Annotated in this window: 47 protein-coding genes and 1 pseudogene (2 of these 48 running past the window's edge); 15 read left to right on the top strand and 33 right to left on the bottom strand. The window is 55.3% G+C overall.

Going from position 1 to position 57671, the window contains the following annotated elements; translation table 11 throughout:
- The 5 genes from BV390_RS07210 to bglX all read right to left on the bottom strand — a co-directional run.
- Positions 1-345 carry the start of an ABC transporter permease gene (locus tag BV390_RS07210; RefSeq protein WP_032686728.1) on the bottom strand. Its footprint begins 393 nt before the window's first position, so only the first 345 of its 738 coding nucleotides appear in the window; its start codon is at positions 343-345; its stop codon lies beyond the left edge, outside the window.
- Positions 329-1276 carry an ABC transporter ATP-binding protein gene (locus BV390_RS07205; protein WP_032699133.1) on the bottom strand — a complete coding sequence of 316 codons (948 nt, stop codon included), beginning with the start codon at positions 1274-1276 and terminating at the stop codon, positions 329-331. Before BV390_RS07205 ends, BV390_RS07210 begins: the two co-directional genes overlap by 17 nt.
- On the bottom strand, positions 1269-2426 hold the full coding sequence (locus BV390_RS07200; RefSeq protein ID WP_032695427.1) for an ABC transporter permease: 1158 nt from the start codon (positions 2424-2426) through the stop codon (positions 1269-1271). Before BV390_RS07200 ends, BV390_RS07205 begins: the two co-directional genes overlap by 8 nt.
- A 7-nt stretch (positions 2427-2433) precedes the next feature.
- Positions 2434-3351: a glycine betaine ABC transporter substrate-binding protein OsmF gene (osmF, locus tag BV390_RS07195; RefSeq protein WP_032695428.1), complete on the bottom strand. Its 918-nt coding sequence runs from the start codon at positions 3349-3351 to the stop codon at positions 2434-2436.
- A 201-nt stretch (positions 3352-3552) separates the two neighbouring features.
- Complete coding sequence (bglX, locus tag BV390_RS07190; RefSeq protein ID WP_032695429.1) at positions 3553-5850, bottom strand: beta-glucosidase BglX; 2298 nt, start codon at positions 5848-5850, stop codon at positions 3553-3555.
- A gap of 193 nt (positions 5851-6043) precedes the next feature.
- On the opposite strand from bglX, the gene dld reads away from it, so the two are divergent.
- Complete coding sequence (dld, locus tag BV390_RS07185; RefSeq protein WP_032686723.1) at positions 6044-7789, top strand: D-lactate dehydrogenase; 1746 nt, start codon at positions 6044-6046, stop codon at positions 7787-7789.
- Between the two features lie 85 nt (positions 7790-7874).
- Positions 7875-8429: a GNAT family N-acetyltransferase gene (locus tag BV390_RS07180; protein ID WP_004864731.1), complete on the top strand. Its 555-nt coding sequence runs from the start codon at positions 7875-7877 to the stop codon at positions 8427-8429.
- A 39-nt stretch (positions 8430-8468) separates the two neighbouring features.
- On the opposite strand, the gene pbpG is transcribed toward BV390_RS07180, so the two are convergent.
- Positions 8469-9416: a D-alanyl-D-alanine endopeptidase gene (pbpG, locus tag BV390_RS07175; protein WP_015583849.1), complete on the bottom strand. Its 948-nt coding sequence runs from the start codon at positions 9414-9416 to the stop codon at positions 8469-8471.
- A 224-nt stretch (positions 9417-9640) separates the two neighbouring features.
- Entirely contained in the window at positions 9641-10228 is a 588-nt protein-coding gene (locus tag BV390_RS07170; protein WP_032686721.1) for a Yip1 family protein, read from the bottom strand.
- Between the two features lie 390 nt (positions 10229-10618).
- Between BV390_RS07170 and BV390_RS07165 the strand changes: the two genes are divergently transcribed.
- The gene (locus BV390_RS07165; RefSeq protein ID WP_032686719.1) at positions 10619-11188 is read left to right on the top strand and encodes a DedA family protein; all 570 of its coding nucleotides are present in this window, start codon (positions 10619-10621) and stop codon (positions 11186-11188) included.
- 65 nt (positions 11189-11253) lie between these two features.
- Here BV390_RS07165 and mdtQ read toward each other — a convergent pair whose 3' ends face one another.
- Positions 11254-12693 carry a multidrug resistance outer membrane protein MdtQ gene (gene mdtQ / locus BV390_RS07160; protein ID WP_032695430.1) on the bottom strand — a complete coding sequence of 480 codons (1440 nt, stop codon included), beginning with the start codon at positions 12691-12693 and terminating at the stop codon, positions 11254-11256.
- A gap of 123 nt (positions 12694-12816) precedes the next feature.
- Between mdtQ and BV390_RS07155 the strand changes: the two genes are divergently transcribed.
- Positions 12817-13551, top strand: a complete 735-nt coding sequence (locus BV390_RS07155) for a class I SAM-dependent methyltransferase (RefSeq protein ID WP_085396755.1) — start codon at positions 12817-12819, stop codon at positions 13549-13551.
- A gap of 123 nt (positions 13552-13674) precedes the next feature.
- On the opposite strand, the gene BV390_RS07150 is transcribed toward BV390_RS07155, so the two are convergent.
- The 5 genes and pseudogenes from BV390_RS07150 to BV390_RS07130 all read right to left on the bottom strand — a co-directional run bounded on the left by BV390_RS07150 (position 13675) and on the right by BV390_RS07130 (position 21114).
- Positions 13675-15069 (bottom strand): glycoside hydrolase family 1 protein, encoded by a 1395-nt coding sequence (locus BV390_RS07150; RefSeq protein WP_049267517.1) that lies wholly within the window; start codon positions 15067-15069, stop codon positions 13675-13677.
- A gap of 15 nt (positions 15070-15084) precedes the next feature.
- Positions 15085-17056: pseudogene (bglF, locus tag BV390_RS07145) on the bottom strand (PTS beta-glucoside transporter subunit IIABC).
- A 32-nt stretch (positions 17057-17088) separates the two neighbouring features.
- Positions 17089-17922: a transcriptional antiterminator BglG gene (gene bglG, locus BV390_RS07140; protein ID WP_004864750.1), complete on the bottom strand. Its 834-nt coding sequence runs from the start codon at positions 17920-17922 to the stop codon at positions 17089-17091.
- A 164-nt stretch (positions 17923-18086) separates the two neighbouring features.
- Positions 18087-19766 carry a glycoside hydrolase family 43 protein gene (locus BV390_RS07135; protein WP_047663318.1) on the bottom strand — a complete coding sequence of 560 codons (1680 nt, stop codon included), beginning with the start codon at positions 19764-19766 and terminating at the stop codon, positions 18087-18089.
- Between the two features lie 19 nt (positions 19767-19785).
- Positions 19786-21114 (bottom strand): glycoside-pentoside-hexuronide (GPH):cation symporter, encoded by a 1329-nt coding sequence (locus BV390_RS07130; RefSeq protein WP_227517230.1) that lies wholly within the window; start codon positions 21112-21114, stop codon positions 19786-19788.
- Between the two features lie 210 nt (positions 21115-21324).
- Here BV390_RS07130 and BV390_RS07125 point away from each other — a divergent pair, with 210 nt between their 5' ends.
- Positions 21325-22185, top strand: a complete 861-nt coding sequence (locus BV390_RS07125; RefSeq protein ID WP_046852040.1) for a helix-turn-helix transcriptional regulator — start codon at positions 21325-21327, stop codon at positions 22183-22185.
- A 42-nt stretch (positions 22186-22227) separates the two neighbouring features.
- On the opposite strand, the gene BV390_RS07120 is transcribed toward BV390_RS07125, so the two are convergent.
- Together BV390_RS07120 and dusC are read right to left on the bottom strand one after the other, a co-directional pair.
- Positions 22228-23592, bottom strand: coding sequence for a carbohydrate porin (locus BV390_RS07120; protein WP_032686711.1), 1365 nt, complete (start codon positions 23590-23592; stop codon positions 22228-22230).
- Positions 23593-23945: 353 nt separating this feature from the next.
- Complete coding sequence (gene dusC, locus BV390_RS07115) at positions 23946-24878, bottom strand: tRNA dihydrouridine(16) synthase DusC (RefSeq protein WP_046852038.1); 933 nt, start codon at positions 24876-24878, stop codon at positions 23946-23948.
- Between the two features lie 370 nt (positions 24879-25248).
- Between dusC and BV390_RS07110 the strand changes: the two genes are divergently transcribed.
- The 4 genes from BV390_RS07110 to sanA all read left to right on the top strand — a co-directional run bounded on the left by BV390_RS07110 (position 25249) and on the right by sanA (position 28193).
- Complete coding sequence (locus BV390_RS07110) at positions 25249-25656, top strand: CidA/LrgA family protein (protein ID WP_004864758.1); 408 nt, start codon at positions 25249-25251, stop codon at positions 25654-25656.
- A complete protein-coding gene (locus tag BV390_RS07105) occupies positions 25646-26341 on the top strand; it encodes a CidB/LrgB family autolysis modulator (protein WP_004864760.1) in 696 nt (231 codons plus the stop codon). The genes BV390_RS07110 and BV390_RS07105 overlap by 11 nt, the downstream gene beginning before the upstream one ends.
- Before the next feature lie 127 nt (positions 26342-26468).
- Positions 26469-27353 (top strand): cytidine deaminase, encoded by an 885-nt coding sequence (gene cdd, locus BV390_RS07100; RefSeq protein ID WP_032695436.1) that lies wholly within the window; start codon positions 26469-26471, stop codon positions 27351-27353.
- A gap of 126 nt (positions 27354-27479) precedes the next feature.
- Positions 27480-28193, top strand: coding sequence for an outer membrane permeability protein SanA (sanA, locus tag BV390_RS07095; protein WP_004864763.1), 714 nt, complete (start codon positions 27480-27482; stop codon positions 28191-28193).
- Between the two features lie 251 nt (positions 28194-28444).
- Here the strand turns inward: sanA and mglC are convergent, their stop codons facing one another.
- The 6 genes from mglC to folE all read right to left on the bottom strand — a co-directional run bounded on the left by mglC (position 28445) and on the right by folE (position 35483).
- Positions 28445-29455, bottom strand: a complete 1011-nt coding sequence (mglC, locus tag BV390_RS07090; protein WP_004864765.1) for a galactose/methyl galactoside ABC transporter permease MglC — start codon at positions 29453-29455, stop codon at positions 28445-28447.
- A gap of 15 nt (positions 29456-29470) precedes the next feature.
- Positions 29471-30991 carry a galactose/methyl galactoside ABC transporter ATP-binding protein MglA gene (gene mglA, locus BV390_RS07085; protein WP_004864767.1) on the bottom strand — a complete coding sequence of 507 codons (1521 nt, stop codon included), beginning with the start codon at positions 30989-30991 and terminating at the stop codon, positions 29471-29473.
- A 177-nt stretch (positions 30992-31168) separates the two neighbouring features.
- Positions 31169-32167, bottom strand: coding sequence for a galactose/glucose ABC transporter substrate-binding protein MglB (mglB, locus tag BV390_RS07080; RefSeq protein ID WP_004864769.1), 999 nt, complete (start codon positions 32165-32167; stop codon positions 31169-31171).
- Positions 32168-32460: 293 nt separating this feature from the next.
- Positions 32461-33483, bottom strand: coding sequence for an HTH-type transcriptional regulator GalS (gene galS / locus BV390_RS07075; protein WP_032686708.1), 1023 nt, complete (start codon positions 33481-33483; stop codon positions 32461-32463).
- 155 nt (positions 33484-33638) lie between these two features.
- Positions 33639-34796: a DUF418 domain-containing protein YeiB gene (gene yeiB, locus BV390_RS07070; RefSeq protein WP_032686707.1), complete on the bottom strand. Its 1158-nt coding sequence runs from the start codon at positions 34794-34796 to the stop codon at positions 33639-33641.
- 18 nt (positions 34797-34814) lie between these two features.
- Positions 34815-35483, bottom strand: a complete 669-nt coding sequence (gene folE, locus BV390_RS07065; RefSeq protein ID WP_004864775.1) for a GTP cyclohydrolase I FolE — start codon at positions 35481-35483, stop codon at positions 34815-34817.
- A gap of 360 nt (positions 35484-35843) precedes the next feature.
- Here folE and fghA point away from each other — a divergent pair, with 360 nt between their 5' ends.
- A complete protein-coding gene (gene fghA / locus BV390_RS07060) occupies positions 35844-36680 on the top strand; it encodes an S-formylglutathione hydrolase (RefSeq protein WP_032686706.1) in 837 nt (278 codons plus the stop codon).
- A gap of 76 nt (positions 36681-36756) precedes the next feature.
- On the opposite strand, the gene BV390_RS07055 is transcribed toward fghA, so the two are convergent.
- The 4 genes from BV390_RS07055 to yieE all read right to left on the bottom strand — a co-directional run bounded on the left by BV390_RS07055 (position 36757) and on the right by yieE (position 43512).
- Complete coding sequence (locus BV390_RS07055) at positions 36757-38280, bottom strand: EAL domain-containing protein (RefSeq protein ID WP_032686705.1); 1524 nt, start codon at positions 38278-38280, stop codon at positions 36757-36759.
- A 425-nt stretch (positions 38281-38705) separates the two neighbouring features.
- On the bottom strand, positions 38706-40679 hold the full coding sequence (gene cirA, locus BV390_RS07045) for a catecholate siderophore receptor CirA (protein WP_032686703.1): 1974 nt from the start codon (positions 40677-40679) through the stop codon (positions 38706-38708).
- Positions 40680-40984: 305 nt separating this feature from the next.
- A complete protein-coding gene (locus BV390_RS07035; protein ID WP_032686702.1) occupies positions 40985-42454 on the bottom strand; it encodes an amino acid permease in 1470 nt (489 codons plus the stop codon).
- A gap of 191 nt (positions 42455-42645) precedes the next feature.
- The gene (yieE, locus tag BV390_RS07030) at positions 42646-43512 is read right to left on the bottom strand and encodes a DNA-binding transcriptional regulator YeiE (RefSeq protein ID WP_032686701.1); all 867 of its coding nucleotides are present in this window, start codon (positions 43510-43512) and stop codon (positions 42646-42648) included.
- A gap of 342 nt (positions 43513-43854) precedes the next feature.
- Here yieE and BV390_RS07020 point away from each other — a divergent pair, with 342 nt between their 5' ends.
- Together BV390_RS07020 and nfo are read left to right on the top strand one after the other, a co-directional pair.
- Positions 43855-44904, top strand: a complete 1050-nt coding sequence (locus tag BV390_RS07020) for a YeiH family protein (protein ID WP_032695440.1) — start codon at positions 43855-43857, stop codon at positions 44902-44904.
- Between the two features lie 93 nt (positions 44905-44997).
- A complete protein-coding gene (nfo, locus tag BV390_RS07015) occupies positions 44998-45855 on the top strand; it encodes a deoxyribonuclease IV (protein ID WP_004864792.1) in 858 nt (285 codons plus the stop codon).
- A 103-nt stretch (positions 45856-45958) separates the two neighbouring features.
- On the opposite strand, the gene fruA is transcribed toward nfo, so the two are convergent.
- Genes fruA through fruB form a run of 3 tightly spaced genes read right to left on the bottom strand, consistent with a single transcriptional unit; the run spans position 45959 to position 49736 of the window.
- Complete coding sequence (fruA, locus tag BV390_RS07010; RefSeq protein ID WP_085396752.1) at positions 45959-47650, bottom strand: PTS fructose transporter subunit IIBC; 1692 nt, start codon at positions 47648-47650, stop codon at positions 45959-45961.
- Positions 47651-47666: 16 nt separating this feature from the next.
- On the bottom strand, positions 47667-48605 hold the full coding sequence (gene fruK / locus BV390_RS07005) for a 1-phosphofructokinase (RefSeq protein WP_004864796.1): 939 nt from the start codon (positions 48603-48605) through the stop codon (positions 47667-47669).
- Positions 48606-49736 carry a fused PTS fructose transporter subunit IIA/HPr protein gene (fruB, locus tag BV390_RS07000; RefSeq protein ID WP_015583837.1) on the bottom strand — a complete coding sequence of 377 codons (1131 nt, stop codon included), beginning with the start codon at positions 49734-49736 and terminating at the stop codon, positions 48606-48608.
- Positions 49737-50067: 331 nt separating this feature from the next.
- Here fruB and setB point away from each other — a divergent pair, with 331 nt between their 5' ends.
- Positions 50068-51249: a sugar efflux transporter SetB gene (gene setB, locus BV390_RS06995; protein ID WP_032686698.1), complete on the top strand. Its 1182-nt coding sequence runs from the start codon at positions 50068-50070 to the stop codon at positions 51247-51249.
- 1310 nt (positions 51250-52559) lie between these two features.
- On the opposite strand, the gene BV390_RS06990 is transcribed toward setB, so the two are convergent.
- The 4 genes from BV390_RS06990 to BV390_RS06975 all read right to left on the bottom strand — a co-directional run bounded on the left by BV390_RS06990 (position 52560) and on the right by BV390_RS06975 (position 54324).
- Complete coding sequence (locus tag BV390_RS06990; RefSeq protein WP_085396751.1) at positions 52560-52985, bottom strand: hypothetical protein; 426 nt, start codon at positions 52983-52985, stop codon at positions 52560-52562.
- Positions 52963-53289: a polymorphic toxin type 44 domain-containing protein gene (locus BV390_RS06985; RefSeq protein ID WP_072009504.1), complete on the bottom strand. Its 327-nt coding sequence runs from the start codon at positions 53287-53289 to the stop codon at positions 52963-52965. Before BV390_RS06985 ends, BV390_RS06990 begins: the two co-directional genes overlap by 23 nt.
- Before the next feature lie 83 nt (positions 53290-53372).
- Complete coding sequence (locus BV390_RS06980; protein WP_085396750.1) at positions 53373-53864, bottom strand: Hcp family type VI secretion system effector; 492 nt, start codon at positions 53862-53864, stop codon at positions 53373-53375.
- A 205-nt stretch (positions 53865-54069) separates the two neighbouring features.
- A complete protein-coding gene (locus BV390_RS06975) occupies positions 54070-54324 on the bottom strand; it encodes a YkgJ family cysteine cluster protein (protein WP_049265534.1) in 255 nt (84 codons plus the stop codon).
- A gap of 149 nt (positions 54325-54473) precedes the next feature.
- Between BV390_RS06975 and yeiP the strand changes: the two genes are divergently transcribed.
- Positions 54474-55046, top strand: a complete 573-nt coding sequence (gene yeiP, locus BV390_RS06970; protein WP_004864815.1) for an elongation factor P-like protein YeiP — start codon at positions 54474-54476, stop codon at positions 55044-55046.
- 120 nt (positions 55047-55166) lie between these two features.
- Here yeiP and uxuA read toward each other — a convergent pair whose 3' ends face one another.
- Positions 55167-56357 (bottom strand): mannonate dehydratase, encoded by a 1191-nt coding sequence (gene uxuA, locus BV390_RS06965; protein ID WP_032686695.1) that lies wholly within the window; start codon positions 56355-56357, stop codon positions 55167-55169.
- 206 nt (positions 56358-56563) lie between these two features.
- Here uxuA and BV390_RS06960 point away from each other — a divergent pair, with 206 nt between their 5' ends.
- Positions 56564-57671 carry the 5' portion of a mannitol dehydrogenase family protein gene (locus BV390_RS06960; RefSeq protein ID WP_085396749.1) on the top strand. 359 nt of this gene lie beyond the right edge of the window, so the window shows 1108 of its 1467 coding nt (coding positions 1-1108); it begins with the start codon at positions 56564-56566; the stop codon falls past the right edge of the window.

The raw sequence follows: 57671 nt of genomic DNA, 5'->3' as shown, positions 1-57671 counted from the left end.
CTGCCAGCCAAACCCCAGTACCGGAACGGCAATCGCCAGCACCGCCACCGGCGGAAACGTTTGTCCCATCGCGGCAATGGTCTCCACCAATGGACGGAACTCGCGGCCTGCGGGACGCGTCACCGCCACCCCGGCCCCGACGCCCACCACCGTCGCAGCCAGGCTGGAAAACGCCACCAGCCAGCAATGGGCGAAAGTCAGGGCGACAAAACTCTCCTGCTGATACACCGGGCGCGGCAGCTCAGGAAACAGCGCGCTGAACAGCGGCGTGCTGTAAGGCAGCAGCAGCAAAATGGCGATAAACAGCGCCAGCAGCCACAGCAGCGGATCACGAAGTACGCGCATGCCGCACCTCCTCGCCGAGCAGATCGGCAAAATGCAGCGTTCCGCATGCCTCCCCCTGTTCATCCACTACCGGCAGGACTTCGCGGCGATGGGCAATAAACTGCGACAGCGCTTCGCGCAGCGTCATCGCGACGTTTAGCGTATCGCCGGCAAGCCGCTCATTGCGGCGCAGATAGTCGCCCACGCCGCGCAGCGACAGCAGCCGGACGCCCAGTTCGCTGCGGCCAAAAAAAGTCTCGACGAAGCTATTTTCAGGTTCGAGCAGCATCTGCAGCGGCGCCCCCTGCTGTATCACTTCGCCACCGTCCATCAGCACCAGGTGATCCGCCAGCCGCAGCGCCTCATCAATATCGTGAGTCACCAGAACAATCGTCCGCCCGAGCAGCCGATGGATGCGGATCATCTCCTGCTGGAGCGCTTCCCGGGTCACCGGATCCAGCGCGCCAAACGGTTCGTCCATCAGCAGGACTTCAGGATTGGCCGCCAGCGCCCGCGCCACGCCAACGCGCTGCTGCTGACCGCCGGAGAGCTGATGCGGATAGCGCGTCCGCAGCGTCGGATCCAGCCCCAGCAGCGCCATTAACTCGTCAATGCGCGCGGCAATTTTGCGCTGCGGCCATTTTTGCAGTTGCGGCACGGTGGCGATGTTCTGCGCGACCGTCCAGTGCGGAAACAGGCCGATAGACTGAATGGCATAGCCCATCCGTCGACGCAGCGCCAGCACCGGCTGCTGGCGAATATCCTGCCCGGCAAAACGGATGGTGCCGCTGTCATGTTCGACCAGCCGGTTAATCATTTTCAGGGTGGTCGATTTCCCCGAGCCGGAGGTGCCGATCAGGACCGAGAATGCGCCTTCGCGCAGGTGCAGGTTCAGGTTTTTCACCGCCGGCAGCCCGGCGAAGGATTTGTTGACCTCGTTAAATTCAATCACCCGCCTCTCCTTTCAATAATGCTCCCCACAGCGCAAACAGCGCGTCGACGACCACCGCCAGCGCAATCGTCGGCATCACCCCCAGCAGTACCAGATCCAGGGCGCTGCTCAACAGCCCCTGGAAGACCAGCGCGCCAAACCCACCGGCGCCGATAAGGGCCGCGACCACCGCCATACCGACGGTTTGTACACTCACCACCCGCAGGCTGCGCAGCAGAACCGGCAGCGCCAGCGGCAGTTGCACGTGCCAGAAGCGCTGCGCGCCGCTCATCCCCATCGCCGCGGCGCTCTCCAGCGCATCGCGCGGTACCTGCTGTAAACCGGCCACCACCCCGCGAACCAGCGGCAGCAAGGCATACAGCACCAGCGCAATCAGCGCAGGCGTCATCCCGGTGCCGGAAATGCCTCGCTCAGCCAGCCCGGGAAAATGGCGGGCGAGACCGGCCAGCGGGGCGATCAGCAGGCCAAAGAGCGCCACCGAGGGAATGGTTTGAATAACATTGAGAAAGGTAAACACCGGGGCCTGCCACCGCGGCCGGCGCCAGAGGCCGATGCCCACCGGCAGCCCGATCAGCAGCCCCGGCAACAGCGTGCCAAACAGCAGGGTCAAATGTTGACGCAGCGCGTCATCAAACACCTCCTGACGGCTGGCATACTCTTTCAGTAGCGAGAGCTGATTCAGCGCTCCGCTGCCGAGCAGCACGCAGGGAATCAACCAGATTTGCACATTGAGCAGCCAGCGCCAGTGCGCCCGGCTGGTCAGACGCCGGATAGTCTCGCTGGCCAGCAGTAAGCACAGCGCCAGCGCCAGCCACAGGCCGCTTCCCGGCGAGGTGCGGGCCAGCGCGGAGCCGCTGTGCGCCAGCTGTACCGCCGCCTGTCCCGCCCCCCAGAACAGCAGCGCCAGCAACGCATCCAGCATGAGCAAACTGAGCAGCAGCGGCCTGCGTCCCGGTAGCCAGCAGAGAAGGACCAGCAGCAGCGCGCCGCAGACCTGCACCGCCGTCAACCACGGCGCGAGTTGCCAAAGCCAGCGCCCTTCCCCGGACAGCAGACGGTTAGGCGCATAGTTGACGAACGGCAGAGCAACCACCAGCAGCAGGAGACAGGCCAACAGCAGCGATACGCGGTTATAACAGCGAATAGCCACGGATAATCTACTTCAGCAGCCCTTTTTGCTGCAGATAATCTGCGGCAACTTTTTTCGCGTCCAGCCCTTCCACGGCAATGCTGGCATTGAGCTGTTGCAGCGTTTTCTCGTCAAGGCTGGCAAAGACCGGCTGCAGCCATTGCGCGATCTGCGGATAGGCTTTCAGCACCGCTTCGCGCACTACGGGGGTTGGGGCATAGATCGGCTGTACGCCCTGCGGATCGCTGAGCGTTTGCAGCCCCAGCGCCGCCACCGGCCCGTCGGTTCCGTAGGCCATTGCCGCATTCACCCCGGAAGTCTGCTGGGCCGCCGCTTTGATGGTCACCGCCGTATCGCCCCCCGCCAGCGACAGCAGCTGACTTTGCTTGAGCTTGAAGCCGTAGGCTTTTTCAAAGGCCGGGAGCGCATCCGGGCGTTCGATAAATTCGGCGGAGGCCGCGAGCTTAAAGTCGCCCCCTTTTTGCAGCCAGGCGCTGAGGTCGGCCAGCGAGGTCAGATGATTTTTTTCCGCCAGATCCTGACGCACGGCAATGGTCCAGGTGTTATTCGCCGGCGCAGGAGTCAGCCAGATAAGCTTATTCTGCTGCGCGTCGAGGGTTTTGACCTTCTCATATCCCTGCTGTGCGTTCTTCCACGCCGGATCGTTTTCGTCTTTAAAAAAGAAGGCGCCGTTGCCGGTATATTCCGGATAAATATCTAATTCCCCCGCCGTAATTGCCCCGCGCACCACCGGGGTGGTTCCCAGCTGGACCTTATTAACGGTTTTCACGCCATGACTTTCCAGAACCTGCAAAATAATATTGCCCAGCAGCGCCCCTTCGGTGTCAATTTTTGAGCCCACTTTGACCGGCTCCGCCGCCTGAAGCGGCAGGCTGACCAGCGCGACCAGCGCCAGCGCGCCTGACCAGATACTTGCCTTTATCATCCCCGCGTCCCTCTTTAATTTGCGCTCCATTAACAGGAGCTTAAGAGAAAAGCGTAGTTCATTTAGTGCATCCGGAAAAAGAAAAGGCCGAATATTCGGCCTTTGAGACTGACGACGACGCTGTTTTAAACATTGTCTCCGCGTTTCTGCCGGGCGGCGGCTGGCGCTTTACCCGGCCGGTGAAACGCGCGGCTTTCGCTGTTACAACAGCTCGAATTCACTCTGCTTCACGCGGGCGGAGTCGACGCCAATAAAGACGTTGAATTTGCCCGGCTCGGCGTCGTATTTCATTTTCTGATTCCAGAACTTCAGGGCGTCAATTTCAATCGGGAAGGCGACGGTTTGCGTCTCTCCCGGCTTGAGGGTCACGCGCTTGAAGCCGCGCAGCATTTTCACCGGACGGCTCATCGAAGCGGTCACATCCTGCAGATAGAGCTGAATCACCGTTGCCCCTTCGCGTTTGCCGGTATTGGTCACCTGTACGCTGGCGGTGACGCTACCGTCGCGCTGCATGGTCGGCGCCGACATTTTCACGTCGGAAACGCTAAAGGTGGTGTAGCTCAGGCCGTAGCCGAACGGGTACAGCGGGCCATTCGCTTCATCAAAGTAGCGGGAGGTGTATTTGTTCGGTTTGTCGGCATTGTACGGACGGCCGGTATTCAGGTGGCTGTAGTACACCGGAATCTGCCCCACCGAGCGCGGGAATGACATCGGCAGTTTACCGGACGGGTTGGCATCGCCGAACAGCACATCGGCAATGGCGTTACCGCCTTCGGTCCCGGCAAACCAGGTTTCGAGGATCGCGTCAGCCTGCTGATCTTCTTTCACCAGCGCCAGCGGACGACCGTTCATCAGCACCAGTACCAGCGGCTTGCCGGTAGCTTTCAGGGCGCTAATCAAATCGCGCTGGCTCTGTGGCAGGGTGATGTCGGTGCGGCTGGAGGCTTCATGGGCCATGCCCTGCGCCTCGCCGACCACGGCCACCACCACGTCGGACTGCTTCGCCGCCGCCACCGCTTCATCGATCATCGCCTGCGGCGAGCGCGGATCGACCTGCACCGCTTTCTCATACAGGTTGAGGAAATCGACAATACCTTTATCGTTGGTGACGTTAGCGCCGCGGGCATAGATAACCTTGCCTTTGTCGCCCAGCGCGTCTTTGATGCCGGTCAGTACCGTCACCGACTGATCCGCCACCCCTGCCGCCGACCAGCTGCCCATCATGTCACGTTTGCTGTCGGCCAGCGGCCCGATAACCGCAACGGTCCCCGATTTTTTCAGCGGCAGCGTCTCCAGACGGTTCTTCAGCAGCACCAGACTTTGCTGCGCGACTTCGCGCGCTTCTTTGCGATGCAGGCGGCTTTCGGCGTTGGTATCCTGCGGGTCGGATCCCTGCGGACCGAGGTGGCTGTACGGATCGTTAAACAGCCCCATATCATATTTAACGTTGAGCACGTGGCGGGCGGCGTCATCCAGCTCAGCCATCGTCACTTTGCCGGATTTGACCAGCCCCGGCAGGTATTTGCTGTAGTACTCATCGCTCATACTCATGTTGATGCCCGACTTCAGCGCCACCCGCACCGCATCTTGCGGATCGGCAGCGACGCCGTGTTTGATCAGCTCTTTGATCGCGCCGTGATCGGAGACGGTGATGCCTTTAAAGCCCCAGTCATCGCGCAGCACCTCTTTCAACAGCCAGGCGTCGGAAGTGGCCGGCGTGCCGTTGAGCGAGTTCAGGGCGACCATCACCGCGCCGCTCCCGGCATCGAGACCCGCTTTATAGGGCGGCATATAGTCGTTGAACAGGCGCTGCGGGCTCATATCGACGGTGTTGTACTCTTTGCCCCCCTCCACCGCGCCATAGGCGGCAAAGTGCTTCACGCTGGTCATCACCGAGTAGCGATCCGCCGGACTCTTGCCCTGCATCGACTCGACCATCGCCCGTCCCATTTCGGTGGTCAGATAGGTATCTTCGCCGAAGCCTTCCGAGGCGCGACCCCAGCGCGGATCGCGGGAGACGTCGACCATCGGCGCCCAGGTCATGTTGAGACCGTCGTCGGCGGCTTCATACGCCGAAATACGCCCCACCGTGTTAACCGCATCCAGGTTAAAGGAAGAGGCCAGACCCAGGCTTATCGGGAACACGGTACGCTGGCCGTGAATCACGTCATAGGCGAAAAACAGCGGGATTTTCAACCGGCTGAGCTGCATGACCTGGTCCTGCATCGCGCGGATATCCGGACGGGTCACGGTATTGAAAATTGCCCCGACCTGGCCGTCTTTGATCATCTCGCGGATCGCCTCTTTCGGGTTATCCGGCCCGACGCTGATCAGCCTTAACTGGCCAATTTTTTCATCGACGGTCATTTTCTTGAGCAGTTCACTCACGAACGCATCGCGGGCCTGCGGCGTTAGAGGGTGATTGCCGAACAGTTCATCCGCCAACGCGGGTTGCAGCGCCAGACTGACGGCGACGCCTATCGTGCAGAGCCATTTCATTGTTATCTCTCTTCTCTCAGGCCGGGGTTACGGCAAAACATAATAAAAACCGCAGTTTGCCATATATATAAACAAGACGCCTGCACAATGCTAAGGTTCTTCTCTGATTTTTCGACACATTCATGCACAAAATTGTCATACAAAGCGCTATGCTTAATCCCGATATTTTCGCTACCACCACAAGGAGTGGATCATGTCATCGGCACCAACATCGAATAATTCTGATTTTCTGGCGGAACTGGCAAGACTGGTTGGCTCCTCCCATCTGTTAACCGATCCGGCAAAAACCCAACGTTACCGTAAAGGTTTCCGCTCCGGCCAGGGCGACGCGCTGGCGGTGGTGTTCCCTGGAACCCTGCTGGAACTGTGGCGCGTGCTGAGCGCCTGTGTCGACGCCGATAAAATCATTTTGATGCAGGCAGCGAACACCGGGCTGACCGAAGGTTCAACCCCAAGCGGCAACGACTATGACCGCGAGATAGTCATCATCAGCACCCTGCGCCTCGATAAGCTGCACCTGCTGGATAAAGGCGAACAGGTGCTGGCGTTCCCGGGCACCACGCTCTACTCGCTGGAAAAAGCGCTGAAGCCGCTGGGTCGCGAGCCGCATTCGGTGATCGGCTCTTCCTGCATCGGCGCCTCGGTGATTGGCGGGATCTGCAACAACTCCGGCGGTTCGCTGGTACAACGCGGCCCGGCCTACACCGAGATGTCGTTATTTGCGCAGATTGACGAAAACGGCAAGCTGCGGCTGGTGAACCACCTCGGGATTGATCTCGGCACCACGCCGGAACAGATCCTCAGCCGCCTCGACGACGACCGTATCAAGGACGATGATATTCAGCACGATGGCCGCCACGCCCATGACCACGATTACGTCACTCGCGTGCGCGACGTCAACGCCGACACCCCGGCGCGCTACAATGCCGACCCGGATCGTCTGTTTGAATCCTCCGGCTGCGCCGGCAAGCTGGCGGTCTTCGCCGCGCGCCTCGATACCTTCCCGGCGGAAAAACGCCAGCAGGTCTTTTACATCGGCAGCAATAGCCCGGCGGTGCTGACGGAGATCCGTCGTCATATTCTGGCAGAGTTTCAGCATCTGCCGGTGGCGGGTGAATACATGCATCGCGATATCTACGATATCGCCGAGCGCTACGGCAAAGACACCTTCCTGATGATCGATAAGCTCGGCACCGACAAAATGCCGTTCTTCTTCACCATGAAAGGCCGCACCGACGCCATGCTGGAGAAAGTGTCGCTGTTTAAGCCCCACTTTACCGACCGCTTCATGCAAAAGCTCGGACACGTCTTCCCGGCGCATCTACCGGAGCGGATGAAAAGCTGGCGCGATAAATATGAACATCACCTGCTGCTGAAAATGGCCGGCGATGGCATCGAAGAAGCCCAGACCTGGCTGACGGAATACTTCCGCGATGCCGAGGGCGATTTCTTTGCCTGCACCCCGGAAGAGGGGAGCAAAGCGTTTCTTCACCGCTTTGCCGCCGCAGGGGCCGCTATCCGTTACCAGGCGGTACACGCCGACGAGGTGGAAGATATCCTGGCGCTGGATATCGCCCTGCGCCGTAATGATACCGAGTGGTTTGAGCATCTGCCGCCGGAGATAGACAATCAGCTGGTGCATAAGCTCTATTACGGTCACTTTATGTGCCACGTCTTCCATCAGGATTACATCGTCAAAAAAGGCGTCGATGCCCACGAACTGAAAGAGAAGATGCTGGAACTGCTGAAAGCGCGCGGCGCGCAGTACCCCGCCGAGCATAACGTCGGCCATCTCTATGAAGCGCCGGAGAGCTTAAAGCAGTTCTACCGCCAGAATGACCCGACCAACAGCATGAACCCGGGGCTCGGAAAAACCAGTAAGCACAAGTACTGGGGTGAGCGCCAGGCGAACGGGAGTCACGGCGCTGAAGAGCACTAATCAGGGGTGACGAGTTACGGGATTCTGTATTACGCTGCACGCCGGAGAAACGCCTCTCCGGCAAACCTGGTTAAGGAGTCCCATCATGTCCGAAGCGGATATGTTACACGGCGCTGAATTAGAGATCCGCGAAGCCCTGCCCGATGACGCGCACGCCATCGCGGCGCTGTACGTCTGGCACGTGCTGAACGGACGCGCCTCCTTTGAAGATATTCCCCCGACCGTCGATGAAATGCGCAAGCGGATCAAAACCGTGCGTGACAACGGGCTGCCCTGGCTGGTAGCGCTGTGGCGTGGCACGATCGTCGGCTACTGCTACGCGACGTTTTACCGTCCTCGCCCCGCCTATCGCTATACGCTTGAAGAGTCGATTTATGTCGAGTCCGGCATGGGCGGACGCGGCATCGGCAGCGCCCTGCTCACGCAGCTGATTGCAAAGTGCGAACAGGGCCCGTGGCGGCAGATGCTGGCGATTATCGGCGACGGGCATAACAATGCCGGCTCGCTCGCCATTCACAAAAAATTTGGTTTTACCGTGGCGGGTCAGCTGCGGAGCGTCGGGTACAAGATGGGCGACTGGCGGGATACGTTAATTATGCAGCGCCAGCTCGGCGAGGGCGACTTAACCATACCGGAATAAAAAATCCCCCGCCCGCACGCGCGAGTCGGGGGAGAGGCATTAATCGTTTTGCGCGGTCTGCGCGCCGCCTTTCAGCATCGCATCCGCCATCTGCGCCTCACGCTGCTTTTTATAGCTCAGCGCGGAGGCCGGAACCGGCATCACCTTCCCGGTTTCAACCCAGGTACGCAGACGACTGGCGTCGGCGAAGTGAGTATATTTGCCGAACGCATCCATCACCACCAGCGCCACCGGGCGCTGATTAATCACCGTTCTCATGACCAGGCAGTGGCCCGCGGCGTTAGTAAAGCCGGTTTTGGTCAGCTGGATATTCCAGTTATCCCGATAGACCAGGTGGTTGGTGTTACGAAACGGCAGCGTATAGGCCGGATGGGCGAAGGTGGCGGTGTCTTCTTTGGTGGTGCTCAGCTGACCGATCAGCGGATACTGCTCGGTGGCCATCAGCAGCTTCGTCAGATCGCGCGCGGTCGATACATTGTGAATCGACAGGCCCGTCGGCTCAACGTAGCGAGTATGGGTCATGCCCAGCGCCTGGGCCTTGGCGTTCATGGCGCGAATAAAGGCGTCATAGCCGCCGGGATAATGGTGGGCCAGGCTTGCGGCAGCGCGGTTTTCGGAGGACATCAGCGCCAGCAGCAGCATATTACGGCGGCTGATTTGGCTGTTCAGACGCACGCGTGAATAGATGCCTTTCATCTCCGGCGTGTGGCTGATATCCACGGTGAGCATCTCGTCTAACGGCAGATGCGCATCCAGCACCACCATCGCGGTCATCACTTTGGTGATCGACGCAATGGGGCGAACCAGATCCGGCTGGCTCTGGTAAATAATCTTTTTGCTGGCGAGATCAACGATCATCGCACTGCCGGAAGCAATTTCCGGCTGCAGGGCCGTCGCGGCCACGGGGGTTTTTGCTATCGCCTGGGGCGCAAAAGGCACAGCCAGAAGCAAGGTCAGGCTGAGCAAAGAAACTCGAAATTTCGGCATCGTGAGCATTCTGAAAAGTATTCTTGCACGTTATTAACGTACGCTGCGTCGCCGGGGAAACAGGCAACGCTGGCAAACCCTATCATACCCCGGCAGAACGCGACCTGACTAATAAGAATCGTGAGCAAATGCTGCATTGCCGGCATAAATATCCATTTATGCCGGCAATAGATTCACTCATCAAACGGTTCAGGCGACGGCCGCCTGAACCCTCAGCAACAGAATTAAAACAGTCGGTAGCCGTATCCCCAGAGAATAACGGTTATCGCCAGCAGGACTTCAAGCACCAGCACCCCGATGGCCAGGGTGGAACTGGCAAAGCTGAGCCCCTCCTCTTTATTAATGCTCAGGAAGGTCGGGATGCCGAGATACAGCAGGTAGCCGGTGTAACACAGCGCGATCGTCCCCACCAGCGCACACAGCCAGACCAGCGGATAAAGCGCTACCAGCCCGCTGAGAAACAGCGGCGTGGCGACATACCCGGCAAACACCATGCAGCGTTTAAGCGATGGCCGCTGCGGATAGTTTCTGGCCATCCACCAGATAATCCTCCCCATCACCGCGACCCCGCCCAGCATCACGGCATAGAACACCACCGCCAGCGCCAGACCGGTCATCAGCGAAAGTTTTACCACGGTGCCATCGCCAAAGTTCCAGCCAAGCTGCGTGGTGCCGATAAAGGCGCAGATAACCGGAACCGCTGCCATGACCAGCACATGGTGCGTATAGTGGTGCGAAATCGTCTCGTTTTCGCTCTTGATAACGCTCATCTCTTGATTCGGATGAGAGAATAATCCCCAGACATGGTTCATAGCATCCCCCTTGTCACGGCCTCGTACAGCACTGATCCAAGTATAATTCACCCTGAGCGATTAGTTTATGTACAGCAATAAAAATGCGCTATTCGCGCAGGCAGTTTGCAGGCGACAGTGCGGAGAAAGCGCAGCGTAGGCGTAGTTCGTGGAGATTTGATGCGGCTGGCTCCCCTTTCGGGCCGCCATCGTTCGTTGTGAGCCCTGCCCTGCTGCAAAATGACGAGCAAAACCGACCTGATGAGAGAGACGCTTAACCTCGTTTTAAGCCCCAGGGTGTATGATTAACCCATTGATGATTGATCCCGTTGATTCTTCACGCTGCACAACCGGCACGATTGGTCGCCAGACATGCGCGGAAGCATAAGGGGTAAGGGAGTTTATTTTTGTATGGATATCAATAACCTGATTTCCCATTATGGCTACGCTGCGCTGGTCATTGGCAGCATGGCGGAAGGTGAAACCATCACCCTGCTGGGCGGCGTGGCCGCGCATCAGGGTTTATTAAAATTTCCCCTGGTCGTTATCTCCGTTGCCCTGGGCGGGATGATTGGCGATCAGCTGCTGTACCTGCTGGGCCGACGTTTTGGCGGCAAGCTGCTAAAGCGCTTTTCCCACCATCAGGCGCGGATACGCAAAGCGCAGCGCATGATTCAGCGCCGCCCCTATCTGTTTGTGATTGGGACCCGTTTTATGTACGGTTTCCGGGTCATCGGGCCGTTATTGATCGGCGCCAGCCGCCTGCCGCCCAAAGTGTTCCTGCCGCTGAATGTTCTCGGCGCGCTGGTGTGGGCGCTGATATTCACCACGCTGGGCTATCTGGGTGGGGAGGCCATTGGACCGTGGCTGCATCATCTTGATGCGCATCTGAAGCACTGGATTTGGCTGATTCTGGTGGTCGCGCTGGTGGTGGCCGCGCACTGGTGGTTCAGACGCCGCGAGGCGAAAAAGAAAGAGTAGCGGCAGCGGACAAAGCGCACCGGGGTATCCCCGATGCGCGGGTGAAGCCGGTCTGCGCCGGCAGTTTATTTTGTGGTCTGGTGGTAGCCGCCGCCCAACGCTGAGGTCAGCTGAATGCTGGCATCCAGCCACTGGCCGCGCAGGCGCAGCGCGGTAATACGCTCCTGCAGCGCAGGCAGTCTGGCCATACTGACACGTGACCCGGGAAGAATCCCGGCGCTCATGCGGGCCTCCGCCAGATTCACCGTCCGCTGCGCATCTTTTTCAACCTGCTGCTGCTGCTGGTTCTTCTCCATCAGAGTCTCAACCTGGCTGGCGGTCTTCGCCACCTGGTTCACCGCGTCAACAACCGCTTTGTTATATTTTGCCACCGACAGATTATTCTGCGCGCTGGCAATATCGAGGTTGGCATTCAGTCTGCCGCTATCAAAGACAGGCAGCGTCAAGCCAGCGGACAGCCCCATCTGCTGGGCGGAATGGCGGAACAGATCGCTGAGGTGCAGCGCATCCTGCTGCAGGAAGGCCATCAGGTTGATGTCCGGATAGAACGCCGCTTTCGCCGCATCAACCTCACTCAGCGAGGCCTCGATATACCAGTGGGCCACCTGCAGATCCGGGCGGCGCGCCAGCAGCTCATACCCCAACTCCGTCGGCATCTGCGCGCTCACCTGCGGCAGATTAACCGGATGCAGATTCAGCGCCTGACTCTGGCTGTTGGTCAGCGCCATCAGACGCGCTTCGATCTCTTTCATGTTGCCCGCAACGTCCGCCAGCTGCTGGTCGGTTTTACTGACATTGATATCGTTTTCAGCCCCTTCGGCCGAGTTGGTGATCCCGCGCTGATACAGCGCCTGGTCTACGCTGACAATATTATTCTGTTCGCTTTTCACCTGCTGGAGCACGGTTTTCACCGCGGCTTCGGTCTGCCACTGCCAGTAGAGTCGCGCCACGCTGCTGGCCAGCAGCTCGCGGGTTTGCGCCTCTTCCGCCACCTGCGCTTTGAGTTCACCGATGCGGGCTTTCACCAGCGCCCGGTTTTTCCCCCACAGATCGAGATCCCAGCCCGCCGTCAGGCCAAAGGTGCCGTTGGTGTACCAGGGCCCGGTATTGCCGTCGGTATCCGTTGCAAACGGCCCCATCAGCCCCTCCGCCGACATTTTCTGCCGTTCAACATTGGCAGAGAAATCCATCTCCGGTCCAAGACTGGCTTGCGACATACGTGCCTGGGCTTCCGCCAGCTTGATACGCTGATTGGCAATCTGCATATCCGGGGCATTTGCCAGGGCGCGCTGGATCAGATTATTCAGCTGCGGGTCGTGGTAATCCTGCCACCAGTTGCTTTGCGGCCAGCCGTTTTTAACCGCCGCGGGCAGATCCATTGACACATGAGAGGCAGGTGTCTGCTGCTGCGGCGGAGCGCCAATATCATGGGACGGCGCGCAGCCAGCCAGAGCGATGACCAGGGGGAACCCAGCCAATACGCTTTTTCTCAGAGTAAGATTCATTAGACAGGTCAGGTAACTAAACAAGGTTGGTTATACTAAGTTAAATGAAATTAAGCCGTTTAGTAAAGTGTGTGACTAAACACCTGGATAATTAAAAATAATCAAATAATTCATGGAGTGATAATGAGCCAGAATATCTACGATGATCCTGATTTTTTTGCAGGATATGCCACTCTCGACCGATCGGTAAAAGGGCTTGACGGCGCGCCGGAGTGGCCGGCCATTCAACGTATGCTGCCACCTTTACGCGGCCTGCGCGTCGTCGATCTCGGCTGCGGCTACGGCTGGTTTTGCCGCTGGGCGCGTGAACAAGGTGCCGCGCAGGTGATCGGCGTTGATCTTTCCAGCCGGATGCTCGACCGCGCGCGCGAAATGGGCCGGGGAGACGATATTGACTACCGCTGTGAAGATTTGCAGAGGCTGACCCTGCCGGCCGACTCATGCGAGCTGGTCTACAGTTCGCTGGCTCTGCACTATCTGCCCGATGTCGCCCCGCTGTTCGCCGTGATTTACCAGGCGCTGACCCCCGGCGGCACGCTGCTCTTTTCCGCTGAACACCCTGTCTACACCGCCCCGCTACGCCAGGGCTGGCAGAAAGATGACGCCGGGCAGAAAATCTGGCCGGTGAGTCACTATCAGCAAGAGGGAGAGCGAATCAGCAACTGGTTTGCCGACGGGGTGAAAAAACAGCACCGGAAGCTGGCCAGCTGGATAAACCTGCTGATTGCCGCCGGTTTTGTGATTGAGCATCTCGATGAATGGGGGCCAACGGCGGAGCAAATCGCCGCCCAGCCGGGGCTGGATGAGGAAAAAGAGCGGCCGATGATCTTTCTGCTGCGCGCCCGCAAGCCGGCATAATAAGCGCAAGGCCCGGAGAATATCCGCGCCTTGTGCGGGGTGAGGAGGCGATTTTAGCGACGGTGCTCGCCTCTCTGTCGGAGGGCGCTAACGCCTTGCCTGGCCACCAAAGCCATCAGGCAATCACTCTTTTAAGCTGCCGCCATGGCTGGCAATCACCTCTTTGTACCAGTAGAAGCTTTTCTTCTTGCTGCGCGCCAGGGTTCCGTTGCCGTTATCATCGCGATCGACGTAGATAAAGCCGTAACGTTTGGACATCTCCGCTTTCGAAGCGCTGACAAGGTCGATGGGCCCCCAGCTGGTAAAGCCCAGCAGCTCCACGCCGTCTTCAATGGCTTCTCGCGCCTGCACCAGATGGTCGTTCAGGTAGCTGATACGGTAGTCATCGTTAATGCTGCCGTCAGCTTCAACGGTATCTTTCGCCCCCAGTCCGTTTTCAACGATAAACAGCGGCTTCTGATAGCGATCCCACAGCACGTTAAGCAGCGTCCGCAGACCCAGCGGATCGATCTGCCAGCCCCACTCGGAGCTTGCCAGATGCGGGTTCGGCACCATGCTGAGAATATTGCCACGCGCCTTTTTGTTCAGCTCCTCGTCGGCGGTGACACAGCCGGTCATGTAATAGCTGAAGGAGATAAAATCGACGGTCTCTTTCAGCGCCGCGCGGTCGGCATCGGTGATGGTAATATTCATTCCCTGGTCGCGGAAGTAGCGCAGCATGTAGCCCGGATACTCGCCCCGGCACTGCACGTCGCCGAAGAACTGCCAGCTGCGATTCTGTTGCAGGGTTTCAAAGATGTCTTCCGGTTTACAGCTGAGCGGGTACATTAAACCGCCCAGCAGCATATTGCCGATTTTGCCCTCGGGCACTATCTCATGACAGGCTTTTACCGCCAGGGCGCTCGCCACCAGCTGATGGTGAATGGCCTGATAGACCGCCTCTTTACTGCTCCCTTCCGGCAGGCCGACGCCGGTCATCGGGGCATGCAAGGACATATTGATTTCGTTAAAAGTCAGCCACAGCTTGACCTTGTCTTTATAGCGGGCAAACACCGTTCTGGCGTAGCGTTCGAAGAAACCAATCACCTCGCGGCTACCCCAGCCGCCGTAGTTTTTCACCAGCGCCCACGGCATTTCATAGTGCGATAGCGTCACCAGCGGCGTGATATTGTGCTGAGCCATTTCAGCAAACAGCCGGTCGTAAAAGGCCAGCCCGGCCTCATTTGGCTCGGCATTGTCGCCGTCGGGGAAAATCCGCGTCCAGGCAATCGACACCCGCAGGCAGTTGAAGCCCATCTCCGCAAACAGACGGATATCTTGCGGGTAGCGATGGTAAAAATCGATCGCGATATCTTTGATACCGCTATCGCCCGGCACGCGTTCAACGACGTCGCCAAAGACGCCATGCGGCTGTACATCTGAGGTTGATAATCCTTTGCCATCTTCCAGATACGCGCCTTCCACCTGGTTTGCCGCGGTTGCGCCGCCCCATAAAAACGTCTGCGGGAATCTCTTCATCTTTCTCTCCTCTGATTAATGGCTGACGGACAACAGCGGCTGGCCGGCATCAACCACGCTGGTGGATTCGATGTCTACGGAACGATAATCGTCGCTGTTGCTGATAATAATCGGGGTCGCCAGGTCATAACCGGCGTCCAGAATGGCCTGGCGATCAAATTCGAGCAGCAAATCACCGGCTTTGACCTTATCGCCTTCTTTAACATGGGCGGTAAACGGCGCGCCATCGAGTTTCACGGTGTCAATACCGACATGGATTAACAGCTCAATGCCGCTATCGCTGAGCAGGCCAATCGCGTGCCTGGTCTGAAATAGTGACGCCACCTCTCCGGAGAACGGCGCAATCACTTTGCCGACGGCGGGAATGATCGCCACGCCTTTTCCCAGCAGACCGCTGGCGAAGGTGCTATCGGGGACCTGATCCAGCGCCAGTACGGTACCGGACATCGGGGCAAGAATATCGTTTTCCGATACCGGGGCAAGCGGAACGTCCGCTGCTTCCGTCCGGCTCACCGGCAGTCCGGCGATAAAGGTCAGCGCGCAGGAGATAACCAGTGCAGCCACGATACCAATCGCTCCGCCCCATACGGTGTCGTCGATCCCGTGCGGCGGAATCATCTGCGCGAGGGTGAAAATATTGGCAAAGCCAAAGGAGTAGACGTGGCTGTCGCTCAGCCCAACGATGGCTCCACCGATGGCACCGGCCACACAGCCAAAGATAAACGGGCGACGCAGCGGCAGAGTCAGGCCATAAATCGCCGGTTCGGTGATGCCAAAGATCCCGGCGGATACCGCAGAGCCGGCCAGCACTTTTTGCCGCGCATCGCGGGTGCGCAGGAATATTCCCAGCGCCGCCCCGACCTGCCCCATCACCGCCGGCAGCAGCATCGGCAGCATCGAGTCCTGTCCCAGCACCGTCAGATTATTAATCATCAAGGGGATCAACCCCCAGTGCAGGCCAAAAATAACGCATACCTGCCACAGCGCCCCCATCGCCGCGCCCGCCAGCCACGGCGCGACCGTGTAGATAATCTGGTAGCCGTGGGCCAGCAGTTGACTTAGCCAGGTGGCCACCGGACCGATAGCGAGGAAGGTCAGCGGAACCACTACGGCGATGCAAAACAGCGGCGTAAAGAAGTTTTTCATTGCTGAAGGGAGCAGCGCATTGCTTTTGCGCTCCAGCCAGCAGCTCACCCACGATGCGAGGATAATCGGGATCACCGAGGAGCTGTAGTTGATAAAGGTCACCGGAATGCCGAGAAAGTACGCCGCCTCCGAGCCGGGCTGCTGGGCCGCATCAAAAGCCTGAATCATCATCGGATGGGTCAACGCCCCGCCGATCACCATGGTAATAAACGGATTACCGCCGAATTTTTTCCCGGCGGTATAGCCCAGAAACAGCGGGAAGAAAAAGAACAGCGCGTCGCTGGCGGCAAACCAGATTTTATAGGTCCCCTGCTGCGGAGTCAGCCAGCCGCAAACCACCGCCAGCGCCAGCAGCCCTTTCAGGATCCCCGAGGCCGCCAGTACGCCGATAAACGGCGTGAAAATGCCGGAAACCACATCAATCACCTGGCCAAGCACCGAGGTTTTGTCCCCGGAACTGGCCACCGGTTCGCTGTCGTCCGTCAGACCCGCTTCATTGCGTACCGCCTGCCAGACATCGTGGACGTGGTTACCGATCACCACCTGAAACTGGCCGCCGCTTTCCACCACCATGATGACGCCAGGGTTTGTCTTCAGTCCTTCCGCGTCCGCCTTCTTGTTCTCTTTGAGCTTAAAGCGCAGCCGTGTGGCGCAGTGAACCAGACTCACGATATTCTCTTTGCCACCAACCCGGCTAAGAATATCCTGCGCGAGTGCTTTATATTCCATGCTGTTTTCCTTACTTCCGCTGCCCGCAGGCAACCGTGACTGAGTATAAAAATAAAAAAAACCCGAGAACCACGCCGGATATGGCGTCGCGCTCAGGTTTTGCCTGCGTTATGCAGTAACAATCCAGTTTTCAGATAAAGGGAGTTAACGCCCTTCTTTTCTCACCCGCTCGATATGGATGGCGAGAAACATAATTTCTTCCGTCGTCAGCGACCGCTGATAGCTTTTCTGTAGATGAATCGCGACGGTTTCTGCACATTTCCACGCTTTGGCGTAGTTATCTTTCACCGCACTGTGCAAGGTGACATCATCATCTGCGACCACCGTGCGCGTCAGCATCCGCTGGGCGAAAAACTTCAGGTGAGTGACAAAGCGCTGGTAGCTCAGCGACTCTTCGTCATAGTTCAACTGCAGTTGATACTTCACCAGCTGCAGGATTTCCTGCATTACCCGGGTGACATGCATCACTTCCGGCATTTCGCTGTTGAGCTGCGCGGTGACCAGGTGCAGCGCAATAAACCCGGCCTCATCTTCGGCGAGCTCAACGCCGAGCCGCCTGGCGATAATCGCCCGCGCCTCCTGTCCGAGCTCAAATTCCTTCGGATAAAGCCGCTTAATTTCCCACAGCAGTACGTTGCGGATCGTCACCCCATTCTTTTGCCGTTCAATGGCAAAATGGCAGTGATCGGTCAGGGTGATATACAGGCTCTCCTGCAACTTACCTAACCGCCCGCGCGCCAGTTCAATAATCCGATCGCAGGTGGTCATCACTTCTAACGGTATCTGACTGAGTAATTCACCTAAACGGCCAACCAGTTCATCGCTCTGTAGCGCGAAGATCTTTTCAATTTTACTTTCGTCCAGTGAGTCGCCGACGCGTTTCTGAAAGGCTAGCCCTCGCCCCATCACCACCTGTTCGCGTCGCTGCTCATCTAAAACAACCACCACATTATTATTAAGAACTTTGGCGATTTGCATATGAACCCCAGAAACAAAAAAACCTGACCCCCGACAAATGCCGGGAAATCAGGTTTTGCCTGCCGAAGCAGTAGCAATCCAACACCCGCACTGTAGCAATTTCTTCCGCCGTCTCAACCCGCGAAGCAGAAAAACGTGATACGGATCGCGACTAATCCACTTATCTACTCCGGTTGTGGTAACGAGCGCTGCTCAAAGGCGCGGTATTCCAGCGAATAAAACGACGCCTGTCGCCGATGGTAGGCGGAATCCACGCAGCCAATACCGACAAACGCGCCGGTAAATTCGCCATAGCGGCTGTATTCATCAGAAAACAAGGCGGTGCTGTAGGTCTGGCCTATGGCGTGGAAGGTCTGATTGTCTGGCGACCAGAAAAACCGCGTCGACTTTCCGTCAATCGCCAGCCGCAGATAAACCGGGCCATCCACGCCGGACACCGTTGCCAGATGATCTTCCCGCTTCAGACCGTTATCGACATGAATAATATAAAAACGTGAGCAGCGCTGCCGATCGTCAAAGGTTTTCTGCAGGAACAGATAGTTCATGTTGTCGTAGTACAGCACCAGTCCGGCGCTGTGCTGGAACACCTCGGGTTGAAAATCCATGCATGCCGTCAGCGTGGCGTACACCGAGGTCAGTTTCCGCGCCAGCAGACTGACGCGGTTCTCAGAACACAGCGACTCCTGACCGCGTAGCGACAGATACCCTTCTTCGGGCGCATAGCGCGTGAAGTCCGCAGCCGGAATGCGCGGCGCATACCACTCCGGCGACAATCCCTGCGCAGAAAAATCAACCTGCTCAACCCGTTCAGCCTGCTCATCAACCGCGGTCGATGGCCCTATTTCGACATATTCCTGCGCCAGGTTGCCGCCCGCACTCAGGCGCAGCCACCCCTCCGGAGTCCAGCGCATTTTTTGAAGTGCGGTCTCTCGTCCCAGCGTACAAGCCAGTTCCGGAAGCAGCGGTCGGGCGCACAGGTGGGCTACGATGACATTCCCATGATCATCTTCGACATAGCTGGCGTGACCGGATTTTTGCAGCGCCGATGCCGGATTAAAACACTCCCGCCGCAGATAGTCTTTATCAAACGCCGATGCGGAGGTTTTCTCGATATGCACCGGCTTTTGCAAATCCTCCGCTCGCGCCGAGGTTAGCAGCGGGCTTTGCGGATCTTTTTCATAAGGGCCCAGAATATGCCGCGCCCGTCCGAGGGTTACGCAGTGGCCGTAGCCAGTGCCGCCCTCGGCGCACATGATGTAATAATAGCCATTGCGCCGGGTGATATGCGCCCCTTCCGCCATGCCATACACCCCTTGCCAGATCCGCTGCGGATAGCCAACCGGCGCTTTCGCCAGCGGATCGTACTCCACGATCGAGATCGCCCCGCTATAGTCATCCCGGGTCTCCCAATCGACGGCGACGATCCATTTTCTACCGTCATCGTCGTGGAAAACAGAGGCGTCATAGCCCACGGAGTGGATATAGACCGGCTCGCTCCATGGACCGCTAATCTCCGCGGCGGTGACCAGATAGTTATCGACATCAAAATAGCGGCCATTCATGGCGTTCATGATGCCGTAAACCACGTAAAAGAGCTGGTCGGCTTCACACCAAGTGAGACACGGCGCCCAGATACCTTTGGCGGAGCGCAGTTTGCGCAGATCCAACGTTTGCGGATCGTTGAGCACATGGGTGCGTAACGTCCAGTTCTCTAAATCGGTGGAATGATAGACCGGAATACCGGGAAACCATTCGAATGACGAAACGGCAATATAATAGTCAGCGCCCCGCCGACAGATTGCCGGATCAGGATTAAAACCACCTAATACTGGATTTTTAATCATTAACCACGTCCTTTTTAAATTATAACGTACTGGTTTTTTCCACCATCGCCAGCGAGCGATCGGATAAAGAATAACGGCGCATAATGAGCACCAACGCCAGCACCAGAACCGCCGGTAATATGGTAAAAATTAATTTAATTGTCAGAATTGCCGCCTGCGGTTGCTGCGCCGCGCCACCGATATAATCACTCCATGACAATAGCCAGCCCATCAGCGCACCGCCGATTGCAATACCTAATTTGATGGCAAAAAGATTGGTTGAAAAAACGATACCACTCATTTTCTTACCGGTATCTCTTTCAATCGCATCAACGACATCCGAAAGCATCGCCCACTGCAATGGCGTGGCCGCCAGTTGAATAAAATTAATCGCAATAATAAAAGCAAAAATAATGATTAGCGACGACTGGGAAAAGAAATAGAGCAGCGCCAGTAATATCGCCTCGAGCAACATCGCCAGCTTAAATCCCCGAACCTTATCCATGCCACGAAAAATATAGACCGATAAAATGGTCCCGGCCAACCCGGAAACAATTGATATGGTGATCATCATGCTGCTCAGATCGCTGCGTCGCAAAACGTAATTACAGAAGTAAATAATGATCCCCATTTTAAAGATAACCGCGACCAGATTGACGACGTTAAGCGTAAAGAGGATGCGCCAGTCCCGGTTTTTCAATAATATACGCAGATCCTGCAACAGACTCCCGCGATTGGCATCGATTGTCGCGATCGAGGTCTCTTTGGTCAGGAAGAAACAGAGGTAAAACAAAATAATGCCCAGGCTGCTAATCAGCACCATGGCATAAAAATAGCCATTCTGGATATTTCCTTTCCCCAGCCATGCCACCGCAGGAAGCGCGGCCACTGAGACTAATAGCCCGCCTGCGGAGCTCATGGCGAAGCGCCAGGATTGCAACGATACCCGTTCGACGGAGCTCTGGCTGATATTGTTAATCATCGCGCAATAGGGAACATTAATGGCGCTATATAACAGCGATAGCAGGGTATAAGAACAATAGGCGTAAATCAGCTTGCCGGTATAGGAAAAATCAGGCGTGTAAAAGGTCAGCATGCACATTACGCCAAACGGAATCGCAAACCACAGCAAATAAGGACGAAACTGGCCATATTTAGTGCGCGTGCGGTCAGTCACCGCGCCGATCCCCACATCAAAAAAAGCATCAATTACCCGAACGGCTAAAAACATCGTCCCCATATGCGCCGGTGACAAACCAAATATATCCGTATAAAAATAGGCCATAAATAACATGATGGATGACCATACCAAATTACAGGCGGTGTCTCCAAGTCCATAGCCCATTTTCTGATACCAGTTTAATGGCATTATTCTGTTCATTGATGATAGCCCCATACAAAGAAAGGTTGTTGCTGCTGACAAGGCCATTGTAGTCCCGTCGCCTCCCTCAATATGTATAAATAGAGGATAGCTATATAATAAAAGTGAACCTGCCCTGTGATGGCTATCGCATTTACATTAAGAACGCTTTTTGTTTTATTTGCCGATCGGCATATAGTATAAAAAAGGAGGCGTTTTATGCATGATGACCCGGTAACATATGAAAATATCATTACGCTGACCCAAGAACTCTACTACCTGCAGCAATATCAGCTCCCCGAGTATTCTGGCGATGATGTAAAGACACATTTTCACTTTATGTATGAATTAATGTGGTTCGATCGTTCCTGTGGTTATTTTGGCATCAACGATCGGCAGATCCCGATAAAAAACGGCACGCTGATTTTCGTTCCGGCGCTGATCCCCCATGCGATGTACCTGACCCCCGAGTACAATCACAACCGCTATCTGTTCCAGTTTGAATTTGATTTTCTCAATCCGCTGGCGGTGAGCCATTTTTCCCGACAAAAGGATCGCATCCGGGTTCTGTATCCGGATCCCGCGACCGGCGGGCAGTTGACGGCACTGTTTGACTGGGCCGTGAGTCTGGGAAAGAAAGCGGATAACCAGGCGGTATTTTTGAAAAGCATCGCTCTGCTGATGGAGTTCGTGTTCTCCCTGGACCACGATGATGAGACGTTCCCCCATGCTCCCGGCAGTGACTTTGTGAGCAGAGTGCGGCAATTAGTGTATGAGATTGAAGAGCATAAAGCCTGGGAGACCACCACGCTGGAGGCGGCGCAGCGGTGCCAGGTATCGAAGTCCTACTTTTCGCGCATGTTTAAGCAGCTGTTTAACATGACGTTCAAAGAGTATATTTTTCTGCGTAAGCTCAAGGTGGCGGTACAACTGCTGACCTCCAGCCAGCTAAAAATCGTTGATGTAGCCCAAACCGCGGGCTTTACCGATAGCGCCTATTTCTGTTTACGCTTCCGCCAGCACCTCGGCTGCACGCCGCTGGAATTTCGCGACCGTCTGGATAACCGACGCGTCGGATAACACCCGCCCGTACGGCGGGCAGATGTCCGTCGGCCCGTCGATTCAGAAAGTCACCACGGTTTTCCACTCGATTACCCAGGCATCCTGAGTCTGAGCGACGCCGCCCGGGCGATGCCAGTACTGCAGGCCTGGCTGCAGCTCAAGCCACGAAACCGGACGCAGGCGGTAGTACAGTTCAGCATTCACCGAATGCCCGGCCACCGGCTGATAGTTCGCCGCGTAGTAGTCCGTAGCTCCGCTGACCTCATTCATATACTGCTGGTTGCGCGCATAATGGTTGCTCATATCCATCCAGGTCAGGCCAAAGCCCAGCCAGTCTTGCGGGCGGGCGTCAAAGAGGCCGCGATAGCGCATTGATGCGGCCACGGAGGTATGGATGTAGTTGCTGCGCTGATCGCTATAGCTGCCGCTCAGCGAGACGCTCATCCCGCGGTCAGGGTCGTCGACATGGCGGGTTATCTGCTGGTTCATCCCGGCATACAGAAACCAGGTGCTATCGTGTTGCGCATATCCTTGTGGGTCAGTGGCTCCGGGGCCGCCGGATTTTCCGGTATACAGATCGCTCTGCGGCGCGTTGGTGTAGAGCACACCGAGGTTATACGCGCCGGAGAGGCCGTTGATTACCGGCCGCGCTTCAATCTCTACCGGCAGCAGAATGCCTTTACTGCCTTTTGTCGACCAGCTCCACGCGTGGCTGCGGGAGGAGGCCTCCGGGTTTTGCTCCATGACACCGCCCTTCAGCGTCAGCGTCGGGGTCAGCTTATATTCCACGGTCGTTCCCCAGGTATGGACGTTCCAGTTGTTCCAGGTCATCGAGTTGGCGGACTTACCGCCGCACTGTGAAAGCAGCTGGAAATCGCAGGGGATAATCTGATCGAAGGTCTGCACCTTATTCATCATGCCGATACGCCACGTCAGACGGCGGTCATCGAAGCTACGGGCAAAGGTCAGCCAGCCAAGACGAGTAATCGACTGACCTCCCCAGCTCTCCTGCGCCAGATCGTTAAAATTAACCCGCGGATCCTGTAACCGCTGGGTGGTCAGGTTGTCATCGTGGTTACGGTTAACGATATTTCCCTCGATGCGTGCATCCGGGATCCCGGTCCAGCGCTCCAGGTCCTGCGTAAAGGTCAGAGCGACCTGATCGATATAAGCCAGCTGTTTGTCATGATTATATCCGCCACCGGCGTTGTAACCCATTTCATTGAGGTAACCGAGATTATAATTAAATCCGTTATCTTCAAGGATTGGACGAATCCCTGACATCTCTCCGAGCAGACCTTTTTGCGGGTTCTCAAAACCTAATACCGTACCGTTCCATTTTTCCGTTTCCGCGGCAAAAGCGCCGGGAGTTAACAGAGAAAATGTCACTATCAACAGGAGGTGATTTATTTTTTTGTTGTGCATAATGATATCCGTTGTGACTGAATAAGGGTAATAGCTGGCCCCAGGCAATAAACCCGCCCGTTTTTGGTCTTTATATTTATTTTTTCAATACCTGGCCCGCCAGCCATTCAACTGCTTTGTTGAAGCAACCGGACAGGTCATAACTTATTGTTTTAAATAACCATTTTATTCCTCAAAAATAAAAGGCAAAAAAAAACCTAAGCACTCCAGCCACGAATGGCGGAAGTGCTTAGGTTTTGCCTGTATCAGTAGCAACCCTGAATATATGATTAGCACGATATCACTCAGCGACAGAAATTCCCATCAGCAGATGGTCCCGAAGTAATAAAGTGTGAGCGATTTAACAATCTTTCCTAATAACGGGCAATGGCTCCCGCAATGTCCGCCGAGGTTTTCAGCGTGCGTATTTCATTAAACACGACCAGCGCCTCATCATATTCTTTGCGCAAATAACTGAGCCACTGTTTAATTCGCGCAACATGATACAGCCCGGTATCGCCCTGTTTTTCCAGACGCGTATATTTTTTCAGTAGCTCCACGACCTGCGGCCACGGCATGCGCGGTTCATTATATTTGATGACCCGGCTTAAATTTGGCACGTTCAGCGCGCCGCGACCAATCATCAGCGAGTCGCAGCCGGTGACCGCCAGACACTCCTGTGCGCTTTGCCAGTCCCAGATTTCGCCGTTAGCGACAACCGGAATTGACAGCCGCTGGCGGATTTCGCCAATCGCCGCCCAGTTGATCCGCTCCGCTTTATAAGCGTCTTCTTTCGTGCGTCCATGAACCACGAGCTCCGTCGCGCCGGCCTGCTCTACCGCATCGGCAATTTCGAACTGGCGTGCGCCGCTGTCCCAGCCCAGGCGAATTTTGACCGTCACCGGCAGATGATCCGGTACCGCTTCACGCATCGCTTTTGCGCCACGATAAATAAGCTCCGGATCTTTAAGCAGCGTCGCCCCGCCGCCGCTGCCGTTCACCAGCTTTGACGGACAGCCGCAGTTCAAGTCGACGCCCCAGGAGCCCAGCTCCACCGCCCGCGCGGCATTTTCCGCCAGCCATTGCGGATATTGTCCCAGCAGCTGCACCCGGACGCGGGTGCCGGAAGGCGTGCGGCTTTGATGATGGAGTTCCGGGCACAGTTTATAGAACGATTTTACCGGCAGCAGCTGATCCACCACCCGCAGAAACTCGGTGATGCAGAGATCGTAATCGTTAACCTCGGTCAGCAACTCGCGCACCAGCGAATCGAGCACGCCTTCCATCGGCGCCAGTAATACACGCATATTGTTACCCGGAAAAAAAAGAGGCGCTATGGTAGCGCCTCTGTGCGTCGGTTGAAAGATCTCAATGTGGCTCGGCTGCACTTACCGGTCGAAACGTGCGATAAGGCAGGGATAGCGCCATGCGTATCAGGCTTAATTTGCCGCGCAGCGAACAGCAGGGTTGTGCCGGAGCGGCGGGGCTAAAGCGCGGTCCCCCCGCTCTCCCTGAGCTGTTTTCACTATTATTTATCGCAGGATTCATCAACATGCATTCCGCATGCCCGAAGGTTCCATTACTCTATTCAATCTATGCCTGGAATTCATGATGTGATCGGTAGCACATTTCAAGGTTTAATTGTATGATGAATACGGTTCATCAAGGGTTATTACCATGAGTAAATCGCTGAATATTATCTGGCAGTACCTGCGGGCTTTTGTCCTGATCTATGCTTGTTTATACGCCGGGATTTTTATTGCTTCCCTGCTGCCCATTACCATTCCCGGCAGCATCATCGGCATGCTGATTTTGTTCGTTCTTCTGGCGCTACAGATTATGCCGCCGAAATGGGTCAACCCCGGCTGCAACATCTTGATTCGCTATATGGCGCTGCTGTTTGTGCCCATCGGCGTTGGCGTCATGCAATACTGGGATCTGCTGCGTGCGCAGCTTGGCCCGGTGGCAATCTCCTGCACGATCAGTACATTAGTGGTCTTCCTGGTGGTGAGCTGGAGCTCACATCTGGTTCACGGCGAGCGTAAAGTGGTCGGTCAAACAGAGGACGTCAAAGATGATGCATGAAATCTGGTGGTCCTTGCCGCTGACGCTGATCGTTTTTTTCCTCGCCCGCAAGCTGGCCGCGCGGTTTAAATTTCCGCTGCTAAATCCTCTGCTGGTGGCGATGGTCGTGATCATCCCCTTTTTGTTACTCAGCGGTATCTCCTACGATCGCTATTTTCAGGGCAGTAAAATTCTCAACGATTTACTTCAGCCTGCGGTTGTGGCGCTGGCCTTCCCGTTGTATGAGCAGCTGCACCAGATCCGCGCCCGCTGGAAATCGATCATTACGATCTGCTTTATCGGTAGCGTCGTCGCGATGGTGACCGGCACCACCGTTGCGCTGCTGCTCGGGGCGACACCGCAAATCGCCGCGTCCATTATGCCGAAATCGGTCACCACGCCGATTGCTATGGCGGTCAGCGGGAGCATTGGCGGTATTCCGGCCATCAGCGCGGTGTGCGTTATTTTCGTGGGGATTCTCGGCGCGGTTTTTGGCCACAGCCTGCTTAACCTGATGCGCATTCGCACCAAAGCCTCGCGCGGCCTGTCAATGGGGACCGCATCGCATGCCCTGGGAACCGCCCGCTGCGCGGAGCTGGATTATCAGGAAGGGGCGTTCAGCTCCCTGGCGCTGGTGCTGTGCGGGATTATCACGTCGCTGGTGGCCCCCTTTTTGTTCCCGCTGATTCTGGCTATCGTGGGATAAATGTGATTTACATCACATTTATTGGTGCAACATAAACATGTTGCATAAACAATGAGATATTAATCACATATACGGGCTACCCCCGCCCGTACACTAGATTCCCATTACATTGTTATGAGGCAACGCCATGCACCCACGTTTTCAAGCTGCTCTTCCCCTTCTGGCGGCAGACCTGCAAGCGGCCATCGCACCAATGCTGATCGACCCGCACTTCCCGGCTTTGCTGGATGCCAGCCAAGTCGCGACGCTGCGGAACGCAACGGGCCTTGATGAAGACGCGCTGGCCTTTGCGCTGCTGCCGCTCGCGGCGGCCTGTGCGCGCGCCGACCTCTCCCATTTTAACGTGGGCGCCATCGCTCGCGGCATTAGCGGTAGCTGGTATTTTGGCGGCAACATGGAGTTCCTCGGCGCCACGATGCAGCAAACCGTGCACGCCGAGCAAAGCGCCATTAGCCACGCGTGGCTGCGCGGCGAACAGTCGCTGAATGCCATTACCGTCAACTACACCCCCTGCGGTCACTGTCGTCAGTTTATGAATGAGCTGAACAGCAGCCAGGTCCTGCGTATTCATCTGCCGGGTCGCGAAGCGCATTCGCTGCAGCACTATCTGCCGGATGCCTTCGGTCCGAAGGATCTCGAGATTAAAACGCTGCTGATGGATGAACAGGATCATGGTTTCCCGCTGACCGGCGACACTCTGGCGCAGGCGGCCATTCAGGCAGCCAACCGCTGCCATATGCCCTACAGCCACTCACCTTCCGGCGTGGCGCTGGAGTTGAAAGACGGCACCATTTTCGCCGGTAGCTATGCGGAAAACGCGGCGTTTAACCCGACGCTGCCGCCGCTGCAGGGAGCGCTCAACCTGCTGAGCCTCAACGGATATGACTATCCGGATATTCAGCGCGCCATTCTGGCTGAGAAAGCCGATGCGGCGCTGATTCAGTGGGATGCAACCGTCGCAACGCTGAAAGCGTTGGGTTGTCACAATATTGATCGCGTCCTGCTCGGCTAAATGACCCGCCATGCGGGCTCCATCGGCCCGCATTGTTGAAAATCCCCGCAATTAAACGATGGTTTCTTGCTCTTGCCCGGCGGGTAAAGTAGCCTGATAGCTCCATTGTCCACATGAGTCAGGTGAATGTTAAAGCGTGTGTTATACAGCCTGTTAGTCCTGTTCGGCCTGCTGCTGTTGACCGTGCTGGGTCTTGACCGTTGGATGAGCTGGAAAACCGCTCCCTATATCTATGATGAACTCCAGGATCTGCCCTACCGCCAGGTGGGGGTGGTGCTCGGCACCGCCAAGTACTATCGCACCGGAGTGATTAATCAGTATTATCGCTATCGTATTCAGGGGGCGCTGAACGCTTACAATAGCGGCAAGGTGAACTACCTGCTGCTCAGCGGCGATAATGCGCTGCAAAGCTACAACGAACCGATGACCATGCGCCGCGATTTAATCAAAGGCGGCGTCGACCCCGCCGATATCGTGCTCGATTACGCCGGGTTCCGTACCCTCGACTCTATCGTGCGCACCCGCAAGGTTTTCGATACCAACGACTTTATTATCATTACCCAGCGCTTCCACTGCGAACGAGCGCTGTTTATCGCCCTGCATATGGGGATCCAGGCGCAGTGTTACGCCGTACCTTCGCCGAAAGATATGTGGAACGTGCGTTTACGCGAGTTTGGCGCCCGGTTTGGCGCGCTGGCAGATTTATACGTGTTCAAACGCGAACCCCGCTTTTTAGGGCCGCTGATACCGATACCAACTTTGCAGGAAGTGCCTGAGGGAGCGCAGTCCTATCCTGCCGTCACGCCAGAACAGCTGCTGGAACTGCAAAAGAGTAAGTGACGGTCGTTGATGACGGTATGCTTTCCCCCGGCCCGTTCGCCATCCCCTTCTGCAGAATGCCGCCTTGCGCGGTAAGCCGTTTATCGTAGCCTGGTTCAGGTAAACGGTAGTTTGGGCTAAGCGCACTCTACGACATGTCCCCCAACAACCGGACTGAGGCCGCGGCAACAATCTCCCACTGTCGCCCAGGCCGTGATCAAAAGACGAAAAAAAGCCCGCGCCAATGGCGCGGGCAGGATAACAACGGACGATTATTTTTTGCGCGCGTATTTCAACGAATCCAGCGCCACGGCGAAGATAATGATCGCCCCTTTGATGATGTACTGCCAGTAGGGGTTTACGCCGATATAGGTCAGGCCGTAGTTGATAACGGTGAAGATGATCACCCCGGTCACCACACCAAGCACCGTACCCACACCGCCGCTGAACGACACGCCGCCGACGACGCAGGCCGCAATCGCATCCAGTTCATACATAAAGCCGAGGTTGTTGGTGGCCGAACCGATACGCCCGGCCTCCAGCAGACCGCCAAAAGCATAGAACACACCGGACAGGGCATAAATCATCAGCAGGTTCAGCGCCACGTTCACGCCAGAAACCTTCGCCGCTTCCGGGTTACCGCCGATGGCAAAAATATTTTTACCAAAACGGGTTTTATTCCACAGGATCCACACGAAGAACACCGCAATCGCCGCGTAGAACGTAATGTACGACAGGCGGAACGATCCCAGCGCGATAAACCCTTGCGCGAAGTGCGAGAAGTGGCTGTCAAAGCCGGAAATAGGCGATGCGCCGACAAAATCGTAGTACAGGGAGTTGATGCCGTAGACAATGATCATCGTACCGAGGGTGGTGATAAACGGCGTCACGTTCAGATACGCGATAATGATCCCGTTAATCAGCCCGATAACCGCACCGATCGCGCAGACCAGCAGGATCACCAGCGGAATCGGCATGGTCGCCATCTCCGGGAACACCTTGTTGGCATTATCGACCGCCTGGAGCATGGTTGCGGCGATAACCGCCGCCAGCCCGACCTGGCGACCGGCAGAGAGGTCGGTACCCTGGGTCACAATCAGCCCGGCAACGCCGAGCGCGATAATAATACGCACCGAAGACTGAGTCAGGATGTTACTCAAGTTCAGCAAACTTAAGAACGTCGGGTCCTGGAAAATAATAATCGCCAGCAAAACCAAAAGAACAACGTAAATCCCACCGTCTTTCAGGTACGTGAGAAAACTTTTTTTATTTAACGCACTCATGAGAAGCCCCTGCTCTTAAAGATGCAACGACGCAAGACGTAAAATTTCGTTCTGCGTAGTAGTTTTTGTCTCAACAATTCCGGCAACAAGACCGTTGCTCATAACCAGAATACGGTCGGTAATACCCAGCAGCTCCGGCATCTCGGAGGAAATAATGATGATCCCTTTATTTTTCTTCGCCAGCTCAGCAATCAGCTGATAAATTTCGAACTTCGCGCCAACATCAATCCCGCGCGTGGGTTCATCAAGCATCAGAATTTCCGGCTGGGTTAAAAGCCAGCGACCAATAATAACCTTTTGCTGGTTACCACCGGACAACGAACCAATTTGCGTATGCTGGCCGGGGGTTTTCACGCGCATCGAGTCAATCACCCACTGGGTATCGCTTTTCATGCGGGAATTGTCCAGCAGACCCACCTTGTTTTTATATTTCTTAATATTAGAGATCAGCGAGTTAAAGCCGATATCCAGATAAGCATAAATACCGGTGGAACGGCGTTCTTCGGTGACTAACGCAAAACCATGGTTAATTGCTTCATTCGCGCTATGGTTATTGATCTTCTTGCCGTGCAGCGTAATCGTGCCGCCTGATTTTTCGCGGATCCCGAAAAGTGTTTCGACAATATCGGTACGCTTCGCTCCCACCAGCCCGGCGATACCGAGGATCTCTCCTTTTCGCAGATCGAAGGAGACATCGCGAATCGATGGCTGACGCAGCGAGGTCAGGTTGCGCACTTCCAGAATGGTTTCACCCGGCGTATTGTGCTTCTCCGGGAAGCGCTGGGTTAACGAGCGCCCCACCATCATGGCGATGATCTTATCCATATCCAGGCCTTCCAGCGGCTGGGTGGCAATCCACTGACCATCACGCAAAATCGTTATTTCATCGCACAGCTGGAAGATCTCTTCCATCTTGTGAGAAATATAGACAATACCGCAGCCGCGTTCTTTCAGCTTACGGATAATCTTAAACAGGTGATTAACTTCTTTCTCCGTCAGTGATGACGTAGGCTCATCCATAATGACAATTTTCGCGTCATAAGAAAATGCCTTGGCGATTTCAATCATCTGCATCTGCGATACTGATAACGTGCCGACGCGGGCGCGCGGATCGATATCAATATCCAGTTCATCAAATATCCCCTTGGTATCGCGATACATTTTTTCCTGATCGACAAACACGCCTTTAGTGGGATAACGCCCCAGCCACATGTTGTCCATCACCGAACGTTGCAATACCAGGTTTAACTCCTGGTGAACCATAGAAATACCGTTTTCCAACGCTTCTTTCGCTGAATGGAAATCGATCTCTTTTCCCTGAAAAAGAATACTACCGGAATCTTTTTGATAGATTCCAAAAAGGCATTTTAATAATGTCGACTTACCTGCACCGTTCTCTCCCATTAATGCATGAATAGAATGAGGACGGACTTTCAGATTGACATTATCGAGTGCCTTGACGCCAGGAAACGATTTGTTGATATTGCTCATTTCCAACAAGAATTCGCCTGACCGTTCGCTATTATTGCTGACCATAGTTATACCTGGCTGCGTTCATGCACACCCCTACCGACGCATACGCGTCGCCATCAGGGTCGGGTTCTGTATCAGGAATAATCGGGCGTGAATATCCGGGATATTTCAGGTTGCCGCCGCCTTCGCTTTTCGGCAACCCGACCTGTTCCGGGAGAACTCACGCCCGTAACTCAATAATTATTTACCGATAAACTGGCTCAGATTGTCTTTATCTACGCCAACATAAGGTACGCGGACGATCTTATTCTCAATCTTCCAGTTAGTACCCGCTGCCGCTTCTTTACCATCGGCCAGGTTTTTCGCCAGATCGAAGGTCGCCTTCGCCTGGTTGTTAGCATCGTTCAGCACCGTACCGGCCATAGCGCCAGATTTTACCAGCGCCAGCGCTTCAGGCAGGGCATCGACGCCGAATACCGGAATGCTGCTCTTATTGTGGGCCTTCAGCGCTTCAACCGCGCCCATTGCCATCGCATCGTTGTTGGCGATAACCACTTCAATTTTGTTAGCGTTCGGACCAGACAGCCAGGCATCCATCTTATCTTTCGCCTGAGCGGTATCCCACATCGCGGTGTCCATCTGCAGCTGCTGAGTCTTCAGACCTTTGTCATTCAGCTCTTTCACCACGTAGGTGGTACGCGCTTCAGCATCCGGGTGGCCCGGCTCGCCTTTCAGCAGGACATACTGAATCTGACCGTCTTTGTTCAGATCCCAGTTCGGATTGGCTTTCCAGTGCTTGGCAATCAGGTCGCCCTGAATAATCCCGGACTCTTTGGAGTCAGTACCGACGTAGAAGGCTTTGTCATAGCTGTCCAGCGCTTTGCGGGATGGCTCTTTGTTAAAGAACACCACCGGTACGTTCTGGCCGCGCGCTTTTTCGATAACGGTGCCAGCCGCTGCCGGGTCCACCAGGTTAATCGCCAGCGCCTTCACCCCTTTTGCCAGCAGGACGTCAATCTGATCGTTCTGTTTGGACTGGTCATTCTGCGAGTCATTCATCAGCAGCTGAACGTCCGGCGCTGATTTGCCGTCTTTCTCAATCGCCTTGCGCACGACCGACATAAAGTTGTCGTCATATTTATAAATGGTTACGCCGATGCGGGTATCCGCTGCGTGTGCCGCGGCGCCAAATAACATGCTAGCCATAACAGCAGACAGGGTTAACACCTTCTTATTCATGGAATCTCCGGTTTTATTATGCAGGGTCGTTGGTGTGAAAATAGCTGGCGGGGACTTGTTACATTAGTGTTACCGCACAACAACATTCACGACTGTAAATTCTGTCTTCCGTGTAGGGTAACGCTCCAGAAATACGACTTAATTAAGCGTTTAGCGCCTTATTCCTACGGTAAAAGTGATTAATCACCGTGACATAGTGGTTCAGACTGGTAAACGAGGCCATCATAATCAGTTGAATGTTAATATACTGTGAATTTACTCACAGATTGAAAGCGGTTACATAAGGCACATCATCAGTTAGTGATCGGCCCCGCAATTTGCCGCGGCATCACCGAATGACGGCGCACCAGCGTTGGCATAAAGCAATGACGCGCTTCATGATCCAGTTTGCCTGCCGCCCCCAGCAGCGCCAGCTCCGTTGCCAGCTTCGCCATTGACATAACAGGATAGCGCACGGTCGTCAGCTGTGGGTCGGTGTAACGAGAAATCGGGATGTCGTCAAAACCGATCAGCGACAAATGCTGCGGTACCGCAATGCCGTTATCTTTGAGCGTCGTCAGCGCCCCGGCCGCCATGCTGTCATTGTAGGCAAAGACCGCGGTCAGGCCTAAATTGCGCCCCAGCAGCTCAACCATAGCCGCTTCTCCGCCCTGCATATCCGGCGTGCCCGAGCCGATCCAGCTGTCTGGCGCGATAATGTTTTGTTCCTGTAACGCCTTAATCCACCCTTCCCGGCGCATATCGTCATCTTCAATGCCATGGTTTGAGGAGAGGTAGCCTATTCGCTGGTGGCCGTGGTTCAGCAGCATCCGTGTGGCCATCAGCGCCCCGCTGACGTTATCCAGCCCCACGCAGCGGTGCGCGTAGCCGGGCACAATGCGGTTAATCAGCACCATCCCCGGGATATGCTCCATGAAGTCGCCAAGCTCTTCATCGCTGAGGGCTTTGGAATGTACGATAAGCGCGGAACAGCGCTGGCGAATCAGTACCTCGATGGCATGACGCTCTTTTTCCGCCTCATGGTAGCTATTGCCGATCAACACATATTTCTGGTGCTGCTGAGCGACCGTATCCACCGCTTTGACCAGCGCGCCGAAAAAGGCATCCGACACATCCATCACCACCACGCCAATGGTGTCGCTGACCTGTGTCGCCAGCGCCTGCGCGTTGGCGTTCGGCCGGTAGCCCAGCTGCGTTACCGCTTTCATTACATTTTCCCGCGTATCCGGGCTCACCAGCGCGCTGTTGTTCAGCACGCGCGAGACGGTCGCCACGGAAACGCCCGCCTGACGGGCGACATCACGAATGGTGATCATGCTTACCGCCCTTAAGAGAATTGCAATACGTCACACCCACCTCCTGTGTTCAGCAAGGTGGCTATTCTGGCAGCGACGTGCTGCACGCTACGTGAGTGATGTCACAAGCCTGGAAACGGTTACATCCGTTTTGTTAATGATTGTGATCGAGATCGTTATCTGGATGTGTTTTTTAGTGATGTCCCCGACGCACGCAGGGTCAACTGACGCCACAGCCATTCCACCGGCCCCTGACGGAAATGGCGTAGCCAAAAGAGAGAGAAGGTCATATTTACCGCCCAGACCGGGACAACGAAAGCCAGCAGCTGCAGGCGGTCAAACTTCATAAACAGGCCAAAACGGTAAAAAATAGTGGTGCAGATCAGCGTTTGCAGCAGATAGTTGGTAAGCGCCATCCGCCCGACGCAGGCGATAGCCCCCACCAGCCGCAGCCTGCACAGCTGCGGCCAGAAGCCCCATGCCAGCGAGGCATAGCCTATTGTCTGCAGCGGCGCCCCCAGCTCGCGAGGAGCCTGTAACAGGAACGCACACCAGCGAGGATTCCACCCCAGATGCCACTGGGCAAAAATAGCCGGCAGATTGACGACCATGCCGGCGACAATCAGCAGTGCGCCGGTGCGGCGATAGTGGCTGAGGCTAAACTGCCCTTTTAACCAGCCGCTGCGCATCAGCGCCGCGCCCATCAGCATCATCCCCGCCAGCTGCCAGCCGTACTGCGCCCCCAGCGCCAGCAGGTTATCAGAGAGCATATCGGCACGGTTGCTGACCGCCTCCAGCCCACCGTTCAGCTTCCAGTATTGCTCATACTGTAAATTCGCCGCATCGGGCACCCATGAACGGTTTGGCGCATCGCCAGAAATCACACCAAGCAGCACGAGTACCGCAACACCGATGACGTAGAGCACGACGCCGGTGTTAAACAGCGATTTGATGTGATGCGCATCGCGCACCATGCGCCACGCCACCAGCCCCACTAGCGCATAGGCCAGCAGGATATCGCCATCCCAGAAAAACAGACCGTGGATAAAACCCAGCAGCGCCAGGAGCGTGAGGCGCGACTGGATCCAGCGCTTGCCGCGAGGCAGCAGCATCTGTAATCCGGCGCCAAACAGCAAGGCAAACAGCGTCAGGAATTTGACCTGCGCAAACAGATCGAGAATCGCCCAGGTCCAGGCGTCACTGAGGGAAAGGCTCCCGGACCACGCCGGGTTAAGGTAGGCGGCCTTCGGCAAGCCGAAGGCGCTGATATTGAGAAGCAGGATCCCGAGGATGGCGACGCCGCGCACAAAGTCCAGCGTGACATTTCGCTCCATCTGCCCTGCTCCGTATTTTTAGTTGTGGTGACGTACGGCGCGCAGGAACTCCTGGCGAGTATTCTGACTGGATTTAAACAGGCCGCCCAGTGAGGTCGTCGTCGTGGCGCTGGTGGCATCACGGATACCGCGCGCTTTGACGCAGTAATGCACCGCATCAATGGATACCGCAACGTTGCTGGTGCCCAGCAGCGTCTGCAGCGCCGTTAAAATCTGCTGAGTCAGTCGCTCCTGCACCTGCGGGCGCTGAGAGAAGAACTGCACGATACGGTTGATTTTCGACAGGCCGATGACCGAATCTTTCGGGATATAGGCTACCGTCGCTTTCCCATCAATAGTGACAAAGTGGTGTTCACAGGTGCTGGTCAAGGTAATATCGCGCACGGTTACCATTTCATCGACCTGCATCTTGTTTTCGATAACGGTGATTTTTGGGAACCTGGCATAATCCAGCCCGGAAAAAATCTCATCGACGTACATTTTCGCGATGCGTCGTGGCGTTTCCATCAGGCTGTCATCAGTTAGATCAAGATTCAGCAGTTGCATAATCTCGGTCATGTGTCCGGCAATCAAGCTCTTGCGAGTTTCATTATCAATTTCTTGTACTGGCGGACGCAGCGGCGTCTCCAGCCCACGAGCGACCAGCGCTTCATGAACGAGTATGGCTTCTTTACTCAGTGCTGACATTTAGGTTCTCCTGCAGGTGTGGCGCTCTTTGCTCTTCTGCGGGCAAAGTTTGCATTCATTGTGCGTGAGGTGGCGCACATAATCTAGTAGCCGAAACGATAATTATTGAAATTTGCGTGAGCTATTGATCCCTCGCGACGGGCCCCGCCTGCCGCTGATTAAACTCGCCCTGTCCGCCTTTCACTCAGCCGCTTACCGCTACGCGGTATTGCGCCGTTTCCGGCGGGCGGGCATGTTGGCTAAAAGTTGCATTAATGATGCAATATGTTCCTCAAGGGAGGAAGTGAAAGTTGCTCACAGGTAGATGAAATATCTGTATTATGACCTGACACCCGCATTTACCTTCCTGAGGAGCCCTGCATGGAATTGCTTGAAGAGCATCGCTGTTATGAAGGTCGGCAGCAACGCTGGCGGCACGACTCCAGTACCCTGAACTGTGCAATGACGTTCAGTATTTTTTTACCTCCCCTGCGCGATGAGACTCCGCCGCCGGTGCTCTACTGGCTGTCAGGCCTGACCTGCAATGATGAAAACTTCACCACCAAAGCGGGCGCCCAGCGTGTCGCCGCCGAACTCGGCCTTGTGCTGGTGATGCCGGATACCAGCCCTCGCGGCGATGATGTCGCCGACGATACCGGCTGGGATCTGGGCAAAGGCGCAGGTTTTTACCTGAATGCCAGCGAAGCACCGTGGTCTGCGCATTTCCATATGTACGACTACCTGCGTGACGAACTGCCGCAGCTCATCCGTTCGCAGTTTAACGTCAGCGAGCGCTGCGCAATCAGCGGTCACTCGATGGGCGGACACGGCGCGCTGATCATGGCGCTGAAAAACCCGGGCCGTTTTACCAGCGTTTCCGCTTTCGCGCCTATCGTTAACCCTGCGCAGGTTCCCTGGGGGCAAAAAGCCTTCACCGCCTATCTGGGTGCCGATGAGTCGACCTGGCAGGCATGGGACAGCTGCGCATTAATGCAGGCCAGCCAGCCCGATGACGCCATTCCGACGCTGATAGACCAGGGCGATAGCGACACATTCCTCGCGCTGCAGCTGCAGCCGGCGGTGCTGGCGGAGTGCGCGCGGCAGAAAGCGTGGCCGTTAACCCTGCGAATTCAGCCCGGCTACGATCACAGCTACTATTTCATTGCTTCATTTATCGAAGATCATCTGCGTTTTCATGCCCGCTATCTGCAGGCCTGATTTCCTGCCGGTATGCCGCCGCCTCGGTCGCGGCACACCGTTTCCCGCTCGCCCGGCCGCCGTTGCAAGACATGAGTTATTCAACAATCACCGTTTCTTTATTTTTCGACAGCAGTATTTTTATCAGCTCAATATAGGGAACCGGTTTAAAAAAATAATAGCCCTGTAACAGGGTGATATTTTTCCGGTTGAGATAATTCAGCTGTTCTACCGTTTCAACGCCTTCAGCCACAATACGTAATGAGAGCTTGCGCGCCATTTCAAGCACGCAGTCCAGCAGCTTCGTCGATTCATCGAGGCCGTTCACCCGACCGACAAAGCTTTTATCGATCTTTATGTAGTCAATTTTCAAATCATGAAGATAAGACAGCCCTGAATACCCGGTACCAAAATCATCCAGCGCAATCGTAAACCCGCGGGCGTGCAGGGTGTTCAAATTGGCGATCAGCTGCTCATCAACGTGTAGCGGTTCACGTTCGGTGACTTCCAGCACCAGCGTTAAATTTGGCTTGTGGAAACCATCGCGGTATTTCAGACAGTCATCCATAAACTGAGGCGAGCTGATATGTGAAGCGCTGAAGTTGATACCAATATGAAAACCATCGGGCAGTTTGCTGGCGATGTTGTTCATCTGCGCCACCACCTGCGCCATAAGGCTTTGGGTTAAGGGAATAATCAGTCCCGTTCGTTCCGCGAGGGGGATAAATGTTACCGGTGAAATAAGGCCAAGTTGCGGGTGCTTCCATCTGGCCAACACCTCGACGCCATAGATGGCCCCGCTGCGACCATTTACCACCGGCTGGTAAAAAGGCACGATCTCCCCGTTCGCAATGGCTTTACGTAAGTTATCCTCGGGGGTCGTGTATTTGTTCGCATACTTCAGCAGGATCCAGGCCAGGATGCATGCCACGAACAGAATAAAGATCAACAAACCAGCCCCTTGATTAATCATTCGTTTAACACTAAAAACCGCCGGCAGATTGTATTCAATATCAAACATAAATTCGGCCGATCGGAAACGGGCGCTGGAACTGCTGGTTAAGTCGGTGTTTCTGACATCACCTGAAGTTCCGATAGTCCGCTCACCCACCACTAAGGCAAATTGCGTATTCTGTATGTTACTGCTTAACGCATCACGAATATGCACATCGCTAATGCTGATGACGGTTTTTCCGAGCGGAAAACGCGTTTGCCAGGCAAGGATCGGCCGATTGTTCACGGTGTTTCTTGCCGGAACCAGCATTAACCGGGAGTCCGACATATCGTTGAAATTCAACAGCAGGACCCGATTTCCCGGCAGTGAAGAACACCAGATTTTATTGTCTTTAATAATCAAAATTGTTCTGAGGTGCGGTTTGAGCGCCGCCTCCGTCCCAAGCTGAAACTGACCTTCCGGCGTGCAGCCCTTGCTCGCCACATCCAGCGCGGTCGTTGTCGCCTGGCGCGCCTCCTCAAGAATGGCGTCGATTCTTTTCGCGGCATGACGTGCGGCATTGGCACTATTGATTCTTGCGGAGTACCACAGCTGCATATTCAAAATAGACACGCCGACGAGGATAAAAAACAGAGCAACGAAAACAGGGAGGATGACATTGCGCATTATTGTTCTCTGCCAATGGAGATGCGATTAATGAATAACCTCGACGTGCTCCCCATCGAGCGCCATGACGCCAGTCATGTTCTCAATCTTTACCCTGCCCTCTGAATGTGTCCCGGACACCCGCGGAAATAAGCGGTGAATTTTACCACTCACCGTCGAATTTCAGTTCTGAACAAACCTGAGGAAGTCATCCATCCTGATAGAGAATGGGAGCGTCTCTCCCTATAGTGTATACGCCATTTCGCGCCGCGCCTGTTTGGGCGATAGCGGCGCCAGCGTATTGAAAAACATCCGCAAAAACAGATAACCGTCGGCATTCAGGTAACACCGACGGCGGCATAAGGTCTGGCCATCATGATGCAAAGCCGGCCAGACGTTTATCCAGGGGCAGACAGACGTTGCCATCTGCCCTCTTTCTGCGTCGATCAGAAGCGGTAGTCCACGGCCATAAAGTAGCGACGGCCTTCTTCGGTATAGCTATAGTCGTCGCGGCTCAGATCTTTATCCCCCACGTTCAGCACGCCTGAACGCAGCTTCACGCTCTTCGTCACCTGCCAGGCCGCACCGATATCAAACATGGTGTAGCCGCCCGGGGTTTTCGAGGTTGCGCTGACAGCGCGCTGCTCGCCGGTATAATTCGCGGTGACGTAGAAGGACCAGTCATCCAGCGGCTTCCAGTCCAGCGTCCCGTTGGCGGTGTGGAACGGCAGCGATTGCAGCGGTTTATCGCCACCGTTGCTGAGATCGCGGCCATCGTTATAGGTGTAGTTCACCGTCAGCTTCCACTCATCGCCGAACGGCACTTTGACTTCGGTTTCCACCCCTTTGATGCGCGCTTTATTGACGTTGAAGTAGCGGAAGACCGGTACGCGTTTACCGTTTACCGTTTTCCAGCCAACAAAGTTCGGGTAGCCCGGCGCTTCGCTGGCGCTGGAGGTTCGCAGGATATCGATCATATCGTCGACGTTATTCTGGAAGGTGGTCACGCTACCTTCTACGCCATCCAGCAGCCCCTCTTCACCGCGGTAGTAGAGGCCAAGTTCGAAGCTTTCGCTGGTTTCCGGCTTCAGGTCCGGGTTACCAATGATGCTGCACGAGCCACGGCAGGAGTTGGTGGTCCAGTCTGGGTTCAGCTGCAACAGCGACGGCGCTTTAAAGGCCGTAGCCCAGCCGCCTTTTACGGTGACCGTATCGGTTGCGTTATAGACGAGGTAAGCACGCGGACTCCAGTGATCGCCGTAGGTTTGATGGTCGTCCATACGAATACCGGTGGTCAGGGCCAGCGGTTCGAAAATCCGCCACTCATCCTCAACAAACAGCGCGTACTGGCTGGCTGAGGTGGATTTCCCGCCGCTACTCAGATTGACCGGATCTTTCAGTTTATCGTGGCGCCATTCCCCACCGAAGGTCAGCAGCTGGTTAATCATCCCCAGCGGCAGCACGTACTTGCCGTCAACGGCATTGCTTTCAGAGGTGATCGTGCCGTCCTGGCCCGGGTTTTTGTTATCGACTTTTTCGCCATAAAACTTCAGTTCGCTATTACCCACGTCCCAACGGCCGTTATGACTCAGGGAGTAGTTCTGGCGTTCCAGACGGTTGCGGTCGAGGGAGTCGGAATCGCGATCCTGACGATCGAAGCCATAGCCGGCGGTGATGTCCTGGTTATCGGTCGGCGTCCAGGCAAACTCAACGTTGCCATCGCGGCTGGTAAAGCCTTCAATTCGCGGCGTTTCGCCGGCGGCATTGCTGGAGGACTGCGGGTCGTCTTTCGCGCGTTTTGCGAGGTTGCCGTAGGCTTTCATCCCCAGCACGCCGTCAATCAGCGGGCCGCTGGTAAAGAACTGACCGTTGTAAGTATCACCGCGATCGCGATGTTCCTGAATCGTGGTATCGGCGCTCAGGGTCCCGGTCCACTTCTGGCCGACTTTTTTGGTGATGATGTTCACCACGCCGCCGAGGGCGTCGGAACCATAGAGGGAGGACATCGGGCCGCGGACTACTTCAATGCGTTCAATGGCATCGACCGGGATCCAGTTTAAATCGAAATCGTTATGGCGGAAGACCGCGTTGCGCGAGTTGACGCGTTTGCCGTCGACCAGAATCAGCGTATAGCTGCTGTCGAGGCCGCGAATGCTGACGCCCTTGCGGTTATCGCCTTCGTTGGTGAGCTGCACGCCTGGCACGTCACGCAGGACGTCTTTCAGGTTCTGAACCGGGCGGCGCTGCAGATCTTGCTGAGTAATCACGCTGATACTGGCAGGAGCGTCTTTTACGCTCTGTTCAGTCGCCGCGGCGGTGACAACCAGCGTTTCTTCATTCACTTCGGCTACGGCCGGAAACGCCAGCGATACGACGGATGCGCACAATCCCGCCCGGACAAAAGGGTTTAACCTGAACATTCCATATCTCCATGAGGTCTATAACGAATCAAACAAAAGGTGCAATTAACACGTACTGTCGGCGCACCGCTCATTGGCGGTACGCGCGGTCTTTTTTTACAGTTGACGTGGCTGGTCGCCCCTTGCTGGTTGTTCACGACCGGCAAGACAGGGAGATTGGCTTCATCCTGATTTTGATGAGGATGATAAAGATAATGATTTTGATTATCAATAAAATTATGAAGAACTGTATCAATTTGTAAGAGATACAGATATAAAAAAACCCTCTTTAAAAGAGGGTTTTACGGGAACGATTAAAACAAGCGTCAGCCTTTAAATCGCTGCGGGAACTTCATTTCGCTATAGCGGACGAAACGGGTACCTTTTGCCAGCTTATAACCAAACCAGATCACCAGGAACAGCGGGATACCGATATAGGTTGCGGCCACGCCACCCCAGTCGATGGTGTCTTTCAGGAACGCTTCATAGTTCTGGCCGAGCGTGATAATCAGGCACAGCACGAAGGCAAAAATTGGCCCCAGCGGGAAGAACCCTGAACGGTACGGCAGATTGTTCAGATCGTTGCCCTGCAGCACGTAGCCGCGACGGAAACGATAGTGGCTGATGGCGATCCCCAGCCAGGCGATGAAACCGGTCATCCCGGAGGTGTTCAGTAACCACAGGTAAACGGTCTGGTTACCAAACATTGAGCTCAGGAAGCACAGCGCGGCAATCACCGTCGTGGCATACAGCGCATTACGCGGCACGCCGCCACGGGACAGCTTCGAGAAGATGCGCGGGGCTTTGCCATCGCAGGCCAGGGTATAGAGCATACGCGTTGACGCATACATTCCCGAGTTACCCGCCGACAGCACCGCCGTCAGGATAACCGCGTTCATGATTGCCGCCGCAGACAGCAGACCCGCATGCTGGAACACCAGGGTGAACGGGCTGACGGAAATGTCTTTGACGTCATTACGCAGCAGGCTGGGGTCGGTATACGGAATGATCAGACTGATAATCAAAATCGCGAACACATAGAACAGCAGGATACGCCAGAACACCTGCCGTACCGCGCGCGGAATATTCTTTTCCGGATTTTCGGATTCGCCCGCGGCAATCCCAATAAGCTCGGTGCCCTGGAATGAGAAACCGACGATCATTGCGACGCCTATCATCGCGGAGAAACCACCGGCAAACGGCGCGTCATCGATGGCCCAGTTGCTCCAGCCCGCAGGCTGCGCGCCTTTAAAGATACCGACGATCATCATCACGCCGACAACAATAAAGATGATAACGGTGGCCACTTTGATCAGCGAGAACCAGTATTCCGCTTCGCCAAAGCCTTTAACCGAGATCCAGTTCAGCAGGAACATAATACCGAGGAACAGGGCGCTCCAGATCCAACCCGGCGTATCCGGGAACCAGTAGCTCATTACCAGCTGAGACGCCACGAGGTCAACGGCGATGGTCACCGCCCAGTTATACCAGTAGTTCCAGCCCAGCGCGAAGCCAAAGCCCTCTTCGACATAATTCTGACCATAGGTCGCAAAGGAACCAGATACCGGCATATACGCCGCCAGTTCGCCCAGGCTGGTCATCAGGAAATAGACCATCAGACCGATCAGAATATAGGAAAGCAGTGCGCCGCCGGGGCCTGCCTGAGAAATAGTTGCACCAGATGCAACGAAAAGACCTGTACCGATGGAACCGCCAATAGCGATCATGGTCAAGTGGCGCGCCTTCAGTTCACGGCGTAGGCCGGGCGCTTCTGTGGTTTTAGTATCCGAAACCATGTGAAAATGCTATCCATCCAAAAAACGAGGCGCGATTGTAGCAGACGATCCGGGTTCTATCCGGTACAAATGCGAAGTTATAAGAGAGCTTCATGATCGACAATGGATTATTAGTAAAGCACTAATCCCCGGAAATGCCAGTCATAATATGCTGATCTCTCACGATAATACCCTTGCTAACCGCCGATAATTTACACCTGACAGTAGTGCAGAAAACGTTGTAATGCCTTGGAAATATGCTTTTGCCGATGGTGAATCCGCCACAGGGTGCGGGTCAGATTAGGCAGCGGGACCGGCAGTTCAACCAGCGATCCCACCTCCAGCTGTTCGGCGATAACCCGCCGGGAGAGACAGCTGATGCCCAGACCGTGACGCACGGCGTGTTTGATGGCTTCCGAATTGCCGAGCTCCATGCCCAGATGAAACGCCGGCAGGTGCGACAGCAGCAGGTAGTCAACGATTTCGCGGGTGCCGGAGCCATGTTCACGCAGGATCCATGGCGCTTCCGCCAGCCGTTGCAGCGTCACCTCCCCTTCGAGCAGCGGCGAATCCGGCGCAGCGAACACCACGAGTTCATCTTCCAGCCATGGTTCGGCGATAATGTCTGCCGCATGACACGGCCCTTCGATAAGCCCGATATCCACCCGCAGATCGGCTACCGCATTAATCACGTCCTGGCTATTGCCCACGCTCAGCTCCAGCGGCAGGTCGGGAAAATCACGGCGATAGTGGGCGATAATTTCCGGCAGGATATAGTTGCCGATAGTGCTGCTGGCATACACCCGGATCGCGCCATTATCGCCGCGAAACAGCTGTTCAATCTCCAGCGCGCGCTCCAGTAATGCCAGCGCCCGCGGGTAGAGAAGCCGGCCATGTTCGTTCACTACCAGCCGCTTGCCGACGCGGTCAAACAGCTGCACGCCCAGCTGCCCTTCCAGATCGGTCAGCGCCGCGCTGACCGCTGATTGTGAAAGCGCCAGCATCTGTGACGCCTGGGTCGTGGACCCGCTCTTAAGCACCTCAGCAAACACTTCCAGCTGCCGTAGCGTGATATGCATAACTCATCCTGCCTTCATTTGTATGCAGCGTGATTCTCCGACAACCCGCCGATCGTGGGAATGCCACCCAAAACGCGAAAATTTTCGCATATCCCCTGAATAATTCGAGTTGCAGGACAAAACGGTTAACCGTTTTGCCCAGCGCTTGCGCTGGCCCCAAACAGCGTCATGCGGCCAGAGAGCGAGTCCCTGGCGCTTACTGGGGCAAGTGCGCGCAGCCAAGGCTGCATGCAGCTTGAAGTATGCCGGGTATACCACTTATTTCGATTGGTTATAAATATATAATCAATTTTATATTTAAACCAGCACGTCGTAATCTTTACACAGACAAAGGAGAAGGTTATGACAGCACTCACTTTACCGACTAAACATCGCACCCTATGGCATTTTATCCCGGGACTTGCGCTGACCGCCGTTCTGACCGGCGCTGCGCTTTGGGCTGGTAGCTTTTCCGCTATCGCCGGCGCCGGCTTCAGCGCACTGACGCTGGCCATCTTATTCGGTATGGTCATCGGTAACACGCTTTACCCTAAGCTCTGGCAATCCTGTGATGGCGGCGTGATCTTTGCCAAACAGCATCTGTTACGACTCGGCATTATTTTATACGGGTTTCGCCTGACGTTCGCCCAAATCGCCGATGTCGGCGTCAGCGGTATCGCTATTGACGTGCTGACGCTGACCAGCACCTTTTTTATCGCCTGTTACCTCGGGCAGAAGGTCTTCGGCCTCGACAAACATACCAGCTGGCTGATTGGCGCCGGTAGCAGCATCTGCGGCGCCGCCGCGATTCTGGCTACCGAACCGGTCGTCAAGGCGGAAGCCAGTAAAGTGACCGTCGCGGTGGCCACGGTGGTGATTTTTGGTACCCTGGCTATCTTCCTCTATCCGGCGATGTACCCGATGCTGGCGCACTGGTTCACCCCGGAAGCCTATGGCATCTATATGGGCTCCACGATGCATGAGGTGGCGCAGGTGGTGGCCGCAGGACATGCTATCAGCCCGGATGCAGAAAACGCCGCGGTGATTGCGAAAATGCTGCGCGTGATGATGCTGGCTCCGTTCCTGCTGTTTATGGCCGCTCGCGTCAAACAGCTGGCGCCAGAAGGCCAGGGAGAAAAAAGCAAAATCACCATTCCGTGGTTTGCCATCCTGTTCATTCTGGTGGCGGTGTTTAACTCTTTCCACCTGCTGCCAAAACCGGTCGTCGACATGCTGGTGACGCTCGATACCGTCCTGCTGGCGATGGCGATGGCCGCGCTGGGGCTGACCACTCACGTCAGCGCGCTGAAAAAAGCCGGTGCTAAACCGCTGCTGATGGCCCTGGTCCTGTTCGTCTGGCTGATCGTCGGCGGCGGCGCCATCAACCTGGTGATTCACAGCCTGATGGCCTAACCCGCTCGTGTGAACGCCCGCATTCGTTGATGTAACTCTGCAGTTAAGCCGCTATCATTACTCTCCACCCAGCGGCTTAACTGGAGCTTTTTTATGAAATACATTGGAGCGCACGTCAGCGCCTCCGGCGGACTGGCCAATGCAGCCATTCGCGCCGCGGAAATCGACGCCACCGCCTTCGCGCTGTTTACCAAGAACCAGCGGCAATGGCGAGCTGCCCCACTCAGCGACGAAACGATTGCTGAATTCAAAGCCGCCTGCGAAAAATACCGCTTTGGTCCTGGACAAATCCTGCCGCACGACAGCTACCTGATTAACCTCGGCCACCCGGTTGAGGAGGCGCTGGAAAAATCGCGCGATGCCTTTATTGATGAACTGAGCCGCTGCCAGCAGCTCGGACTGACGCTGCTCAATTTCCATCCCGGCAGCCACCTGCAGCAGATACCGGAAGACGAGTGCCTGGCGCGTATTGCCGAGTCCATTAATATTGCGCTGGCTAAAACCGAAGGCGTGACCGCAGTCATTGAAAATACCGCCGGCCAGGGCAGCAACCTCGGCTTTCAGTTTGAACACCTGGCCGCCATTATTGACGGCGTGGAGGACAAATCCCGCGTCGGCGTCTGTATTGATACCTGCCACGCCTTTGCCGCCGGTTATGACCTGCGTAGCGCAGAAGCGTGTGAGAAAACCTTCGCCGACTTCGAACGCATTGTCGGTTTCCGCTATCTGCGCGGCATGCACCTCAACGATGCCAAAAGCGCCTTCGGCAGCCGCGTTGACCGCCACCACAGCCTGGGCGAAGGCAATATCGGCCACGACGCTTTCCGCTGGATCATGCAGGACAGCCGCTTCGATGGTATCCCGCTGATTCTGGAAACCATTAACCCGGATATCTGGGCCGAAGAGATTGCCTGGCTGCGGGCGCAGCAAACGGAAGAGGCCTCGGCCTGACGCCGGCCGGGTGAAACGTACCGCTATGTAGATACGTAGAATAGAAAAGGGCCGAATATTCGGCCCTTTTGTTGCGTTAAGACGCTCTATTGCGGAGGATAATTCAGGCCGTTTTTTCTGCGATCTGTCCTTCCGGACGTTTCAGCACCGCGTAGGAGAGACCGGCCACCAGGGTACCGGCAACAATCGCCAGCAGATAACCCACCACCGGTGTAATCGCGCCAGGAATCAGCAGCACAAACAGACCGCCGTGCGGCGCCATCAGTTTCGCTCCGATAGCCATAGAGATAGCACCGGTCACCGCGCCACCTACGATACAGCATGGCAGGACGCGCATCGGGTCACGGGCAGCAAACGGAATCGCCCCTTCAGAGATAAAGCACAGACCCAGAACCAGCGCCGCTTTCCCCCCTTCCCGTTGGCCTTTATCAAACTTATGGCGGGCAACCAGCGTGGCGATACCCATTGCCAGCGGTGGCACCATACCGGCCGCCATAATCGCCGCCATCGGTGCGTAGGTTTGGGTACTCAGCAGACCGACGCCGAAGGCATAGGCTGCTTTGTTCACCGGGCCCCCCATGTCGGTACACATCATCGCGCCGAGAATTGCGCCCAACAGTACGGCGTTCGCCGTTCCCATCGTTTGCAGCCAGTGGGTCAGCCCTGCCAGAATACCGGCAACAGGTTTACCAATCAGATAGATCATGGCCAGGCCGACGATCAGGCTGGAGACCAGCGGAATGATCAGAATCGGTTTCAGCGCTTCCATGCTCGGCGGCAGCTTCAATTTGGTGCTGATCAGTTTAGCAACGTAACCGGCAAGGAAACCGGCGATAATCCCGCCGATAAAACCGGAACCGCCGCTGACGGCCAGCATCCCGCCGATAAGACCCGGCGTCAGGCCCGGACGGTCGGCAATGGAGAAGGCGATAAAGCCTGCCAGTACCGGAACCATCAACGCAAAGGCTGAACCACCGCCAATCTGCATCAGCGCCGCGGCCAGGGTATCTTTCACTTCAAAGGCTTTGATACCAAAGGCAAAGGAGAGCGCGATACACAGACCGCCGGCAACGACCATCGGCAGCATATAAGAGACGCCGGTCAACAGGTGACGATAGGCACCGCCGCCCTCTTTCTTCGCCGCATCAGCCTGCTGGCCGCTCTGACCGGATGGCTGGTACGGTTTCGCTTCAACCACGGCTTTATCCAGCTCCTGAGCGGTTTTCTTCAGCGCCAGACCGGTGGTAGTGCGATACATCGGTTTACCGGCAAATTTTGCCAGGTCGACTTCAATATCGGCAGCCACAATCACCAAATCCGCCTGCGCGACCTCTTCCGGCGTGATGGCGTTACCTGCTCCGACCGAGCCGCGAGTTTCCACCTTCACCCACCAGCCGCGTTTTTTGGCTTCGGTTTCAATGGCTTCTGCCGCCATAAAGGTATGAGCAACGCCGGTAGGACAAGCGGTGATCGCCACGATGCGTTTTGCACCACCGGTCGCGGCCGGCAGTGCCGCAGCTGCCGGAGCAGCGTACGGCGCGGCATGGCTTTTCGCTTCGCTCAGGAACAGCTCCGGATGCGCAACGGCGCGATTAATATCGCCGAGGAACACCTGTTTACCGCTCAGCGCGCTATCCGCCGGCAGAGCGGCGCCAAGAACGATCGCCAGTTCAGCGTCGTTCGGATTATCTGTCAGTTCAAGATGCGCTTTATGCGCTGCGGTACCCAGCAGGGTTTTCGCCATATAGGCGCGCGCCTGTCCAAGTCCGGCATCAATAATCAGCAGCGTTTTCATTATGCCTCTCCTGCTGTCAATTAAAGGGTTTTAAGTCGACACGCGCCATCATGGCGGCCAACTGGGTACGATCGGTAATACCTACATTGCTCTGGCTAACCGCCAGCGCGGCGACGGCAGTGGCCAGACGCAGCGTATGCTCGCTGGATTCACGCATCAGCAGGCCGTAGATCAGGCCGCCAACCATCGAATCCCCGGCACCGACGGTGCTGACCACTTCTACTGAAGGCGGTTTCGCAATCCATTCGCCCGAGGCGTTAACCCACAGCGCACCTTCTTCGCCCAGCGAGATAACCACGTGGGCAATTCCCTGCTCGCGCAGCGCATGCGCCGCATCAATCACGTCTTTCATTTCCGGCAGTTTGCGGCCCGCCCAAATCTCCAGCTCGCGCCGGTTTGGCTTCACCAGCCACGGAGCGGCTTTCAGACCGGCGACCAGCGCTTCACGGCTGCTGTCAAAGATAATGCACGGACACTGGCTACGCAGGCGAACCATCCAGTCAGTGAAGGCTTCCGGGCTAACGCCGGACGGCAGGCTGCCGCTGACGCACACCATGTCGAACTGGCCCAGCCAGCTCAGGGAGTCATTCACAAAGCGTTCCCAGTCGGCGGGGGTCACTTCAAAACCGGAGAAGTTAAAATCGGTCACTTCACCATCTTTTTCCGTCAGCTTGACGTTGATGCGCGTCCGCCCCTGCACCACCTGGAAGCGGTTGGCAATCCCCAGCTCGCTGAACAGCTGCTGAAAACCATCCTGGTTATCTTTCCCCAGGAAACCGCCAACGGTGACGTCAATGCCGAGATCTTTCAGCACCTTCGCCACGTTGATACCTTTCCCGGCGGCATGCAGACCGGTGGTCCGCACAAGGTTGACCTCCCCGCGTTCAATTTCCGGTGTGAAACCCACCAGGTCATACGCCGGGTTTAATGTAATCGTTGCTACACGTCTGCTCATTTATGCGCCCTCCCCAAGGCCTGCGGCGATCGCTTCGCCAATCGCATCCAGCGCTTGTTGCGCATCTTCACCCTGCGCGGTAAAGCGCAGACGGTGACCTTTCTTCACGCCCAGCGCCACGACTTTCATCAGGCTGCGGCCATTTGCCGGCTTGCCGGATCCGTCCAGGTTGGTGACGGTAATGTCGCTGGAAAATTGTTTAATGGTGTTCACCAGCATCGTGCCCGGACGGGCATGCAGCCCGTGCTCATTGCGCACCACATACTCGGCGCTCAGCACGTCGTCGGCGATAGCCTCGTCGCTGGTCAGCAGCGCCAGCAACGTCGCGCCATCAGACTTCAGCAGACGGTCAGCTTTTTTATCAATGAGCAGATTGCTCAGGCGATTCAGTACCGCGGTAGGCTGTTCATCTGCCATCGCGACGGTAATCAGCAGCGAGACCGGCTGCTCATCGGCGGTAAATGTACTGGCGGCACGGCTGACCGCAATCGCGCTGCGCAGGTTGCCTTCCGCGCTGTCGTTCAGCCAGATGCCCTGCCCAAGGTTCAGCGGCTTATCATTGATGGTGCGGCTGACGAAGGAGGCGTCAACGGCGCCAGCCTCTTTCAGACGTGCAGCGTTCAGCGCCTGTAAGGTCATCAGGTCGCTGGCAGCGATATCCAGGCTCAGCGTGTCATTATCCAGTTTCAGCGCTTCGCTCTGCTTTTCACCCATCAACAGGGCCCGCAGCTCTTCCGCCGTGGTTGCTGATTTAAGTTGTTCAGCGACTGAATCATCGCTCAGGACGTGGGTCAGCTGACGCAGAAGCCCCAGATGTTCATCCGAGCTGGCGGCGATGCCGATGGCCACGTACGCGGTCTGCCCTTCTCCCCAGGTCACGCCCTGCGGAAACTGATAGACCTGAACGCCGGTTTTCAGCACCTGGTCACGCGTGTCGGTAGTCCCGTGCGGGATGGCAATGCCGTTGCCAAGGAATGTGGAGGTTTGCTGCTCGCGAGCCAGCATCCCGTTAACGTAGCCTTCCGCCACGTTGCCCGCGCTAACCAGCGCGGCGGCAACCTGACGAATCGCCTCTTCTTTATTACCGGCCTGCTGGCCGGGATGAATATCCTGCACAGATAACTGGAACATGGTTCTCCTCTCCTGCTGTATTGAATCGTTTCAGCTATTTTGCGAAAAAAGGCGTCATCTTCCTGATGGAGAAACTCCCGATGACGCTGAAACGTTTCAATGAGTCTGTACCTTTCTTATCCACTGCGCAAGATCTGTTATCAACCTGATAACGGAAATTAGAGGTGCAGCACATTTTTGCTGAAGTCCGACGTTCGCATTCAGCCCGGCTTCAGCTTTTTGCTGAAACCACTAATTTGAAACTGCTTTTTAATTTTCCATACCATACTACTGTTCATTTTCTGAGTGACGGCGTAAACTCCGCTGCTCAGACAATTACAGATAGCCACCCATGCAAAACAGTAGCGCCGCCCTCCCCCGACGCGGGTTCGATTTAACCTCTTCTGCTTTCCTGATCGTTGCCTTCCTGACGGGCATTGCCGGCGCGTTGCAAACGCCGACCCTGAGCCTGTTTTTAACCAATGAAGTGCATGTGCGCCCGGCGATGGTCGGCTTCTTTTTTACCGGTAGCGCGGTGATCGGTATTCTGGTCAGTCAGTTTCTCGCCGGGCGCTCGGACCGCCAGGGCGATCGCAAGCAGCTGATTGTCTTTTGCTGCCTGCTTGGGGTTCTGGCCTGCCTGCTGTTCGCCTGGAACCGCAACTACTTTATTCTGCTCTTCGTCGGGGTCTTCCTCAGCAGCTTCGGCTCCACCGCCAACCCGCAGATGTTCGCCCTGGCGCGCGAGCATGCCGATAAAACCGGCCGCGAAGCGGTGATGTTCAGTTCCATTCTGCGTGCCCAGGTCTCGCTGGCGTGGGTGATCGGCCCGCCGCTGGCCTACGCGCTGGCAATGGGGTTCGGCTTTACCGTGATGTATCTCTGCGCCGCGGTCGCCTTTGTGGTCTGCGGGGCGATGGTGTGGTTCTTTCTGCCCAGTATGCGCAAAGAGAAGCTGGCGGCGGCAGGTCATCTGGAAGCGCCGCGCACTAACCGCCGCGATGCGCTGCTGCTGTTCAGCGTCTGTACATTAATGTGGGGCATCAACAGTCTGTACATCATTAACATGCCGCTCTATATCATTAATGAGCTGCATTTATCAGAGAAGCTGGCCGGGCTGATGATGGGGACCGCCGCCGGGCTGGAAATCCCGACGATGCTGATTGCCGGCTATTATGCCCGACGCTTTGGTAAGCGCTTTTTGATGCGCCTCGCTGCGGCGGCAGGAATACTGTTTTACGTGGGGATGCTGCTGGTGCATACGCCCGCTTTACTGCTGGCTCTGCAGGCGCTGAACGCGATATTCATCGGTATTCTGGCAGGTATTGGCATGCTCTATTTCCAGGATCTGATGCCCGGCCAGGCCGGCGCTGCCACCACGCTGTATACCAATACCACCCGCGTCGGCTGGATTATCGCCGGCTCGCTGGCGGGCGTGGTGGCAGAAATCTGGAGCTATCACGCTGTTTTCTGGATTGCCCTCGGCATGGGCGCGGTGTCATTGCTTTGCCTGTGGCGCATTAAAGACGTTTAAGACGCAGGCAGAGCCTGCGGAATAAGACAGGTCATGGCCGCCTGGCGATTGCCGTGATCTGTAGGCGTTCTTATATGCAGGATGACCGTTGCCAAAGAGTTTTCGTCCACAAAGACCGGAATATGATCTTGCCGTGAAATTGCTTACCTCATGATGTTATCAACTAAAAAACAACCAGTAATGGTTAGAAATAAAGTTCCAGCATTCTACCATCACTGACAGATAGAGGATGCCCCATACGAGTAAGACAAGCGCTGCGAAGCGTTTTTTAATGAAGCGAAGCATACCCAGCCATATTTAAAATAAACATACAGAGCAATATAACTTCTGCAAAATAAACATTCGCACAACCAAACCAAATTGAATTGTTATTGAATTGCTAATAACCAGCTCTTGTTTTTCGATTCTTTAAGCTCACCAGGTATTGATGTTTAATTTCATATTAAATATTAATTTTAGTTCTGACTCCCGGGGGCTTTGGGCATGGTTCCTTGTAATCAACCGATACCCGAATCGGGGCTTTATCATCCGTTATTGGCACCCCTTCAGCATTTAGAGGTGAAACCGCCGGGCCTCTCTGTCTTGCTCTTTCCCGCTGGCTCATTCATCCACAGCCTCTCCCGCTCACTTGTCCGGATGAATGGATGTTCCCCACGAGCTATCCTTGATACATGAATACATGAATACATGCAGTATGCAGAGAGACAGGTCAAGACTATCAGGATGATTACAGCAAGAAGATACAATATTAACCTCCCGTAAAGAAACAAACCGCTTAAAGCTGTTGAGGTAAAAAATGCCGCACAGTCAGGGAAAGGGACTGGCGGCAAACGGCACCTCAGGATTTTCTGATGTTTTTCTATGGAACGACCCTATATAACCATAATCATTGCAATGTTATGCATCCATTTCAAAATTAAATTACACAGACTGTATAAAAAGCATTTAAGCGTATTAGTTGTAATATTTTATCAGCATATTTAATGCTAAAAAACAGCACTATTGAAACGAATTTTTTAATTATTTAATTCAGTACCAGGCTGATAATCAGATGTTTTTGGGCAACCACCATGAATAACTCAACGCTCAGGGATAAAAGGTGCCTGGATATCCAGGGTCAAACGCACGACAAAGACTTATGGCGCTGTACTCAACTCTAAATGAATGAGATATGTCATAGCAGCGTCACGATCCGTTGAGCACATATCAGGTGAAGGCTGTAGGCTACCGCATACTTTTGGCCGTCGTTTCGACCTGAAGATGCGACATAGATTGAAAGAAAAGAGCCAGCACCAAAGCTGGCTATGCTATTAGAATGGCGATGAAGTGAGGTAAACAGGAACAGAGTAGATTGAGCCTCCCGCAAGATAAGTCGCAGGGCTATTAAAGGTATAAATGGTTCCTTTCACTGACAGATAAAGCGCATCGTTCTCGGCCTTCGTCAATGCGCCTTTGTCCGTCGTGTTCATGAAAGGCTCGTTACCGTCCTCCAGACTCGCCATAAACGCTTTATCATCTTTGGATGCATCATAGAGATAAAACCGATAGGAAAAACCAGAAGTTGCTCCTGTGCTCGCTTCGGTGATGTAGAGGTTAGCCAGATTGTTTATTTTCACCTTCTTGATTATCTCTTGCTCAAGCGGCGAGTAATGCAACACCTTATATACCCCAATGACGACAACCGCCAACAGGATTAAGAGTAGGTAGCCTTTCCTAAAAACCAGCGCGTTTTGCATAGTCAATCCCTGCTCTTATCCAATACTGGTCGTCAGGGTCATCGCCATAAGGCGTTGAGCCATACCAATCACCAAAAGCTGGATCGCTCGTTCCTGCTTGACTTTGCGCCCATCCTGCCCCCCGAAGTAATACCTCATCGGAAATCCCCGCAGCGTGACCTACAGCCCCATAATGAAAGTTACCAAAACTTTCGAACCCTTTCCCGCGCTGCTTGTAATCCCACGGACCATGCCTTCTTACTTGTTGGTAAAACCAGGAATAGGTGAGGGCTGACGGGCCACGGTGAAAACGAGCCATCATCATATTATTGACAATACTTACGCCGGGCGGGGCGAATGAGGATACATCAAATGGCGGGTGGGGTGATGCCGCTAATGTTGGGTATCTCACGCCTGAGCTCTCTCATTCCATGCGTCAGTAAACATGATGTTGCCATCGCAGTACTTCCAGGTAATTTTTTCATAGCGAAGCTCTACGCACTCAAGGTGGTTATGCTTCTCTTTGGTTGCATCTTTAGTATCGTGCATCACTGGTGAAACACCGACAATTTTCACACCTTCAAGCAGCATGTTGAGGTATTCCGCTTCCTGACCAGCATCATTGATGCGATACCATTTAAATTCCGCTGATTTAAGTGTCTGACCAGTGGCAACTGCTTTGTAAAGATACGGGCTGGAGCTATCAAACTCTTTTTGAATGAGTACGGCTGAATGCTTGCGGGTTCCTGTGATTTTTCCCGTCATTGCATCAGTTGGGATACTCAAGTTATGTGAGAATCCGGTGATCTCAATGCTGCCATCGCGGTCTTGAACGTCTACAGACCCCATAATGTCTGCGCCGCCGTCATCTTTAAGCCATAGATAAGCTGGAATAGCCATTGTCTCTTTTCCTCGTGTTGTTATAGAAATCCACAAGGAAACTGTACCTAATCAGGGACTGTACAGTAAACGATCAAATGCAATAAAATCATCAAATTAAGCGTGGCTAAAAGTTTAATTAAGTTCTGTTTCATAGACTGGTTCCATAGTTCACCAGACACTTCGCTTCTCTTAATGTAATGGAATTATTTACGGCAACAGTTTTTTAAGCTGAAGTTTGCTTTTCGAGGTGTATCAGGAAAGCCATTGCCTCTTCACGACTGGTGCAGCACATATCAGATGAAGGCTGTAGGCTACCGCATACTTTAGGACGTAAAGCCGATCCAAAGATATTGCATAAGTTATCTTCCGATAGCTGCACGCACCTGACATTCGCAGGCTTGCCGTCAGGCATTCCGGGGATTGGGCTTGAGATAGAAGGAGCGATACAGCAGGCACCGCAATCGATACGACATTCCATAAATGACTCTCTTGATGTTGCGGTTCACGGCCCAGCCTAAACGTTTTGTCCGGAGATAGCAAAACTCGCGAATTCCGCTTGCCTGAAAGCCCCGGCACGAGTAGTTTTACGCGATATTTTTTGAACCGTTAAGTGACAGGATTACTGCAATGCCAAGAGCGAATGAAATTAAAAAAGGTATGGTGCTGAATTACAACGGCAAGCTGCTGATTGTAAAAAATATTGATATTCAGTCGCCGAGCGCCCGTGGCGCAGCAACGCTGTACAAAATGCGTTTCTCTGATGTACGTACCGGCCTGAAAGTGGAAGAGCGCTTTAAAGGCGACGATATCGTTGATACCGTTACCCTGACCCGCCGTTTCGTTGACTTCTCCTATGTTGACGGCAACGAGTATGTGTTTATGGATAAAGAAGATTACACGCCATACACCTTCACCAAAGAGCAGATTGAAGAAGAGCTGCTGTTCATTCCGGAAGGCGGCATGCCTGACATGCAGGTTCTGACCTGGGATGGCCAGCTGCTGGCGCTGGAGCTGCCGCAGACCGTGGATCTGGAAATCGTGGAAACCGCACCGGGCATTAAAGGCGCCTCGGCAAGCTCGCGCACCAAACCGGCGACCCTGAGCACCGGCCTGGTGATTCAGGTTCCGGAATACCTGACCACCGGCGAGAAAATTCGTATCCATATCGAAGAAAGCCGCTATATGGGTCGCGCGGACTAAGATCGCGTCATGTCGGATAAGGGTGGAAACGCCCTGTCCAGACCCCCCGTCGCATCGGCCGGGCAGTAAGACCAAAAAGGACAGCCAGAGGCTGTCCTTTGTATTTTTCCGCGGCCAGAATTACAGCAGTTCCGGATACTTCGTCATCTTCAGCGCCAGCTCAACGCCGCGTACTTCCGCCATCCCCTTCAGGCGACCAATCGCCGAATAGCCCGGGTTGGTTTTCTTACGCAGATCGTCCAGCATCTGATGGCCATGGTCCGGACGGAACGGAATCGGACGCAGATCGCCCGCATGCTTGCGGCGCAGCTCTTCGCTCAGAATCGCATCCACCACCGCCACCATATTAACGTCACCGGTTAAATGCGCCGCTTCGTGGAACGTTTTTGGGTTCTCTTCACGGCAGGTCGAACGCAGATGGGTAAAGTGGATCCTGTCGCCGAAGGTTTCGACCATTTTCACCAGATCGTTATCGGCACGCACGCCGTAAGAACCGGTGCACATCGTAAAGCCGTTGTTGATGCTGTCCACGGTCTCTTTCAGCCACTGCATATCTTCGATGGTCGAAACGATACGCGGCAGGCCAAGGATCGGGCGCGGCGGATCGTCCGGGTGAACGGCCAGCCGCACGCCCACCTCTTCACAAACCGGCACGATAGCGCGCAGGAAGACGGCCATATTTTCACGCAGCTGCGCTTTATCAATATGATCGTATTCCGCCAGGCGTGCGCGGAACTGTTCGAGGGTATAGCCCTCTTCCGCTCCCGGCAGGCCGGCAATAATATTGCGGGTCAGCTTTTCAATATCCGCTGCGCTCATCGCCGCAAAACGAGCCTGCGCCTGGCGCTGCTCCTCTTCACTGTAATCTGCCTCGGCGCCAGGGCGCTTCAGGATATGTAACTCAAAAGCGGCAAACGCGATTTGGTCAAAACGCAATGCTTTCGAACCGTCCGGCAGTTGGTACTCAAGGTCAGTGCGCGTCCAGTCGAGAATTGGCATGAAGTTATAGCACACGGTATCAATCCCGCAGGCCGCCAGGTTGCGAATGCTCTGCTGGTAGTTGGCTATCCAGGTCGCACACTGCCCGCTTTGGGTTTTGATCTCTTCGTGTACCGGGATACTTTCCACGACCGACCACGTCAGCCCTTTTTCCGCCAGCAGCGCCTGACGCTGTTTAATTTCGTCAACCGGCCAGACTTGACCATTAGGAATATGGTGCAGCGCAGTGACCACACCCGTCGCGCCAGCCTGCCGTACATCATCAAGCGACACCGGATCGTTCGGTCCATACCAACGCCAGGTTTGTTCCATCGCTATGCCCTCTCAAAGTTGTTATACCAATAACGCAAACACCAATGATGACTACCATACAGGCTTCTCGACAGGGATCAATTTATCCCGCTAAATTGATTGATCCAGCTCACACTAAGCGTATAAATACGGCTCACCAATTTAATTTGTTGTCATATAACTTTACACTGGCATTGTTAATCATTGGTTAATCAGGTGTGTAAAGAATGACAACTATTGCTACCGCTACGCTGCCAGAAGGCGTTCAGCTTCCTCAGTACGATCGCAGCCAGCTGCGCTCGCGCATTGTGCACTTCGGCTTCGGGGCGTTTCATCGCGCTCATCAGGCCCTGCTTACCGATCGGGTGCTGAACGCCAGCGGCGGAGACTGGGGGATCTGCGAAATTAGCCTGTTCAGCGGCGACCGACTGATGAGCCAGCTCCGTCAGCAGGACCACCTGTTCACCGTGCTGGAAAAAGGCGCGCACGGCAACCAGCCGATTGTCGTGGGCGCCGTTCATGAATGTCTGAATGCAAAGCTGGACTCTCTGCCCGCGATCATTGAAAAATTCTGCGAACCGCAGGTGGCCATTGTCTCACTCACCATTACGGAGAAAGGCTACTGCATCGATCCCGCCAGCGGCACGCTGGACCTGACGCAGCCGCGCATTATTCACGATCTGGAACATCCCGCGCTGCCGCAGTCGGTGCCGGGGATACTGGTTGAAGCCCTTTCTCGCCGCCGCGAACGCGGCCTGCCGCCGTTTACGGTACTCTCCTGCGATAATATTCCTGATAACGGTCACGTGGTGAAAAATGCGGTTCTGGGCATGGCGGAAAAGCGCGCCCCCGAACTGGCGCAGTGGATTGCTGAACACGTCAGTTTTCCCGGCACCATGGTTGACCGTATCGTGCCTGCCGCTACCGAGGAATCGCTGGCTGAAATCAGCGCCACGCTCGGCGTAGAAGACCCTTGCGCCATCAGCTGTGAGCCATTTATTCAATGGGTCATTGAGGATAACTTCGTGGCGGGCCGCCCGGCGTGGGAAATCGCCGGCGCCCAGATGACCGATAATGTGCAGCCGTGGGAACAGATGAAGCTGCGGATGCTCAACGGCAGCCACTCCTTTCTTGCCTGGCTCGGCTACCTTGCCGGCAATGCGCATATCAGTGACTGCATGCAGGACGAGGTGCTGCGCAGCGCCGCTCGCCGGTTGATGCTTGACGAACAAGCCCCGACTCTTGCTATCGAAGGCGTCAATCTGACGCACTATGCCGACAGCCTGATCGCACGCTTTAGTAATCCAGCGCTTAAACATCGCACCTGGCAGATAG

The organism is Klebsiella sp. YJ (assembly GCF_002108615.1).
In the GTDB taxonomy this organism is placed as follows: Bacteria; Pseudomonadota; Gammaproteobacteria; order Enterobacterales; family Enterobacteriaceae; genus Klebsiella; species Klebsiella planticola.
Note: the sequence above shows the minus strand (reverse complement) of the source record. Positions and strands in the feature narration are given on the sequence as shown.

Excerpts from the sequence above, each read along its gene's own strand:
- yieE (WP_032686701.1), bottom strand. The coding sequence starts at position 43,512 with ATGCATATCACGCTACGGCAGCTGGAAGTGTTTGCTGAGGTGCTTAAG.
- BV390_RS07165 (WP_032686719.1), top strand. The coding sequence starts at position 10,619 with ATGGATATCAATAACCTGATTTCCCATTATGGCTACGCTGCGCTGGTC.
- fruA (WP_085396752.1), bottom strand. The coding sequence starts at position 47,650 with ATGAAAACGCTGCTGATTATTGATGCCGGACTTGGACAGGCGCGCGCC.
- cirA (WP_032686703.1), bottom strand. The coding sequence starts at position 40,679 with ATGTTCAGGTTAAACCCTTTTGTCCGGGCGGGATTGTGCGCATCCGTC.
- BV390_RS07155 (WP_085396755.1), top strand. The coding sequence starts at position 12,817 with ATGAGCCAGAATATCTACGATGATCCTGATTTTTTTGCAGGATATGCC.
- bglG (WP_004864750.1), bottom strand. The coding sequence starts at position 17,922 with ATGCAAATCGCCAAAGTTCTTAATAATAATGTGGTGGTTGTTTTAGAT.
- BV390_RS07135 (WP_047663318.1), bottom strand. The coding sequence starts at position 19,766 with ATGATTAAAAATCCAGTATTAGGTGGTTTTAATCCTGATCCGGCAATC.
- fghA (WP_032686706.1), top strand. The coding sequence starts at position 35,844 with ATGGAATTGCTTGAAGAGCATCGCTGTTATGAAGGTCGGCAGCAACGC.
- fruB (WP_015583837.1), bottom strand. The coding sequence starts at position 49,736 with ATGTTCCAGTTATCTGTGCAGGATATTCATCCCGGCCAGCAGGCCGGT.
- setB (WP_032686698.1), top strand. The coding sequence starts at position 50,068 with ATGCAAAACAGTAGCGCCGCCCTCCCCCGACGCGGGTTCGATTTAACC.
- dld (WP_032686723.1), top strand. The coding sequence starts at position 6,044 with ATGTCATCGGCACCAACATCGAATAATTCTGATTTTCTGGCGGAACTG.
- dusC (WP_046852038.1), bottom strand. The coding sequence starts at position 24,878 with ATGCGTGTATTACTGGCGCCGATGGAAGGCGTGCTCGATTCGCTGGTG.
- BV390_RS07055 (WP_032686705.1), bottom strand. The coding sequence starts at position 38,280 with ATGCGCAATGTCATCCTCCCTGTTTTCGTTGCTCTGTTTTTTATCCTC.
- bglX (WP_032695429.1), bottom strand. The coding sequence starts at position 5,850 with ATGAAATGGCTCTGCACGATAGGCGTCGCCGTCAGTCTGGCGCTGCAA.
- BV390_RS07150 (WP_049267517.1), bottom strand. The coding sequence starts at position 15,069 with ATGAAGAGATTCCCGCAGACGTTTTTATGGGGCGGCGCAACCGCGGCA.
- folE (WP_004864775.1), bottom strand. The coding sequence starts at position 35,483 with ATGTCAGCACTGAGTAAAGAAGCCATACTCGTTCATGAAGCGCTGGTC.
- BV390_RS07110 (WP_004864758.1), top strand. The coding sequence starts at position 25,249 with ATGAGTAAATCGCTGAATATTATCTGGCAGTACCTGCGGGCTTTTGTC.
- BV390_RS07120 (WP_032686711.1), bottom strand. The coding sequence starts at position 23,592 with ATGCACAACAAAAAAATAAATCACCTCCTGTTGATAGTGACATTTTCT.
- BV390_RS07180 (WP_004864731.1), top strand. The coding sequence starts at position 7,875 with ATGTCCGAAGCGGATATGTTACACGGCGCTGAATTAGAGATCCGCGAA.
- nfo (WP_004864792.1), top strand. The coding sequence starts at position 44,998 with ATGAAATACATTGGAGCGCACGTCAGCGCCTCCGGCGGACTGGCCAAT.
- BV390_RS07020 (WP_032695440.1), top strand. The coding sequence starts at position 43,855 with ATGACAGCACTCACTTTACCGACTAAACATCGCACCCTATGGCATTTT.
- galS (WP_032686708.1), bottom strand. The coding sequence starts at position 33,483 with ATGATCACCATTCGTGATGTCGCCCGTCAGGCGGGCGTTTCCGTGGCG.
- fruK (WP_004864796.1), bottom strand. The coding sequence starts at position 48,605 with ATGAGCAGACGTGTAGCAACGATTACATTAAACCCGGCGTATGACCTG.
- BV390_RS07105 (WP_004864760.1), top strand. The coding sequence starts at position 25,646 with ATGATGCATGAAATCTGGTGGTCCTTGCCGCTGACGCTGATCGTTTTT.
- yeiB (WP_032686707.1), bottom strand. The coding sequence starts at position 34,796 with ATGGAGCGAAATGTCACGCTGGACTTTGTGCGCGGCGTCGCCATCCTC.
- mglA (WP_004864767.1), bottom strand. The coding sequence starts at position 30,991 with ATGGTCAGCAATAATAGCGAACGGTCAGGCGAATTCTTGTTGGAAATG.
- mdtQ (WP_032695430.1), bottom strand. The coding sequence starts at position 12,693 with ATGAATCTTACTCTGAGAAAAAGCGTATTGGCTGGGTTCCCCCTGGTC.
- BV390_RS07035 (WP_032686702.1), bottom strand. The coding sequence starts at position 42,454 with ATGGTTTCGGATACTAAAACCACAGAAGCGCCCGGCCTACGCCGTGAA.
- BV390_RS06975 (WP_049265534.1), bottom strand. The coding sequence starts at position 54,324 with ATGGAATGTCGTATCGATTGCGGTGCCTGCTGTATCGCTCCTTCTATC.
- mglB (WP_004864769.1), bottom strand. The coding sequence starts at position 32,167 with ATGAATAAGAAGGTGTTAACCCTGTCTGCTGTTATGGCTAGCATGTTA.
- BV390_RS06980 (WP_085396750.1), bottom strand. The coding sequence starts at position 53,864 with ATGGCTATTCCAGCTTATCTATGGCTTAAAGATGACGGCGGCGCAGAC.
- mglC (WP_004864765.1), bottom strand. The coding sequence starts at position 29,455 with ATGAGTGCGTTAAATAAAAAAAGTTTTCTCACGTACCTGAAAGACGGT.
- BV390_RS07130 (WP_227517230.1), bottom strand. The coding sequence starts at position 21,114 with ATGCCATTAAACTGGTATCAGAAAATGGGCTATGGACTTGGAGACACC.
- BV390_RS07170 (WP_032686721.1), bottom strand. The coding sequence starts at position 10,228 with ATGAACCATGTCTGGGGATTATTCTCTCATCCGAATCAAGAGATGAGC.
- cdd (WP_032695436.1), top strand. The coding sequence starts at position 26,469 with ATGCACCCACGTTTTCAAGCTGCTCTTCCCCTTCTGGCGGCAGACCTG.
- uxuA (WP_032686695.1), bottom strand. The coding sequence starts at position 56,357 with ATGGAACAAACCTGGCGTTGGTATGGACCGAACGATCCGGTGTCGCTT.
- BV390_RS07125 (WP_046852040.1), top strand. The coding sequence starts at position 21,325 with ATGCATGATGACCCGGTAACATATGAAAATATCATTACGCTGACCCAA.
- BV390_RS06990 (WP_085396751.1), bottom strand. The coding sequence starts at position 52,985 with ATGCAAAACGCGCTGGTTTTTAGGAAAGGCTACCTACTCTTAATCCTG.
- BV390_RS06985 (WP_072009504.1), bottom strand. The coding sequence starts at position 53,289 with ATGATGATGGCTCGTTTTCACCGTGGCCCGTCAGCCCTCACCTATTCC.
- pbpG (WP_015583849.1), bottom strand. The coding sequence starts at position 9,416 with ATGCCGAAATTTCGAGTTTCTTTGCTCAGCCTGACCTTGCTTCTGGCT.
- osmF (WP_032695428.1), bottom strand. The coding sequence starts at position 3,351 with ATGATAAAGGCAAGTATCTGGTCAGGCGCGCTGGCGCTGGTCGCGCTG.
- sanA (WP_004864763.1), top strand. The coding sequence starts at position 27,480 with ATGTTAAAGCGTGTGTTATACAGCCTGTTAGTCCTGTTCGGCCTGCTG.
- yeiP (WP_004864815.1), top strand. The coding sequence starts at position 54,474 with ATGCCAAGAGCGAATGAAATTAAAAAAGGTATGGTGCTGAATTACAAC.